Here is a 56,520-nt window from a genome sequence, read left to right on the forward strand (position 1 = left end):
GCCTGCGGGGAGAGGTCGGATTGCATCGCAGATGCAATCCGGGTGAGGGGGATTCTCCGCGTGTCCGTCTCTCACCAGCTCTGCGGAGACGCCCCCTCATCCCGACCTTCTCCCCGCGCGCGGGGAGAAGGAGAAGACCCCGCATTGTCGTGAATCGACAAAACGCGCTATGCCTTGCGGCATGCCGCAGCCGCTTGCCCGTATCGTCGATCAGCTGAAGCGCGAGCCGTCGCGCACCGGCTCGATCATCATCACCGTGTTCGGCGACGCCATCGTGCCGCGCGGCGGCTCGGTGTGGCTCGGCACGCTGCTGGAATTCTTCAAGTCGCTCGACATCGACGGCAATGTGGTGCGCACCGCGATGTCGCGGCTCGCCGCCGACGGCTGGCTCGAGCGCAGCAAGGTCGGTCGCAACAGCTTCTATCGGCTGAACGAGAAGGGCCGGCAGACCTTCGACACCGCGACCAGACACATCTACGATCCGCCGCCCTCGGACTGGACCGGCCGTTTCGAGCTGCTGCTGATCGGCAATGCCGAAGACCGCGACGCCGCGCGCGAGGCGCTGAAGAATGCCGGCTTCGGCAGTCCGCTGCCGGGCGTATGGGTTGCGCCATCGGGCGTGCCGGTCCCCGACGAGGCGTCGCGCGCGATCCGTCTCGAAGTCTCCGCCGAAGACGACAGCGGGCGGCGGCTGCTCAGCGAAAGCTGGCCGCTCGATCGCACCGCGGATGCCTATCTGAAATTCATGAAGACGTTCGAGCCGCTGCACGGCTGGATCGTCAGGGGCGAGACGCTGTCCGATGCCGACGCTTTCACCGCGCGGGTTCTCTTGATCCACCATTACCGCCGCGTCGTGCTGCGCGATCCGCTGCTGCCACCGCCATTGCTGCCGCGGGACTGGCCGGGCAGGGCGGCGCGACAGCTCTGCGGCGAGATCTATCGCGGGCTGCTTTCGCCGTCGGAACAATGGCTTGACGAGCACGCTACCAACGAGGACGGGCCGCTGCCGAAGCCCAACGGGGCGGTGGCACACCGTTTCGAGGGTGCGTGAATATGTTACAAAAATAACTTGCAAATAGAAAATTGTGTTATATAACTCTGCCTAACAACAGCGGGAGGTCGGCCATGTACACGCAGGCGCTCAACAGTTCCGACGGTGACGATCGCGGCATCGAGGACGCTGCCCTTGCTTCGCAATTCCAGGCCCGCATCGATGCCGACGAGCGCATCGAGCCGAACGACTGGATGCCGGCGGCCTACCGCAAGACGCTGACCCGGCAGATCTCCCAGCACGCCCATTCCGAAATCGTCGGCATGCTGCCCGAGGGTAACTGGATCACCCGAGCGCCGTCGCTGCGCCGCAAGGCCGCGCTGCTCGCCAAGGTGCAGGACGAATGCGGCCACGGCCTCTATCTCTACGCCGCCGCCGAGACGCTCGGCACCTCGCGTGAGGAACTCGTCGACGCGATGCTCGCGGGCAAGGCGAAGTACTCCTCGATCTTCAATTATCCGACGTTGACCTGGGCCGACATCGGCACCATCGGCTGGCTGGTCGACGGCGCCGCCATCATGAACCAGATCCCGCTGTGCCGCTGTTCCTACGGCCCGTATGCGCGCGCGATGATCCGCGTCTGCAAGGAAGAGTCGTTCCACCAGCGCCAGGGTTTTGAGATCATGGTCACGCTGTGCCGCGGCACCGCCGAGCAGAAGGCGATGGCGCAGAACGCGCTCGATCGCTGGTGGTGGCCGGTGCTGATGATGTTCGGCCCGCCGGACCAGGCGAGCCAGCACAGCGACACCTCGACCAGATGGAAGATCAAGCGCTTCTCCAACGATGAGCTGCGCCAGAAATTCGTCGACGCCACGGTGCCGCAGGCCGAGTTCCTCGGGCTCACGATTCCCGATCCCGGTATGAAGCAGAACGCGAACGGCAATTGGGAATACAGCGAGATCGACTGGAGCGAGTTCAAGCAGGTGCTCGCCGGCAACGGCCCCTGCAACCGCGATCGCATCGCCGCCCGCCGCAAGGCGCATGACGCGGGCGCCTGGGTGCGCGAGGCGGCCGCGGCCTATGCCGAAAAGCGCAAGAGCCGCCAGCTCGCGCAGGCCGCAGAGTAGGAGCATCGAGATGGCCACGCCGAACACACCGCTCTGGGAAGTCTTCATCCGCAGCCGCAACGGGCTTGCGCACAAGCATGTCGGCTCGCTGCATGCGACCGACGCCACGCTCGCATTGCAGGCCGCGCGCGACATCTACACGCGCCGCGGCGAGGGACTGTCGATCTGGGTGGTGCCGTCGAACGCGATCACCGCGTCCGATCCATCCGAGAAGGGCATGATGTTCGAGCCGGCGGAGTCGAAGATCTACCGGCATCCGACGTTCTACGACGTACCCGACGAAGTCGGGCATATGTGACTCTCGCCCGTCATGGTGAGGAGGCGCGCAGCGCCGTCTCGAACCATGACCCGTTCGTGATCGCGGCCATCCTTCGAGACGCCTGCTGCGCAGGTTCCGGATGACGTCGAGCAAGTGGATGCAGGTGGATTGGACAACATGGCCATCGCCAATATCAAAGTCTGCGAAACACCGCTGGTGCTCTACGCGCTGCGCCGCGCCGACGATGCGCTGATCCTCGGCCATCGCCTCTCCGAATGGTGCGGCCATGCGCCGGCGCTGGAGGAGGACATGGCGCTCGCCAATATGGGCCTCGACCTGCTCGGCCAGGCGCGCGAGCTCTACAGCTACGCGGCCAGGGTCGAGGGCATGGACAATGACGAGGACAAGTTCGCCTACCTGCGCGACGTTCGCCAGTATCGCAACCTGCTGCTGGTCGAGCAGCCGAACGGCGATTTCGCCCGTACCATGGTGCGGCAGTTCTTCTATGCGGCGTTTGCCGATCTCTACTGGCGCGCGATGATGGGATCATCCGATGCGACGCTGGCCGCGATCGCGGCGAAGTCGGAGAAGGAGAGCGCCTATCATCTGCGGCATTCGTCGGAATGGATCGTCCGCCTCGGCGACGGCACCGGGGAGAGCAATCGGCGTGCGCAGGAGGCGGTCGATCACCTCTGGGCTTACACCGGCGAGATGTTCGCGGTCGACGACAGCGAGCGCGACCTGATCGATGCCGGCGTCGCGATCGACCCCGCGGCCCTGCAGCCGCGCTGGCTGAAGACGGTTACCGGCGTCATCAACGAGGCGACGTTGTCGCTGCCGGCCAGCAACTGGATGCAGCAGGGCGGCCGCTGCGGTGCCCACAGCGAGCATCTCGGCCATCTCCTCAGCGAGTTGCAGTCGCTGCAGCGGACCTTTCCGGGGGCGACATGGTAACCCTGGCGCTCAGCGATGCCGATCTTCGCCGGCGCGCCTGGAGCGCGGCCGCACAGGTGGTCGATCCGGAAATTCCGGTGCTGACCATCGCCGATCTCGGCGTGCTCAGGGATATCGAGGTTCACGACGGCCATGTCGAGGTCGCGATCACGCCGACCTATTCCGGCTGTCCCGCGATGAACATGATCGCGCTCGAGATCGAGCTGGCGCTGGAGCGCGAAGGCATCCATCGCCCGAAGGTCCGCACCGTGCTGTCGCCGGCCTGGACCACCGACTGGATGAGCGACGACGGCCGCCGCAAGCTGAAGGAATACGGCATCGCGCCGCCGCTGCCGGGCTCCTCGCGCCGCGCGCTGTTCGGCGAGCAGCAGGTGGCGTGTCCGCAATGCGGCTCCGATCAGACGGAGCTGCTGTCCGAATTCGGCTCGACCTCCTGCAAGGCGCTGTGGCGTTGCAGGAGCTGCCGTGAACCCTTCGACTACTTCAAGTGTCATTGACCATGTCGACCCCGCGCTTTCACCGTCTGTCCGTCAACGATCTGCGCCGCGAGGCGTCGGATGCGGTCTCCATGACGTTTGCGATCCCTGCCGATCTGCAAGCCGACTACAACTTCACGCCCGGCCAGTATCTGACGCTGCGCACCACCATGGACGGCGAGGAGATCCGCCGGTCCTATTCGATCTGCTCCGGCCCCGATGACGGCGAACTGCGCATCGCGGTGAAGCGGGTCGACGGCGGCGCGTTCTCGAGCTGGGCCGCGGAAGACCTGAAGGCCGGCGATGAGCTCGACGTGATGACGCCGACCGGCCGGTTCGGAGTCGTGCATGCGCCGGGCGAGGCGCGGACTTATGTGGGCTTCGCCGCCGGCAGCGGCATCACGCCGATCCTCTCAATCGTCAAGGGCGTGCTGGCGCGCGAGCCGGACAGCCGCTTCTTCCTGTTCTACGGCAACCGCTCGACCGAAGGCATGATGTTCCGCGAGGCGCTGGAGGAGCTGAAGGACCGCTTCATGCAGCGGCTCTCGGTGTTCCACGTGATCTCCGGCGAGGAGCAGGACATCCCGATCCTGCATGGCCGGCTCGACGGCGACAAGGTGCGTGTGCTGCTGCGCTCGCTGGTGCCGGCCGCAACCGTCGATCATGTCTTCGTCTGCGGTCCGGCCGCGATGAGCGAGGCCATCGAGGCGACCTGCCGCGAGATCGGCATCGCCGAGGACCGCATCCATGTCGAACGCTTCGTCTCCGAATTCGGCGGCAAGCCGCGGCCGAAGGTCGTCATTCCCGCCGGCGCGCCGCCGAAGGCGGTGGCCGGGCTGATCATCGACGGCAAGCGCCGCGAGGTGCCGGTGGCCGACGGCGAGTCGATCCTCGACGCCGCGCTGCGCGCCGGCATGGACCTGCCGTTCGCCTGCAAGGGCGGCATGTGCTCGACCTGCCGCGCCAAGCTGGTCGAGGGCGAGGCGCCGATGGAGCTCAATTATTCGCTGGAGCCGTGGGAGCTGAAGGCGGGGTTCATCCTCACCTGCCAGGCCAAGCCGTGCTCGGAGAAGGTCGTGGTCGATTACGACCACGTCTGATCGTCATTCCGGGGCGCGAAGCGAACCCGGAATTTCGAGATTCCTGGTTCGATGCTCCGCATCGCCCCGGAATGACGAAGAGTAGATGACGGAAAGTAGCGTTGACGTCTCGCGCGTCGCGCCCAACACTTGAAGCTCAAGAGGCCCTCCGAACGGGCCCGCTGACAGGGAGTTCGATGTGAACGTGAAGGCCACGTTATCGCCCGAGGATGTCGCCCGCGCCTGCGCGGATGCGATGTGGAAGGAGGACGACGCCAGCAAGGGCCTCGGCATGGAGCTGGTCGAGATCAGGCCGGGGCAGGCGGTGATGACCATGACGGTGCAGCCGCACATGGTCAACGGCCAGCGCATCTGCCATGGCGGCTACATCTTCACGCTGGCCGATTCCGCCTTCGCCTTTGCCTGCAACAGCCACAACGAGCGCGCGGTGGCGGCACAGGGCAACGTCACCTTCATCCGGCCGGGCAAGCTCGGCGACCGCCTGGTCGCCACCGCGCGCGAGATCTCACGCAGCGGCCGCTCCGGCATCTACGACGTGCACGTCACTGCCGGCGACACCGTGATCGCCGAATTCCGCGGCCATTCGCGCGTGATTGCGGGCAGCTGGCTGCCCGACACCGATATCAAGGCATAATCGTTTTCGAGGGGAATGTGATGGCAACGGCAAAGCTGAAGGTCAAGGATGGCGGCTATCGCGCCGATCTCGATGCCGCCGAGCGCGCCTCGCGCGACGAGATCATGGCGCTGCAGACCAAACGGCTCGCCTGGTCGCTCAAGCACGCCTACGACAATGTCGCGCATTACAAGAAGAGCTTTGATGCCGCCGGCGTGCACCCGTCAGATTTCAGGCAACTCTCCGATCTCGCCAAATTCCCGTTCACGGTGAAGACCGACCTGCGCGACAATTATCCCTTCAATATGTTCGCGGTGCCGCGCGAACAACTGGTGCGGGTCCATGCCTCCTCCGGCACGACCGGCAAGCCGATCGTGGTCGGCTACACCAAGGCCGATATCGACACCTGGGCGGACGTGATGGCGCGCTCGATCCGCGCCGCCGGCGGCCGCACCGGCATGCTGATGCACAACGCCTATGGCTACGGCCTGTTCACCGGCGGCCTCGGCGCGCATTACGGCGCCGAGCGGCTCGGCTGCACGGTGATTCCGATCTCCGGCGGCATGACCGAGCGGCAAGTGCAGCTGATCAACGACTTCAAGCCCGACATCATCACGGTGACGCCGAGCTACATGCTGGCGATCCTCGACGAGTTCAAGCGGCAGGGCCTGGATCCGCGCAAATCGTCGCTGAAGTTCGGCATCTTCGGCGCCGAGCCGTGGACCAATGCGATGCGCGTCGAGATCGAACAGGCGTTCGACATGGACGCCACCGACATCTACGGCCTCTCTGAAGTGATCGGCCCCGGCGTCGCGCAGGAATGCGTGGAGACCAAGGACGGCCTGCATATCTGGGAGGATCACTTCTATCCCGAAGTGATCGATCCGCAGACCGGCCAGGTGCTGCCGGATGGCGAGAAGGGCGAACTGGTGTTCACCTCGCTGACCAAGGAAGGCTTTCCGATCATCCGCTACCGCACCCGCGACCTGACGCGGCTGTTGCCGGGTACGGCGCGGCCCGGCATGCGGCGGATGGAGAAGGTCACCGGCCGTTCCGACGACATGATCATCCTGCGCGGCGTCAACGTGTTCCCGACCCAGATCGAGGAGGCGCTGCTCGCGACCGACTGGTGCGGCGGCCATTTCATCATCGAGCTCACGCGGGAGGGCCGCATGGACGAGATGACCGTGCTCGCCGAAGCCCGTCCCGAGAGCTGGGACGGCAGCGGCCTCGTCGTGCACGCCGAGAAGGTCGCGACCTTCATCAAGAACACGATCGGCGTCTCAACCCGTATCCGCGTTGTCGCGCCCGAGACGCTGGAGCGCTCGCTCGGCAAGGCGAAACGGGTTTACGACAAGCGGCCGAAAGAATAGCCTTTCGCCCGCATCAAGGGGGCGCAGGCTGCAATGGCTGACAGCAGTGAGACCACCGCCGCGGACATCGTCGCCGCGATCCGCAACAAGAAGCTGACGGCGGTCAGCGTCGTCCAGGCCGCGCTCGATCGCGCCGAGCAGCTGAAGCATCTCAACGCATTCATCCTGATCGACCGCGACGGCGCGCTGGCGGCAGCGCGCGAGGTCGATGCGGGCAAGCGGACCGGCGCGCTCGCCGGCGTGCCGATCGTGATCAAGGACAATATCAACACCGCCGATCTGCCGACGTCGGGCGGAACGCCGGCGCTGCAGCACGCGCGGCCCGCGCGCAACGCGCCGTCGCTGCAGAAGCTGCTTGACGCCGGCGCCGTCGTCATCGGCAAGACCAACCTGCACGAGCTCGCCTTCGGCATCACGAGCACCAACCTCGCGCCGTTCGCGGGGCCGGTGCGGAATCCCTACGACACCAGCCGGATTCCGGGCGGCTCCTCGGGCGGAACATCGGCCGCGATCGCCGCATGCATCGTCACCTGCGGATTGGGATCGGACACCGGCGGTTCGACCCGCGTGCCGGCGGCGCTGACCGGCACCGTCGGCCTGCGGCCATCGGTCGGCAATGGCGGCGCCGAGCGGCGCTATCACGACGACAATCAGGTGGTTCCGATCAGCCATACCCGCGACACCGTCGGCCCGATGGGCCGCACGGTCGCCGATGTCGCGCTGCTCGATGCCGTGATATCAGGCACACCGCTCGCCACGGCTATTCCGTTGCACGGCGTGCGCCTCGGCATTCCCGCCTGCTTCTGGAGCGGCCTCGATCGCGATGTCGAAGTCGTCGCCCGCGCGGCATGCGCCGGGCTTGCTGCCGCCGGCGCGGTGCTTGTCGACGTCGACATGCCCGATCTGTTCGAACAGAACGGCAAGGTGTCGTTCGTGATCGCGCTGCATGAGCCGATCGCCGATATCCCGGCCTATCTGAAGGCGTCCGGAATCGAAGGCATCACGCTCGCAGATATCGCGGCCGGCGTCGCCAGCCCCGATGTCATCGGCGCGTTCGGCGCCATCACGGCGGATGCCTTCGGCGCCGCCTATGATGATGCGATCCGGGTGCAGCGGCCGGCGCTGCAGGCGATCTATGCCGCCTATCTCAGGGACAACAGGCTGGATGCGATCCTGTTTCCGACCACGATCGCGCCCGCGCCCGTGATCGACGAAACGAACGGGTCGAGCGAGATGTCGGTCAATGGCGGCGAGCCTGCGCCGACCTTCGGCACCATGATCCGCAACACCGATCCGGCCAGCAATGCCGGGCTTCCCGGCCTGTCGCTCTATGCCGGCATGACGCCTGCTGGACTGCCGGTCGGCCTCGAGATCGACGGCCCCGTGGGCAGTGACGGCAGACTGCTCGGGCTCGGCCTGTCGATCGAGGCGATCCTGGGGACCGCGCCGCCGCCGAAACTCTGAGCGGCCGTCGGGCCGGCGCTGCCGTCGGCGGGAGTAGCCGTGGCCGCAACATCCCTCTTGAATTGAGCGGTCAGTCGATTAGTCATGCGGTATGCGCTTGCGGCGACGCTAGCCGCGGCGCCTTCACGTCGCGACGAAATCACCGAGACTGGATTACGCATGCCGCCGGGCCATCCAACCGATCACCAAGTCGAAGCGCGTTGCGTGCGCCTGCTGGCGAAGGCTGACGACGTCGTGGCGGTCGCACCCGTGATCGAGGCGCAAGTGCTGACGCGCGGAGCAAGCGACCTGATCGTCGAGATCAAGGCCGCCGCGGTCAATCCGTCCGACGTGAAGGCGGCGACCGGGCTGATGCCCTATGCCGTGTTCCCGCGCACCTCCGGCCGCGACTATGCCGGCGTGGTGATCGGCGGCCCCTCGGGCTGGATCGGACGCGGGGTGTTTGGTTCATCCGGCGACCTCGGCATCCGCCGCGACGGCACCCATGCCACGCATCTGGTGGTCGAGCGCGAAGCGGTGGTGGAGAAGCCGGCCAGCATTTCCTGGGAAGAGGCCGCCGGAATCGGCGTGCCCTTCGTCACCGCGATGGAGGGGCTGCGCCGCGCCGGGCTGCCAAAGCCGAGCGAGACCGTGCTGGTGATGGGCGTCAACGGCAAGGTCGGTCAGGCCGCTGCGCAGGTCACGAGCTGGCACGGCGCGCGGGTGATCGGCGTGGCGCGCAAGCGCGAGCCCTATGAGGGCCACAGCAATTCGCCGGTCGAGATGATCGATGCCTCCGCGACCGACGTCGCAACGCGAGTGCGCGAATTGACCGGTGGCAAGGGCGCCGACATCGTCTTCAACACCGTCGGCGATCCCTATTTCGAGGCCGCGCATAAATCGCTGGCGCTGCGCGGCCGCCAGATCCTGATCGCGGCGGTCGACCGCATCGTGCAGTTCAACATCTTCGAATTCTATCGCGGTCAGCATACCTATGTCGGCGTCGACACGCTGGCGTTGTCGTCGATTGCGGCCGGCGCGGTGCTGCGCGAGCTCGCGCCGGGCTTTGCCAGCGGGCATCTGAAGCCGTTTCCGATCAAGCCGGGCGCGATCTATCCGCTGGAGCAGGCGAGGGAGGCGTTCGCCGCGGTGGCCGGCTCATCGCGCGACCGGGTGATTTTGCGGCCATGATTGTTAACCGTCATTGCGAGCGAAGCGAAGCAATCCACAGCGCCACATGCGCGGATACATGGATTGCTTCGTCGCTTCAGCGCAAAATTGCTTTGCAGTTTGTCGCGAGCTCCTCGCAATGACGGCATAGAGAGACAGTATGGACTCCGCCACAACAGTCATCATCGCCGCGCTGGTCATCGGCCTGATCTACGGTGCAGTCGGCCTGCTCAGCGGCTTCTGCATGATGAGCAGTCTGCGCGGCTGGTGGGCGGAGGGTGACGGCCGGCTGGTGCGTACCTATGCGCTGGCGATGGGCATTGCGATCGCGGCCGCGCAGCTGCTCGCGGCCGCGGGTCTCGTCGATCTCGGCAAGTCGATCTACCTGCAGCCGTCGTTCTCCGCGCCGGTGATGTTCCTCGGCGGCCTGTTGTTCGGCTACGGCATGGTGCTGTCGAACGGCTGCGGCTCGCGCGCGCTGGTGCTGCTCGGGCGCGGCAATCTGCGCTCCTTCGTGGTCGTGATCGTGCTCGGCATCGTCGCCGAGATGACGCTGAAGGGGCTGATCGCGCCGGGGCGGATCGCGATGGTGCAGGCCACGCAGGCGACGGTCACCGCCAATTCGCTGCCGGCGCTGCTGGCGAGCGCCGGTCTCGGCGCCGTGCCGGCACGGATGGCCGCGGCCGCGCTGCTTGCCGCCGTCCTGATCATCTTCGCCTTCGCCCACGCGCCGTTCCGAAAATCGCCCGGGCAGATCGCGGCCGGCCTGATCGTCGGCCTGCTGGTGGCGGCGGGGTGGTACGCGACCGGCTATCTCGGCGCCGACGATTTCAATCCGGTGCCGGTGACCTCGCTGACCTTCATCGCGCCGATCGCCGACGCGCTGCAATATGTCATGCTGTCGACCGGCTCGACGCTCAATTTCGGCATCGTCACCGTGTTCGGCGTCTTCGCCGGCAGCTTGGTCACCGCGCTCGCCACCGGGCGGTTCGAGCTCGAGGGCTACCGCTCGCCGCAACACATGCTGCGCTCCGCCGGCGGCGCCGCGCTGATGGGCGCCGGCGGCGTGATGGCGTTCGGCTGCTCGGTGGGGCAAGGGCTGACCGGGTTGTCGACGCTCTCGCTGTCATCCTTCATCGCGATCGCCGGCATCGTGCTCGGCACCGGCGCCGGCTTGCGCGGTGTGCTGCGGGTTCGGCCACTGGCAACGGCTTAGGGTCACGCCCGCGACGGCGCGTCCGCGAGTGAGCTCAACGCTATCCCGCCGACGATCAGCGCCGCGGCGATCGCGAGCGAGAGATCGATCGGTTCGCCGAGCAGCAGCGCGGCCGTGACGATGCCGACGATCGGCGTCCCGGTGGTGCCGAGCGAGGTCGTCAGCGCCGGCAGGCTCTTGTTGACCATCGACATCGCCCAATAGGCCAGCGCCGTGCCGATGAATCCGGAATAGAGGAATAGCAGCACGAGATGCGGCGACCACCTCACGTCGGGCACGCCCTCGGTGACCAGCGCGGTCATCGTCAGCACCAATGTTGCGACCAGCACCTGCCACAGCAGCAACTGTAGCGGCGTCGCGATCCAGCGGTGCGAGCGGATATAGATGATGTTCGCGGCCCAGCAGATCGCGGCGAGGATGATCATGCCGGCGCCGGCGATCACATGCAGATTGCTCCAGTCGAGCGACGCCGGATTGAGGATCACGCAGAGCCCGGCGAGCCCCGACGCGACACCGACCAGCTTCAGCGTGCCGAGCCGCTCGGTCCGCGCCGCGCCGGCGGCGAGCGCAACCCACAGCGGGGTGGTGTAGCCGAGCACGATGCCCTTGCTGGCCGGCAGATAGCGCAGCCCGGCAGCGACCAGCGTCGAGAAAAACGTCATGTGCAGCAGCGCCACGCTGAGCACGACGGGGACGTCAGCAAGGCGCGGAATGATCAAATTGCTGCTGGCGCGCAGGATCACCAGCAGCGCGATCAGGGCGACCCAGCTGCGGATCGCCGCGGTCCACAGCGGCGGCACCGTCTGCACCAGCGACTTCGTCACCGACCAGTTGATGCCCCAGGCCAGCACCACGACGATGAACAGCGCGGCGGCCCTGGCGGGCGAGAGCGATTGATTCACGGCAGCTTCCTTGCGGGCGACACGGCTTCTGAATAGGATCGCACTGGCTCTCTCGAAAGGGCCAGATTTGACAGAACAAGAGAGCCAGATTGATCCTCGCCGAATTGCTCGTGCTGAAGCGCGCGGATGCCGCGGGCCTGGTCGCGCAAATGACTCAGCAGGTCCGTGCGCTGATCGCGGGCGGGCGGATCAGGAGCGGCGCCGTGCTGCCGTCGAGCCGGCAGCTTGCCGCCGAGCTCGGCGTGGCGCGCAACACGGTCACGCATGCCTATGAGCAGCTCGCCGCGGAAGGCTATCTGCGCGTCGCGGCGCGGCGGCGCCCGGTTGTGATCGACGATATCGAGGAGCGGTTCGTCAGGACCGCGCCGGCGCCAAGACGCGATGGTGGGCGCAAGCCACTGTTGTCGCCGTGGGCTTCGCGGCTCACCGCCACGGACTGGCCGCTGTCGTATCAGGCCGATGTTCGGCCGCTCCGTCCGGGGCTCGCCGACACGCGCGAGTTTCCGCACCAAATCTGGGCACGCTGCCTGCGCCGCAGCGCGCTGCGCCGCCGATTCAACGACCAGACCCTGATCAACCGGCTGAGCCTGCGTGAAGCCTTGCGCGACTATCTCGAGGTCAACAGGGGCGTGCGTGCCGAGGCGGACCAGATCCTGATCCTGCCGACGGCGCAGGCCGCACTGACACTGATCGCCGCGACCACGATCGTGCCTGGTGATGCGGCGTGGACCGAGGATCCCGGCTATCCCGGCGCGGCGGCGGCGCTCCGCGCGGCCGGCGCCGATGTCGTCGGCGTCAGGCTCGACCAATGGGGCATGACGCGCATGCGCGCGGCGGCGGAGCCGAAGCTGATCTTCACGACGCCCTCGCATCAGCACCCGACCGGGCGGCTGATGCCGGTCGCCCGCCGCACCGAGTTGCTTGCAGCGGCCGAGCCGGGCAAGACCTGGATCGTCGAGGACGATTACGACGGCGAGTTTCACTATGACAGCCGGCCGATGCCGGCGATGCAGGGGCTCGATCGCGACGGCCGCGTGCTCTATCTCGGCACATTTGCAAAAGCGATGAGCGCCGATATCCGCCTCGGCTATCTCGTGGTGCCGCCACAGCTGGCGCCGACGATGGAGATCGCACAGCGCCATCTCGGGCTGATCGCCTCGGTGCATGTCCAGGAGGCGCTGGCCGATTTCATGGCCGACGGGCATTTCCTGGCGCATATCCGCCGCATGCGGCGCATCTACCGGTCGCGCCGCGACCACCTCGCCACGGCGCTGGCGCGGCAGCTCGATGCGGTGCTCACGCCCGAGATCCCTCCGGGCGGGATGCAGCTGATTGCACGCTTCAAGGACGGCCGTGCGGATCGGGACGCCGTGACGCGCCTGGTTGGCGCCGGCGTCGAGGTGCGTGCGCTGTCGAGTCTCGCGCTGGAGCGGCCCCACGATTTCGGCCTGCTGCTCGGCTTCGCGGCCTGGCGCGAGAACGAGATCGGCGCCGCGGTGCGGACGATGGCGAATTGCCTGACGGAGAAGCGCACGGCGCGCGGCTAGCGGGCGTCTGGCGCGATTTCGGAATATTGGAATAATATCCCTGAGTTGCCCGACGTGTCAAGTCGCCTTGTCGGAGGCCGGCGGCCGGCTACTTTGCATGGGGTTGTTCTTCGATAATTGCGGTGAGGCCCTGCGACGGCCGGCAAGCGAGAGGGGAAATGCAGCAGATACCTGCTGCGCTCGGCCCCTCCCGCTGCATGCAGGTTTACTCCGCGGCCTTGGTGACGATCCGGATCTCCGACGTCAGCGTCTTGTGCACCGGGCACTTGTCGGCGATCTCCATCAGCCGCTTGCGCTGGTCGACGTCGAGTTCGCCTTCGATCCGGATGACGCGGTCGATCTGGTCGAGCATGCCCTCACGCGTCTCGCACTCCTCACAATCCTTGGCGTAGATCTTGCTGTGGGTGAGCGTGACGGTGACGCGATCGAGCGGCAGCGACTTGCGGTCGGCATACATGCGCATCGTCATCGAGGTGCAGGCACCTAAGCCGGCCAGCACGAAGTCATACGGGCCGGGCCCGCTGTCCTGGCCGCCCACGGCGGCGGGCTCGTCGGCCAGCAGGCGGTGCGGGCCCGTCGTGACGGTCTGCTGGAACTTGCTGGCACGGGTCTCCTGCACCACGACGTTGCGCGGCGTGCTGCCGGCGTCGGCGGCCGGCTGCGGCGCGAGCTCGATGTAACGTTCGGCCCAGGCGCCGATGACACCGGCGACATAGGCGGCGTCCTGCTTGCCGCTCAACAGATGGTCGGCGCCTGCGAGCGAGACGAAGCTCTTCGGATGCTTCGCCGCAATGAAGATGTTGGTGGCATTGTCGATGCCGACGGTATCGTCGGTCGGCGAATGCATCACCAGCAGCGCCTTGTGCAGCGCTTTCACCTGCGCCATCAAATTCTGCTCGGCGACGTCGTCGAGGAATTCGCGCTTGATGCGGAACGGCCGGCCGGCGAGCGAGACCGCGCCGTCGCCCTTTGCGCGGATATCCTCGATCTGGTCCTTGAAGAAATGCGTGACATGGCTGGGGTCAGAGGGAGCCGCGATGGTCGCGACCGCCTTCGCCTCGGGGATTTGGCCAGCAGCCGCGAGGATCGCGGCGCCGCCGAGGCTGTGCCCGATCAGGATCGTGGGCGCCTGGCTCCTTTCGCGCAGATGGTCGGCGGCGCGGACGAGATCGGCGACGTTCGAGGAGAAGGTCGAGTTGGCGAAATCGCCCTCGCTCGAGCCGAGGCCGGTGAAGTCGAATCGGAGCGTCGCGATGCCTTTGGCGGCAAGCGCAATCGCGATGCGCTTCGCCGCCAGCACGTCCTTGCCGCAGGTGAAGCAGTGCGCGAACAGCGCGTATGCCTTGATCGGCCCGTCGGGCGTGTCGAGCGCGGCGGCGAGCTGATGGCCTCCCTCACCGGTGAATTGAAAGCGTTCGTGCGGCACGGGCAGGCTCCATCATTTTTCGTTGAGGTGGTCAGTCGGAAGAATAGCGCTGTTCGGCCCAGGGATCACCGCGATTGTGATAGCCGCGCACCTCCCAGAACCCAGGCGCATCCTCAGCCACGAACTCGATGCGCTGCAGCCATTTGGCGCTCTTCCAGAAGTACAAATGCGGCACCACGAGCCGCACCGGGCCGCCATGCTCGTGCTCCAGCGGCTGGCCCGACCAGCTGTGGGCGAGCAGCGCGTCCTCAGCGGCGAAATCTTCGAGCGGCAGATTTGTCGTATAGCCGTCATAGGAATGCAGCACGACGAAGCGCGCCTCATCGCGCGGCTGGCAGGCGGCGAGCAGTTCGCGCGTCGCGAGGCCCTCCCACTGATTGTCGTAACGCGACCAGGTGGTGACGCAGTGGATGTCGGAGACGAACTGCGTCTGCGGCTGCGCCTTGAACTCGGCGAAGGTCCAGAAGATCGGATGCTCGACCGCGCCATGAACATCCAGCCGCCAGTGCTCCCGCGTGACATTGGGCAGCATCCCGAGGTCGAGCACCGGCCAGTCCTGCGTCAGATGCTGGCCCGGCGGCAGGCGCTGCTCCTCGGGCCGGGTGATCTTGCCGGTGAGGAACTTGCCCTCGCGCGCCCAGCGCTGCTTGCTGCGCGTCAGCTTGCTCTCGGGCTGCTCGTTGTCGTCGGTCATCGGCGTCGAGCCATCACTCGTGGCGATGCATCGCGGAGTCGCGCTTGGTGTCGCGCATCGTCGAGTAGATCAGGAGCGACAGGAAGATCATGCCGCTGAGATAATAGTAGAACCAGTCTTCATGCCCGATGCTCTTGAAATAGAGCGCGACCGCGGGCGCGGTGCCGCCGAAGATCGACACCGTGATCGCGTAGGGCAGGCCGACGCCGAGCGCGCGGACATTGGTCGGGAACAGCTCCGCCTTCACGATCGCGTTGATCGAGGTGTAGCCGGCAACGAAGATCCAGGCGCAGCAGATCAGCAGGAAGGCGGTGAAGGGCGACTTGGTCTCCTTCAGCGCGGTCAGGATCGGGATCGTCGACAGCGTGCCGACGACACCGAAGAAGATCAGCAGCGGCTTGCGGCCGATGCGGTCGGACAGCCCGCCATAGATCGGCTGCAGGATGGTCGCGAAGATCAGCGAGCCGAAGATCACGAAGGTGGTCTGGTCCTCGGTCAGGCCGACCGAGAGTTTCACGAACGTCTGCATGTAGGTGGTGAAGGTGTAGAACGCCGCGGTGCCGCCGGCGGTGAGGCCGACCACCAGCAGCAATTCGCGCGGATAGTTGAGCAAGCCGATGATCGAGCCGGTCGGCTTGGAAACCTTCTTGGCTTCCTCGAAGGCTTCGGTCTCGTGCAGGCCGCGCCGCATCACCGCGGCGACGATTGCAAGCCCGGCGCCGATCACGAACGGGATGCGCCAGCCCCAGGCCTTCAGCTCTTCCGGCGTCAGGAACACCTTCTGCAGCAACAGCAGCACGATGATCGCGGTGAGCTGGCCGCCGATCAGGGTAACGTACTGGAAGCTGGAGTAGAAGCCGCGGTGGTTGGGATCGGCGACCTCGCTGAGATAGGTGGCGCTGGCGCCGTATTCGCCGCCCAGGCTCAGCCCCTCGATGACGCGGGCCAGCGCCAGGATCGCCGGCGCTGCAAAGCCGATGGTCGCATAGGTCGGCGTCACCGCGATGATCAGAGAGCCGAAGCACATGCAGACCACCGAGAGCGTCAGCGACAGCCGGCGGCCGTAGCGGTCGGCGATGAAGCCGAACAGCCAGCCGCCGAGCGGGCGCATCAGGAAGGTCGCGGCGAACAGCACGGCGGCGTTGAGCTGCTGCACCACGGGGTCGCTGTGCGGGAAGAACGCCGGGGCGAAATACAGCGCAAACGCCGTATAGGCGTAGAAATCGTACCACTCGACGAGATTGCCGACCGAGCCGATGAAGATCGCCTTCACCCGCCGCTCGACGTCGCGAATGTCGAGATGATCGCTCGCGGGCGGAGCGGCTTGATCGGTCATAGGCTAGCTCCCGGACTCGTGGTGGTCGATTCCGGGGCAAGCTACCTCATTGGATGATGCGATGTAACTGCTGTGCCGGCCGTCTCAGGAACCCTTGCCGAACAGAACCGGCAGTTGACGCGGGCCGCGCACCGTGCCTTCGGACCACGTCACCTTGCCGGCCGGATCGAGGCGGAAATCCGGGATCCGCTTCAGCCATTCCTCGATCGCCACCGTCATCTCCATCCGCGCCAGATTGGAACCGACGCAGCGGTGGATGCCGAGGCCGAAGGCGGCGTGGCGGTTCTCCTTGCGGTCGATCATCACCCTGTCGGCGTCGGGGAACATGGCCGGATCGCGGTTGGCAGCCGGGAACGACAGCAGCACCATGTTGCCCGACTTCACCGGGCAGCCGGAGATCGTGGTCTCCTTCATCACCTCGCGCGCCATCGTCACCGGCGAATAGGCGCGCAGGAATTCTTCGATCGCGCTCGGCATCAGCGCCGGCTCCGAGACGAGCCGCTCGCGATCGGCCGGCGTCCTCGCGAGGTGCCAGAGCGAGGAGCCGATCGCGCTCCAGGTGGTGTCGATGCCGGCGATCAGCAGCAGCCGCAGCGAGCCGAGCACGTGATCGTCGGACAGCGGCTGGCCGTCCGGGCCCTTGGCCCGCATCAACTGCGAGATCAGATCGTTACCGGGCTCAAGCTTGCGCTGCTCGAGATGGGCCATGAAGTAGCCCGTCATCTCGCGCACGCCGCTCATCATCTGGTCGTCATCCTTGATGCCGAGCTCGAGGATCTGGTGGATCCACTTGATGAAGAGGTCGCCGTCCTTCTCCGGAATCCCGAGCATGTGGGCGATGGCGCGGACCGGGATGTGCTTGGTGTAGCGCGCAGCGGCATCGCAGCCGCCGTCGGCGATGAACTCGTCGATCAGCTCGTTGCAGATCGCGCGCACCCGCGGCTCCAGCCGCTTCATGGCATCGGGCGTGAACGGCGGCAGCAGCACCTGCTTGGCGGGCTTGTGCTCCGGCGGGTCGGAGGTGATCGGCGGTGCGCGTGCGCTGATCTCGGGACGGATGTCGCGCACGATCACCCGGCGCGAGGAGAAATGCTCGGTGTCGTAAGCGATCTCCTTCACCGCCTGATAGGTGGTCGGCATGTAGCAGCCGAGGAAGCGCTCGGTGTGCACCACCGGCGACGCCGCGCGCAAGGTCTCCCAGATCGGGAACGGATCCTCGGTCCAGACCGGATCGGTATGGTCGAAATCATTGACCCAGTCGGTGACCGGGGGATGTTCGGGCAGATAGCTTGCGGACGGGGAATCGGACATCGGCTCGTTTCCTTCTCGTTCGATCAAACGCGGGCCTGCGGCGCAGCCGCCGCGCGGCCGGTGCTATTCCTCGGTGACCTCGATCGCGATCTCCGGGCAGTTGGTCTGCGCGAGCCACGCCTTGTCCTCGAGTCCGGCCGGCACCACGCCGTCGCCGGCCTCATGGGCGTTGCCGTACTCGTCGAGCTCGAACAGTTCGGGGGCGAGTGATTTGCAGCGGGCGTGACCCTGGCACTTGTCCTGGTCGACGCGGATTCTGAGCTTGGACATGCAAGCGCTCTCCCTCAGGCTCGCGCGCAACGAGGCGCGCCGGTTCCTCATTTCCCTAGCTTAGTGCAAGTTCTGACTTGCTTGGGCGGACCGCATCTCGGCCAGTCCGGTAAGTTATATCATATTACATTATCGCTTCGCTTGTCCGTCAAGCAAAAACTCAATCGTGTCGAAGGTGCGCGGAATTGGATGGACATTCAAACAAATTCGGGTGATTGAATCGCGAGGCTTCGTAACGACGCCGACAGGGAGAATACTGCTTGCAGAAGGAGGTGAAGCGGCCGCGCGGGCGCCCGGTCGGATCGTCCGATCAAGGGCTGAAGCGCCAGGAGTTCGTGGTCGCGGTGATGAAGGCGATTGCCGAGCACGGCTACAAGGATGTCACCGTTGCGACGATCTGCGAGGCCGCCGGCTTTTCACGCGGCCTGATTGGACACTACTTCCCGGGCAAGGATGCGCTGCTGCTGCACGCCGTCGGCGAGGTGGCGAAGGATTTCGAGCAGGCCACACGCGCTGCGGCCGAGGCGGCCGGTCCGGACCCGCTGGATCGCCTGCACGCCATCGTGACCGCGAGCTTCAGCGCGCCGGTGTTCACGCCGGAACGCGTGCTGGTATGGGTCGCGCTGGCCAGTACATCACATTGGTCGCCCGAGCTCGCCGACATCTACCGACAACTCTATCGGCCTTACCGCCGCGGGTTGGTGAATTTGATGCGGCGCGCCGCCGACGCGCGCGGCGTGCGGATCAACGCCGACCGCCTGGCGATGACGCTCACCCAGCTCACCGAAGGAATGTGGGCCGGCTGGGCCGCGGATCCAAAGACCGTTTCCGCAGCCGAAGGCGAGGCGGCGTGTCATGACCTGCTCGACGCGTTCTTTGGCAAGCAGGGAGCACGGTGACGTCAGGCACGATGTGCATCGCCTGACGCGAAGCCGATAGCGGCACTCACTTGCGCTTCTTCAGCGCGCGCAGATCGATCGTTCCGACGATGGTCCGCGGATCCAGTCCGGATTCGAAGATCTGGGCCTTGTTGATCTTCTGGGTTGCCGTCACCGGCATGCGGTCCATGAACAGCATCCAGCCCGGGGCCTTGTAGTAGGCCAACTGCGTGTTGCAGAAATCCACGATGTCGTGGGCAAGCGCTCGGTCAGCCGTGCGGCCGGGCGTGGGAACGACGCAGGCAAAGATTTCTTCGCCGGCCTTTTCGTCCGGGACGGCGAGGATCGCGATCTGCGCGACGGCGGAATGCCTGCACAGCACGGTTTCCACTTCGGTGGCGGCGATGTTCTCGCCGGAGCGCCGGATCATGTTCTTGCGGCGGTCGACGAAATAGATGATGCCGCCTTCGTCCTGGCGGACGACGTCGCCCGAATGCCACCAGCCGCCGTGCCAGCCGGCTTCGGTCGCCGCCTCGTCGTCGAGGTAGCCGGCGAAAAAGCCCTTCCGCGCATTGTCGCCGGCGAGGCGCACCACGAGCTCGCCTTCATTGCCTGACGGAACCTCGCGACCTTGCTCGTCGATCACCTTTGCCTGCAGCGGCGGAACGGCCCGTCCGATCGCGCGGACGCCGATCGGCCGTGGCTCGTGATCGTTTGCGGTCCAGCGGCCGACCTCGGTCATGCCCCAGACCTCGAGATGGGGAATACCGAAGCGTTGTTCGAATTCGCGGTGAATGGCGGGCTCCATCCCGGCGCCGAAGCCGAACCGCACGGTGTGCGCGCGCTCGTCGGCCGATCGTTCCAGCGCGACCAGCGCCTGCGGCACGGCGCCGATGTAATGAACGATGGTTGCGCGGCTGCTCGACACCTCGTTCCACCAGCGCTTCGCCGAAAAATACTCGGGACGGATCACGCAGCCCCGCGACAGCAGCATCGGCATCAATGCGACGACGCCGGCGTGGACATGGAAGACCGGCATCGGGTTGAACAGCCGATCCACGCCCGGCTCGATCGAAAACCGGCCGCCGGCCTTGGCCAGCGTGAAGAACCATTCGCCGGCGGAGAGCCAGTAGTCATTCGTCACCAGGCAGCCCTTGGGGCGGCCGGTGGTACCGGACGTATAGAACACGCCGGCCTCCGTATTCCGATCCAGCGATCCCGATGCTGCCGGTCGTGACGGCGAGGGCAGACGTTCCGGCAAGTCCTCCGCGCTGATGACGACAAACCGGCCCGCCAGTTCGGCGGCGACGGCGGTCAATCGCTCGACATGGTGGCGAAGCGCAACGGCCAGCACCGCGCCGCTATGGCGCATCTGGTAGAGCAGTTCGGCATGCCGATGGTCCGGGTTGACCGGCACGACGCTCGCGCCGACGGCGTTGAGTGCGAGCAGGTGCACGAAGTAATCCGGCCGGTTCTCGACCAGCAAGGCAACGCGGTGACCGAGCCCGTATCCCGCTTGCCTGTAGCGCTCGGCAAGCGGCGTAACCTGCCGCATGACCTCGTCGTAGGTCCATTCCAATCCATCAGGCGCGTAGGAGGTGCCGGCTGGCACGCAGATGAAGGCATTCTGCGGCGCCGCTGCCGTGCTCGCGCGAAATGCTTCGAAAATCGTCTCGGCCACCGGTCGTCCTTCTCCCGCGTTTCCTTGCTCGCCGCTCCGGCCACTCAAGCCGGCCCGGATCGAGCCGCCGTCTTATCCATTCGATGGATCACGCATCGGCATGCGTGTCCCCCGTGCGGGCAGGCGCGTTGGTTGGCCCGGCTCCGCTTTGTTTCGGCGTCGAGATCGATCCTAAAGCGGCCTCGAAAGAAGGCAACAATATTTTTGTTGAACGTCCGACAAATTATGTCATCATGACCGTGGAAGGCCAATAATCAAACAAATGGCGGGGAGGTGCGGATGCTTTGGAGATGGACGGGGGCGGCAGCGATTGCGCTGCTCATCGCGGGGCCAGTGGCCGCGCAGGCGGGCGAGGACACCCCGGTCAAGATCGGCGTGCTCGGCGACCAGTCGTCGGTCTATTCCGCGGCCGGCGGGCGCGGCAGCGTCGAGGCGGCGAAGCTCGCGGCCGAGGATGCCGGGCTCGTGCTCGGCAAGCCGGTCGAGATCGTCTCCGCGGATTTCCAGCTCAAGGTCGATGTCGGCGTCGCGATCGCCAGGAAGTGGTACGACGATGAGAATGTCGACGCGATCATCGACGTGCCGTTCTCCGGCCTTGCGCTGGCGATCGCCGAGATGACCAAGACGAAGAAGAAGCTCGCGCTGTTCAACGCGGCGGCGAGCTCGGAGCTGACCGGCGCGAAATGCTCGCCCTATGTCGCGCAGTGGACCTACGACACCTATTCGCTGGGGCACGGGCCGACCAGCGGGCTGGTCAGCCGCGGTGACAGCTCCTGGTTCTTCCTGACCAACGACACGGTGTTCGGCGCGAGCCTCGAAGGCGACGCGGCGGCGGCGGTCAAGGCCGGCGGCGGAACGGTGATCGGCTCGGTACGCACGCCGACCGGCGCCACGGATTTCTCCTCGTTCCTGCTGCAGGCGCAGTCTTCCAAGGCCAAGGTGATCGGTCTCGTCGAAGCCGGTGCCGATCTCGCAACCGTTCTCAAGCAGGGCGAGGAGTTCGGTCTGAAGGCGCAGGGCCAGCGGTTTGCCGCGCTGATGGCCACGATCGACGCCATCCACGGCGTCGGCCTGAAGGATTCCCAGGGCATCATCCTCGCCGAGGCGTTCTACTGGGACCAGAACGACGAGACGCGCGCATTCGCCAAGCGGTTCTATGAGCGGATGAAGGCGATGCCGACGCAGGTGCAGGCCGGCGCCTATAGCGTCGTCAACCATTACCTGAAGGCGGTCAAAGCGGTCGGCTCGAAGGATCCCGACAAGGTGATGGCCAAGATGCGCGAGCTGCCGATCAACGACTTCATGTCGCACAATGCAAAGCTGCGTGCCGACGGCCGCGTGCTGCGCGACCTCTATCTGTTCGAGGTCAAGTCGCCGAAGGAATCCAAGGCAGCGTGGGACTATTACAAGCAGATTGCCGTGATCCCGGCGGACAAGGCGGTGCGGCCGCTCGACCAGGGCGGCTGCCCGCTGGCCAGTCAATGATTGCGGAGCGAGCATGACCGCGACGCGCGACACCGCCGAGCTTGATCTGTTCCGAGCCAATGTCCGCCGCTTCCTGGCGGATCAGGTCGTGCCGCATGCGGACGCATGGCGGACGCAGGGATATATCGACCGCGATCTGTGGCGCAGGGCCGGCGCGCTCGGCCTGCTCTGCGCCAGCGCGCCGGAACAGTATGGCGGCGGTGGCGGCAATTTCTGGCACGAGGCCGTCATCATCGAGGAGCTGGCGCGGATCGCGTTTCCAGATTTCAGCATCCCGCTGCAGAATGTGATCCTGGCGCCGTATTTCGCGCAATACGGCACCGAAGAGCAGAAGCGCCGCTGGCTGCCGCGGATGGCGCGCGGCGATCTGGTCGCCGCGCTCGCGATGAGCGAGCCGGGCGCGGGATCGGACGTCCGGGCGATCAGGACCCATGCGCGCCGCGATGGCGACGACTATGTCGTCAACGGGCAGAAGACCTTCATCACCCATGGCCATACCGCCGATCTGATCTGTCTTGCGGTCAAGACCGACACCACCGAGGGCAACGGCGTACGCGGCTTCAGCCTGCTGGTCGTCGAGACCGAGACGACGGCTGGATTTCGGCGCGGCCGCCGGCTCGACAAGGTCGGGCTCAAGGCGCAGGACACCGCCGAACTGTTCTTCGACGATGCGCGCGTGCCGGCCGGCAACCTGCTCGGCGGCGTCGAGGGCCGCGGCTTCTATCAGTTGATGGAGCAGCTCGCCAAGGAGCGCATCAATATCGCGATGCAGGCGCTCGCGCTGAGCGAGGCCGCGCTCGCCGAAACCGTCGCCTATGTCAAGGAGCGCGAAGTGTTCGGCAAGCCGCTGATCGAATTCCAGAACACGCGGATGGTGCTGGCCGAAGCCAAGACCGCGCTGTCGGTCACGCGCACCTTCGTCGAGAGCTGCATCGAGCGGCTGATCGCCGGGACGCTCGATGCCGAGACAGCCGCGATGGCGAAATGGTGGGCGACCGAAAAGCAGTGCGAGATCATCGACGACTGCATGCAGCTGCACGGCGGCTACGGCTACATGCTCGATTATCCGATCGCGCGAATGTGGAGCGACGGGCGCATCCAGAAGATCTGGGGCGGCTCCAATGAAGTCATGAAGGAGCTGATTGCGCGGGCATTGTGATGCTGCGGGCAATGGCTCCCGAGTGGGTGAGAACGCAAGAGCGCTGGTCCGGATTCCGACTGGCGCGTCATTTGAAGACTGGGATGTAGATGCAGAATCGTATCACCGAGATGTTCGGGATCGAGGTGCCGATCTTCGGCTTCACGCACAAGCCGGAGGTCGCGATCGAGGTCACCAATGCCGGCGGCATGGGCGCGCTGGCGGCGAGCTATTATCAGCCGGACGAGCTCGAGCGCATCCTGACCGACATGGATCAGAAGACAAGCGGACGTCCCTACTGCATCGACGTGCTGTTCGCCAACAAGGTTGGGCAGGTCGTGCCGATGTCGGAGCGCCTCAAGGCGCTGCCGAAGGAGCATATCGACTTCGTCGACAAGCTGCTGGACGAGGCGGGCATTCCACCGCTGCCGCCGGAGGTCGAGGCGGAGATGCTGCGCGAGAAGCCGCCGGGCCATGGGCACACTGAAGAGGGCGTGCTCGAAGTGCTGGAGATCGTGGTCCGCCATCCGCAGGCGAAGTTCGTGCTGAGCGCGATGGGTGCGCCGCCGGCCTATGTGGTCGACCGGCTGCACGGCCGCGGCATCAAGGTCGGTGCGATGGCCGGCAGCGCCGAGCATGCGCTCAAGCATGTCGAGGCGGGGGTCGACCTGATCGTGGCGCAGGGCAGCGAGGCGGGCGGGCACACCGGCACGATCTCCTCGATGGTGCTGTGGCCCGAGGTGGTCGACGCCGTCGCGCCGATCCCGGTGCTTGCGGCGGGAGGCGTCGGCAGCGGCCGGCACGTCGCTGCCGCCTTTGCGCTCGGCGCCGAGGGTGTCTGGTGCGGCACCATCTGGCTCGGCTCATCGCAGAGCGAGTTGTCGCCCGATATGCGCAAGAGATTCCTCGCGGCCCGCTCGCAGGATGCGATTCAGCGCAAGTACGACACCGGCAAGCCGTTGCGCGGCCTGCGCAGCAAGTGGACCGACGCCTGGGACGCGCCCGGCGCGCCGCAACCGCTGCCGCTCGCCGCCCAGAAACTGCTCGTCGCCCCGGCGCTGAAGCGGCTCGAGCTGGCCAACGCGGTCGATTACATGGGCTACATGTCCGGGCAGGTTGTCGGCCGGATCAAGGAGGAACTGCCGATATGCGACATCATGGAGGGCATGAAGTCCGAGTGCCTCGCCGTGCTGAAAGCGCTCGGCGAGAAAGCCTAGGGGCTTCAGGCGCGTCCCCCGCCAGTCCGCCTCTTTCGGCGTTGGCCCTGCAACTAATGGTTGATCCGTCCGGGCAAACTCGATTTGACGGTAAGTAGCTGATTTCGCTAAAATAGCGGTATCAACCTGCTGAGAGTCGAGCATCATTGGCCGCAATGGGACAGATCATTCGTAAGCCGTTCAAGACCTATCACCATGGCGATCTTCGCGAGGCCCTGATTCAGGCCGCCTTGCAGGAGGTCGAACTCGGCGGGCCGGAGGCGATCAGCATCAAGGCGCTGGCCAAGCAGCTCGGCGTCTCGCAGCCGGCGCCGTACCGGCATTTCGCCGACCGCGACGCGCTGCTGCAGGCGGTGACCGCGGAAGCGTTCCGGCAGTTCAACGTGATGATGCGCGAGGTGATCGAGACGCCCGGCAAGGGGTCGAAGCTGTCGCGCTTTGCCCAGGCGTCGCTTGCCTTCGGGTTGCAGCGCCACGGCATCTACCGCCTGATGTTCGCCTCGCGCACCATGGCCTGCGCGCCGAAAGGCAGCGAGCTGCACACCGCGGCGATGGAAACGCTGGCGCTGCTGATCGAGTCGTTCGAGGCGCCGGCCGTCGGGCTGTTGCGCGAGCGGCAGGCCCTGAAGATCTGGGCCGGCCTGCACGGCATCGTGATGCTGGCCGAGCAGGGGCTGCTCACCGGCGAGGCCGGCCAGATCAGCATCGAGGAGCTGGCGGACGAGATCGTCGAGCAGACCAAGCTTGCGCTCAACGTCGCGCTGAAGGCGGCGGAGGAGGCCGAGGGTAAGGCGTAAGCCGCCTTACTTCGGTGCCCGGGGATCGATCGGCGTCGAGCCGCGCACGCCCAGAATGTCCTCCAGCACTTTCGCGCCGGCGAGCAGCTGCGCGTCGGCGCGCGGCTTTGCCACCATCTGCAAACCGACCGGCAGGCCCGACGCGGTGAAGCCACAGGGCAGCGACAGCGCGGGACAGCAGGCGAGCGTGATCGCATAGACGATGCCGAGCCACTCGACGTAATTGTCGAACTTCTTGCCGCCGCATTCGGCGACATAGCGGTTCTCGACCGGAAATGGCGGCACGATCGTCGCCGGCGCCAGCAGCAAGTCGTATTTGTCGAAGAACTCGAGCGTGCGCGCGGCCAGCGCCACGCGTTGCGCCTCAGCGCGCTCGAGCTGCTCGACGGTGAGCTTCAGGCCTTCCTCGATGTTCCAGATCACCTCCGGCTTGAGCAGGTCGCGCTTGGTGCGCAGCAGCTGCGCCTTGCTGATCGCAAAATCGAAGGCGCGCAGCACATGGAAGCATTCATGGGCCTCGCGCAGGTCGGGATGGGCTTCCTCGACGATCGCGCCGGCCTCGGCGAAGCGCTCGGCCGCCTTGCGGGTGACCGCCTTGACCTCGGGATCAACAGGCGTGATGCCGAGATCTGGCGAATAGGCGATGCGCTTCGGCTTGTTGCCCGAGCGCGCGGCGGAGAGGAAGGACGCGGCGGGCGAGGGCAGCGACAGCGGATCGCCGGGATGCTCGCCGCTCATGGCGTCGAGCAGCAGCGCGAGATCCTCGACGTTGCGCGCCATCGGGCCCTGGACGCCGAGATTGCGATCGACCGCGGCCGACACCGTATGCGCGACGCGGCCGATGCTCGGCCGCAGGCCGACAATGCCGCAGAAGCTCGCCGGATTGCGCAAGCTGCCGCCCATGTCGGAGCCGTGCGCGAGCCACGCTGTGCCGCTAGCAAGCGCTGCCGCCGCGCCGCCGGAGGAGCCGGCGGCCGAGCGTGATGTGTCCCAGGGATTGCAGGTGGGGCCGAACACCTCGTTGAAGGTGTTGGCACCGGCGCCGAACTCCGGCGTGTTCGACTTGGCGTAGATCACGCCGCCATTCTCTTCGAGGCGTTCGACCAGGATGTCGGATTTCGCCGGGATGTTGTCCTTGTAGATCGGCGAGCCCTGCGTGGTCAGCACGCCCTGCACATTGGTGAGGTCCTTGATCGGCACCGGCAGGCCGGCGAGCAGCCCGCGCTCGGCGGCGGGCTTCTGCATCAAGGCCTTGGCGTGGCTGCGGGCGCGATCGAAGCAGAGCGTCGGCAGGGCATTGACCTTGCCGTCGACCTCGGCGATGCGCGCTTCCAGCACGTCGAGCAGCTCGAGCGGCGAGACGTCGCCGGCTTTCAACTTGTCGACGACGGCGCATGCCGTTTCCCGTACCAAGCCCTGATCAGCCATGCGCCGTGCTCCTATTGGTTTTGCTTGCAAGTGCTGTAGAACATTTTCCGCCGTCGTGGCAATGCGACGAAAACGAGAGAGGTCGGAATGGCAGCGTTGTTCTCCGCGGTCGATTGGCGCGCGATGAGCCAGCAGGAGCGTGACCTCGGCCTCAACAACGGCGTCGCCGTCAAGGGCAGCGCCGAGATCGCCGCCGGCTGGGAGCAGCGCTCCGCCGCGCTGCGGCAGCAGCAACCGGACCATCTCGACCTCAGATACGGTCCGCGCGAGCGCAACCGGATCGATTTCCTCAAGGCGCGCGACGGCGCGCCGACGCTGCTGTTCATCCACGGCGGCTACTGGCAGACGCGCGCCAAGGAAGTGTTCTCGATCTTCGCCGAAGGACCGATGGCACACGGCATCAACGTCGCGCTGATCGGCTACACGCTGGCGCCGGATGCTTCGCTCGACGAGATCGTCGCGGAGATCCACGCCGGGATCGATTTCCTGGCTGGCCGTTTACCCGGTCTCGGCGCTGCCGCGGGCGGCATCGTGGTGTCGGGCTGGTCCGCGGGCGGGCATTTGACGGCGATGGCGCTGTCGAACAAGCATGTTCGGGCGGGCATGGCGATCTCGGGCATCTACGACCTCGAAGTGATCAGGCATTCCTATCTCAACGAGAAGCTCAGGCTCGATGAAGCGGGGTCGCGGCGCAATTCGCCGATGATGCAAGAGGGCGGCGCGGCAAAGCCGCTGTCGCTGGTGGTCGGCAGCGCCGAGCTGCCGCTGCTGCGCAAGCAGACCGCCGATTTCGCCGGCCACCGCGCCCGCTACGGCCTGCCGGTAACCTATGAGGAGATCGCCGGCGCCGACCATTTCTCCATCATGCACGAGATGCTGGCGCCGCAAGGGCGGGTGACGACGCTGGTCCGGCAGTTGTTCGAGCGGACCGCGGGCTGAGCCCTCATTGACGCTCACGGTGCGTAGCCCGGATGAAGCGAAGCGCAATCCGGGATCTTGCGCGCCGAGAGAGCGGCCCCGGATTTCGCTTCGCTGCATCCGGGCTACGAAGCTATGGATTCTGGCAACATCTCCCCACGCGTCGTCCCGGCGAAAGCCGGGACCCATAACCAAGGGTGAGGTTGTTGAAACGAGCTGTGGCCGCAGCGTTGCGCACCAACGATCTTCGGTGGTTATGGGTCCCGGCTTTCGCCGGGACGACGCCGGGGGTGGTGCTCGCTTACAGCGCCGTCAGTGCGTAGCCCGGATGAAGCGAAGCGCAATCCGGGATCTTGCGTACTGAGAGGCCGGCCCCGGATTTCGCTTCGCTGCATCCGGGCTACAAGCTACACCTAACCCCACCCCGCGCTGATGCCGCCGTCCACCGTGTAGATCACGCCTGACGTATATCCGGCGCGGTCCGAGGCCAGGAACGCCATCAGGTCGCCGATCTCGCGCGCATGGGCGGGGCGACCGAGCGGCAGGCTCTTCTGGAATTCCTTGTAGCGGTTCTCGTCGCCGAACTGATGCTTGGCGCGGGTCTTCAGCAGCGTGACGTGGCGGTCGGTGCCGACCGGGCCGGGATTGATGCCGACGACGCGGATGTTGTCGGCGAGGCTCTTGCCGCCGAGCGCGCGGGTGAACGCCATCAGCGCCGCATTGCCGGCGCTGCCGCAGATGTAGTTGGCGTCGAACTTCTCGCCGGCCGCGCCGATGTCGTTGACGATCACGCCGCCGCCGCGCGCCTTCATCTGCGCGTAGATCTGCCGCGTCAGGTTGACATAGCCGAACACTTTCAGCTCCCAGGCGTGGCGCCAGGTTGCTTCATCGATCTTGTCGATCGAGCCGCCGGGAATGTCGCCGGCATTGTTGACGAGGATGTCGATGTCGGCGGCCTCTTTCGCCAACCGGGCGAGATCCTCGGATTTGCGCAGATCGACCACGCTGATGGCGGCATCGATCTGGTGCGCGGAACGCAGCCGCTCGGCGAGCGCCTTCAACTGTTCGCCGTTGCGGGCGGCCAGCAGCAGATGGGCGCCTTCCTCGGCAAAGGCCTCGGCGGCGGCCGCGCCAATGCCCTTGGAGGCGCCGGTGATCAGGACACGCTTGCCGCGCAGATGCAGATCCATGGGATGTCTCGCTTTGGTAATGAGGAACGGATGTCGGCGAATTTGGTGGGGCAGGGTCGCGCTGCCGTCAACACTGCACTGCAGCGTTGCGCTGGCGCCAAGTTTGGTCCATTGCAGGGCGATCAGGATAGGCGGCTTGGCCGGCCGGGCAAATCACAAGGGTGTTCTCGATGAGCAAGAAGCAATATCGGATTGCGGTCATTCCCGGCGACGGCATCGGCAAGGAAGTGATGCCGGAGGGGCTGCGCGTGATCGAGGCCGCGGCCAAGAAGCACGGCGTCACGGTGCAGTTCGATCATTTCGACTTCGCTTCCTACGACTATTACGAGAAGCACGGCGAGATGATGCCGGAGGACTGGAAGGCGCAGATCGGCAAGCATGATGCGATCTATTTCGGCGCGGTCGGCTGGCCGGCGAAGATTCCGGACCACATCTCGCTTTGGGGGTCGCTGATCAAGTTCCGCCGCGAGTTCGACCAGTACGTCAATCTGCGCCCGGTACGGCTGATGCCCGGCGTGCCTTCGCCGCTGGCGAACCGCAAGCCGGGCGACATCGATTTCTGGGTGGTGCGCGAAAACACCGAAGGTGAGTATTCCTCGGTCGGCGGCCGCATGTTCCCGGATACCGACCGCGAGTTCGTGACGCAGCAGACGGTGATGACGCGCACCGGTGTCGACCGAATTTTGAAGTTCGCCTTCGACCTCGCGCAGTCGCGGCCGAAGAAGCACCTGACCTCGGCGACCAAGTCGAACGGCATCTCCATCACGATGCCCTATTGGGACGAGCGCGTGGAGGCGATGGCCAAGAAGTATCCCGGCGTGAAGTGGGACAAGTACCACATCGACATCCTCACCGCGAACTTCGTGCTGCATCCGGACTGGTTCGACGTCGTGGTCGGCTCCAATCTGTTCGGTGACATCCTCTCCGACCTCGGCCCGGCCTGCACCGGCACGATCGGCATCGCGCCGTCGGGCAACATCAATCCGGAAGGCAATTTCCCCAGCGTGTTCGAGCCGGTGCATGGCTCGGCACCCGATATCGCGGGCCAGGGCATCGCCAACCCGATCGGCATGATCTGGTCGGGTGCGATGATGCTGGAGCATCTCGGCGAGAAGCAGGCCGCTGACGCCATCGTCGGCGCGATCGAGCGCACGCTCGGCGAGCGCACGTTGCGCACCCGCGACCTCGGCGGCAATGCCGACACAACGGCGTGCGGCAAGGCCGTCGCCGAGATGGTGGACTAGACACCGTCGTAGGGTCGGCAAAGCGTCAGGTGCCCACCATCGCGAGCACGGCGTGGATGGTGGGCACGGCGCTTTGCGCCTTTGCCCACCCTACGGATTGTCTATCCCCTCGGGTCGTGTTCACCAGCTGAACGGGCATTGCTGCGCCGGTGTCAGCGTGCTCGTCACCGGCGGATCCGGGTAATATTGCATCACCCGCTGCACCTCCTGCGCGTTCTCGTAGCTGGTCAGGAGCTCGACCAGCTTGAGTGCCTCGTCGATGCCGGACGAGATGCCGCCGCCGGTCAGGCGGTTGCGGTCGAGCACGAAGCGCGGCGTGCCCGGCGCGACGCGGATGTTCGGAAAGCGGCCGAGGCAGGGAATGAACGCCCAGTGCGTCGTCACCTCGTAGCCGTCGAGCAGGCCGGCCTGCGCCAGCAGCAGCGCGCCCTCGCACACCGAGCAGACATATTTCGCGTTCGCGCTCTGCGACTTGAAGAATTCCAGATAGTCGCGGCCGCTGCCGACCATCATGGTGCGCAGCGCGTCGATGTCGCCGCCCGGCACCCAGAGCACGTCGAGCTGCGGCGTATCGGCAAAGCCGTGCGGTGCGATCATCGTCAGGCCGTCGCGCGTGGTGATCGGGCCCGGTTGCCGCGCGATCAGCCGGATCTCGGTGTTCGCGTCCATCCAGCTCAGCACCTCGCGCGGTCCGGCGACGTCGAGCAGGTCGACCTTGTCGTAAACGGCAATTCCGATGATCATCGCATGCTCCATCTGATGGATCTGAAGAGGACCGGCACGACGGCCTGGCCGGGGACGACGCGCCACGTCCATTGCGGCGGCCGCGGCGGCGCCAGCCGTTCGAGCTGCAGGGCAACCGAAAGCGCGAACATCAGGGCAAGGTGGAATGCCGGCGCCGTCAGCGGCAGCAGCATCGCCGGCGCGCAGATCGCCGCGCACAGCAGGCCGTGGGTCAGGCCGAACCGGATGCAGTCGCGATCGGCGGCGGTGCCGAAGGCCGAAAGGTTCGGCACGCGATGGCAGCGGTTGAGCACGCTCTGACGCAGCGGCGCCGCCTGCCACAGCACGGCGATTACTACCGCGATCGCGAACGCCGGCAGGCCTGTCGCACCGGCCAGCACCGTAACCGCGTTCGGCGCGGTCAGCAGGATCGGGCCGACCGCGATCCAGACCATGAGATAGGCGGCAACGAACAGGCCGGTCGAGCGATTGCGCCGCTCGGCGAGGCTGCGCAGCCGCAATTGCGCGATCGGCTGCGCCAGTTGCGGCGCAGTCATCGCCGCGACCATCAGGATCCAGAGCAGCGCAGCCACGGTTGCGGTCGCGCCGACGCCGTAGATGGTCGAGAATGCGGCGCCGGCGGTCACCAGATTCGGCGACGGCGAGCAGAGCGCGGCCGACGGCAATTCCTCGCTGCCGGCGGCGAGCAGCACCCAGCATGACAGGCTGGCGAGCAGCAGCGTCGGCGACGCCTGTCTGAGCAGCGCGGGCAGCGGCACACGCGGCGACACGGCGTCACCGGCTCTGGCGGTAGACTCTCACGCGGCCGACGTCGATCTTGCTGCTGGCGGAGATCGGCGTCTGCGGAACGAACTTGATGTCGACCGCCTGCGCGCCCAGTTGGCCGCTGAGATGCATGGCATCGACGATGTCGGTGATGTCCAGCGTCTGGGTCAGCCCGTCGCCGGCGTGCGGACCGCCGGCCTGGCTCGCCGCGCGCGCGCCGAACAGCGACAGCACGCCGGCATGGTTTTCCGGATGCTGCGCCGGGTTGGCGTCCTTCGGCAGGTTGACATAGACGTCGAACATGCCGGCGTCGGTGGTGCTGGTGACGTTTTCCAGCACGAGGTAGACGCGGTCCGGCGGCGCCGCCGCCGCGGTCGGGGCCAGCGACTTCATCGAGGTGAGTTTTGCCGAAAGCTTGTTGGTAGCGGCGGCATCGAGCTGGACCTGCGCGTCGGTGGGCGAGGCGGCAAGCCGGATCGCGGCGCTGCTCTGTCCGACGAGTTCGGTGCTCTTCTGCGCGGCCATGGTCATTGCTCCCGCGAGATTGTGCGCATCCGTCGCCGCGACGCCCAGCCTGCCGAGGCGGGCCGCAAGCACCTGCTGCTGACCGGGGACCGAAATGTCCTGGTACTCATAATTGAGCTCGGGTGCCTTGGTGTTCAAGACTTTCGCGGCTGTGGTCGTGAAGGTGGTGCCGTCAGGGGCGGGCATCACGAACTGGCCCGCCGGCTCGTTCAGCCAGTCGGGGTCGGTCGGATTCTTGTAGGCGTCCGCCGGATCGGACGGATGGCGGCGAACCGTCAGCCAGGATTCCCAGAGCCGGTCGATATTGGAATGATGCAGCCAGAAGATCGGATCGATGCCGGCGGTTTCGAACATCGCCATCAATCCGTTGTTCTTGCTGATGTCCGGGTTGGTGCCTTCCTTGGTACCGCCGACCAGGACATGGACCGGGCCGTGCGGCTGCTGTTCCAGCAGCCCGGTGCCGCCGCCGCCGTGGCTGAAGGCGGTACGGGTGCCGCCGAACGAGGTCTGCAGATCCTGCGGCTCGTTGAAGAATTCCGGCTCCTGCCAGAGCGCAGAGACCGCAACGTCGGCCGGCCGGATGCTGATCACGCCATTGCCGCGGCGGCCATAGCGCTCCTTGACCCAGAGCGGATTCCTGCTGCCGTCGTCGAGCAATTCCGGCGCGAAGGCGGTGGGGAATTTCAACGTGTTGGGCTGGGTCGGATCGTAATTCCAGTAAGGTAGCGCCCAATCGTCGGGGCCGCCTTTCTTGACGATCACATCGAGCAGGATGGCCTCGAACGCGGCGAGATAGGCGCGATGCCAGGGCAGGAAATACCACGAGCCGTGCTGGCATTGATTCCAGAACCCCACGGCATCCGGATCGAACGGCAATGCCACATTGGCCTTGAGATAGCCGAGATCGATCCAGAGCTGCCGGTCGATGCCATGCATCGCCGCAAGCGACCACCAGCTCGTGACGTCGGTGATCGATCTCGTTTGCAGTTCCCTGATTGCTTCGCCGTACCAGAACAGCGTCTTGTCGCCTGCCGGCAATTGCCAGACGTCCTTGCGCACGCGAGCCATCTGAGGCCTCCCGAAATGAGCGCAGTTATCCAAACAACCGTATCAAACTTAAAGTAAACTAATATGACGACGTACAATCAATGATAGTACAGGGCGACGCGCGCGTAAACGGCTCTGGCGCGCGCTGTTGCCGCACCGTGGCCTCAAACGACCCTTGATAGAGTAGAAAACCGGCGGAGCTCAGCCCTTGACGATCCGCCGGCAATGCTCCCACGCGGCGTAAATCAAATTCTCGCTCGCTTCGGGGGTGCGGAACGCCGAATGCGCCGACAACGTCACGTTCGGGATCTTCGTCAGCGGGTGATCCTTCGGCAGCGGCTCGATGTTGAAGACGTCGAGGCCGGCATGGCGGATCTGGCCGGATTTCAGCGCATCGATCATCGCCTGCTCGTCGACGATCGCGGCGCGCGCGGTGTTGACCAGGATCACGCCGTTCTTCATCTGCGCGATCTTCTCGCGCGTGATCATGCCGCGGGTCTCGTCGTTGAGCAGCAGATGGATCGAAACCACGTCGCTCTTGCCCAGCACGGTGTCGAGGTCGACAAAATCGACGCCGGGATGGCTTTTCGCCGACCGGTTCCAGGCGATCACCTTCATGCCGCTGCCGAGCGCGATCCGTGCGACTTCGGCGGCGATGCCGCCGAAGCCGACCAGGCCGAGCGTCTTGCCGGTGAGCTGCATGCCGTCCTCGCGCAGCCAATTGCCGGCGCGCATCTCGCGGTCCATCTGGGCGATCACGCGTGCCGACGACCACATCAGCGCAATCGCTGACTCCGCGACCGCGGTGTCGCCATAGCCCTTGATCAGGTGCACGGAGATGCCGAGGTCGGCGAGCTCCTCGGGGTTCATGTAGCTGCGCGCGCCGGTGCCGAGGAACACGACGTGCTTCAGCCCGGTGCACTTCTTTGCAATGTCGGTCGGCAGCGCGGTGTGGTCGACCACCGCGATCTCGGCGCCGTCGAGCACCGCCGGATAGTCTTCGGGCTTGATGTCGGGATTGCGGTTGATCCGCATCCTGGGATCGCCGGATTTCTCCAGTCGCTCCGTGATGACCGCGAGCGACTCATTGGCGTCGACAAACACTGCGCGCACGACAACCTCCATTAAAAGAGAAAGCATGATCCGGAAAAGTGGAGACCGGTTTTCCGATCAGATCATGCTCAATTAATTAGGACGCGACGCCGGCGAGCGCCAGCACCGTGTGCATCAGGACGTTGGCGCCCGCGGCGCAGTCGGCCTGCGTCGCATCCTCCAGCTCGTTGTGGCTGATGCCGTCCTTGCACGGCACGAACACCATCGCCGCCGGCATCACGGTGTTGAGGTTGCAGGCATCGTGGCCGGCGCCGGAGGTGATGCGGCGGTGCGAATAGCCGAGCTGCGTTGCCGCGTTCTCGACCGCGTCGACCAGCCTGGGATCGAAATGCGTCGGCGGCTTGCGCCAGACCAGATCGAGCTGGACCTCGACCTTGCGCCGCGGCGCGATCTCGGCGATCGCCGCGCGCAGGTCGCGGTCGAGCGCATCCATGATCGCGGCGTCGGCGCTGCGGCAATCCACCGTGAAGGCGATCTCGCCGGGAATGACGTTGCGCGAGGGCGCAGCGATCACGGCCTCGCCGATGGTGCCGACCGCCTTCGGGCCGTGCTTCCTGGCGATGCTTTCCATCGCCAGCACGATCTCCGACAGCGTCGCCAGCGCGTCGCGGCGCAGCGGCATCGGGGTCGAGCCGGCATGGCTCTCGAAGCCGATGATCTTGCCGTCGTACCACAGCACGCCCTGGCCGGAATCGACCACGCCGATGGTCTTGCCTTCGGCCTCCAGGATCGGGCCCTGCTCGATATGCAGCTCGACGAAGCTGGTGAATTTCTGGCGGCCGACCGGCGCATCACCGCGATAGCCGATCGAGTCCAGCGCCTGCGCGACCGTGACGCCCTCGGCGTCCTTGCGCGACAAAATGTCGTCGGTGGTGAAGTCACCGACATAGGCGGCGGAGGCCATCATCGCCGGGGCGAAGCGCGAGCCTTCCTCGTTGGTCCAGTTGCAGATGCAGATCGGCAGCTCGGTCTCGATGCCGGCATCGTTCAGCGTCCGCACCATCTCCAGCGCGGCGAGGGTGCCGAGAATGCCGTCATATTTGCCGCCGGTCGGTTGGGTGTCGAGGTGCGAGCCTACGCCGATCGGCGGCTTCGACATGTCCCGGCCTTTCCGCAAGGCGAACATCGAGCCGAGCGCATCGACATGCACGTCGAGGCCGGCGTCCTCGCAGGCCTTGCGGAACCAGTCGCGCACCTGCTTGTCCTCGGCGCTCAGCGTCAGCCGCCGCACGCCGCCTTTGGCGGTCGCGCCGAACTGCGCGGTTTCGTGGATGGCGCCCCAGAGGCGGGCGGAATCGATCTGCAGGTTGGTTGCGGCTCGGCTCATTGCGGCTCTTCCCTTTACGCGACCGCATTTTCATGACGCGCCGCTCTCGCGCCGTCAACCGTCACGCTCTCCTGCGCGATCTGGCGTGCGAGGTTGGCGACGCGCTCGATCGCGACCGCATCGGGGGAGGCAAGCCAGCTCGCGGTGAAGGTGAGGGGCGGCAGCTTGAGGTCGGTGTCGAGCAGTTGCAGGCGTCCGTCGGCAAGCTCGCTCTCGACGATCGCGGAGGGGATCACCGCGATGCCGAGACCCTCATTGGCCATGTGGATCACGGTCGCGAGCGAGGTCGAGGCGTGCAGGCGGATCGGCGGCAGGTCGGGCCCGTTGAACAGCGCGCGCACGGTCTCGTAGGGCTGGGTCTTGCGCGGAAAGGTGATGATCGGAAACCGCGCCAGATCCTGCCGCGTCACCGGGCCGTCGCCGAGGCCGAGCGCCGGGCTCGCCAGAAAGCCGATCGGGTAATCGCAGAGCACGCGGTTATGCGCGCCGGAGACCGAGACCGGGCCGAGCACGAAGGCGAGTTCGATTTCCTGCGCCAGCAGCCGTGCGGTCAGGTTCGGCGTGATGTCGACCTCGATCTCCAGCGACAGGTTGGGATAGACCTCGTTGACGCTCTTGACGAGGCGCGGCAGCCAAGTGTGCACGATCGTCTCCGCGACGCCGAGCCGCAGAGCGCCGCGCATCGCCGAGCGGTCGCCGACCTCGGCCATCATCTCGGAGCGCAGCCCGATCAGCTTCTCGGCATAGACCATCATCAGCCGGCCGCTCGGTGTCGGCGAAGCCACGCGATGATCGCGGTTCAGGAGCTTGACGCCCATCTCGCGCTCGAGCTGGGCGATGCGCTGGGAGATCGCCGGCTGGGTGGTGTTGAGCCGCGCCGCCGCGCCGCGGAAGCTGCCGAGCTTGACGACCCACAGGAACGTTTCAATCGAGCGGAAGTCCGTCATTGGAAGCATTTTCCGATCGATAAATCGTGTTTATCGATTTTGATTAGAAAGGACGATTAGACATTATATCACGCGTGGTGTTGGTTTGTCCTTGTCGAGATTATGGGCAGGAGGCTCCCATGACTGTTTTTGCGGCAGTGCAGCAAGGGGACCCGGTGCTTGCGAGCGCCGAAGCGCGACGCGCCTTCCGCCACGGCATGGCCGAGACCACGGCCGGCGTCGCCAACGGTTTCGTCCAGGGCAATCTCGCGATCCTGCCCGAGAAGCTCGCCGGCGCCTTCCACCGCTTCTGCCAGCTCAATCCGAAGCCGTGCCCGATCATCGGCATGTCCGATGTCGGCGATCCGCGCATCCCCGCGCTCGGTCTCGACCTCGACATCCGCACCGACGTGCCGCGCTACCGCGTCTGGCGCGACGGCGAGGTGGTGGACGAGCCGGCCGACATCACGAAATACTGGCGCGACGATCTCGTCACCTTCGTGCTCGGCTGCTCCTACTCGTTCGAGGAGGCGCTGCTGGAGGACGGGCTGCCGATCCGTCACATCGAACGCAACCTGCGTGTGCCAATGTACCGCACCAACATCGCGTGCAGCCCGTCCGGGCCGTTCGTGGGGCCGATGACGGTATCGATGCGTCCCTTCAAGCCGGCGGATGCGATCCGCGCGGTGCAGATCACCTCGCGCTTCCCGTCGGTGCACGGCGCGCCGGTTCATCTCGGCCATCCGCATCTGATCGGGATCGAGGATATCGCCAAGCCCGATTACGGCGATCCGGTGCCGGTCGGCGATGACGAGATCCCGGTGTTCTGGGCCTGTGGAGTGACGCCGCAATCGGTGATCGCAGCTGCGAAGCTGCCGTTCGCGATCACGCATTCGCCGGGCCTGATGCTCGTCACCGATCTCAGGAATAAGGCGCTCGCTGTGCTCTGAATAGGCAATTCGTGCAATTCATTCGGGCTTTACTGCGCGCTACAAGCGTTTCATCGATAAAAACAAACTGACCAAGGGGAATTTCGCATGACGATCTCTCGCCGCAACGTGTTGCTGGGTGCCACAGCCGCCGCCGCGCTCGGTCCGATGGCCGCACGCGCGCAGACCAGTGAAGTGGCCATCGGCGTGATCTATCCGCTGTCCGGTGCCAGCGCCCAGATCGGCGTCGACGCGCAGCGCGCGTTCGAGACCGCGGCCGATATCATCAACAAGAACTATGATTTCGCGTTGCCGCTCGCCAAGGGCGAGGGCTTGCCCGGCCTCGGCGGCGCCAAGGTCAAGCTGGTGTTCGCCGACCACCAGGCCGATCCGCAGAAGGGTCGCGCCGAAGCCGAGCGCCTGATCACCCAGGACAAGGTCTGCGCCGTGATCGGCACCTATCAGAGCGCGGTCGCCGTCACCGTCAGCCAGATCTGCGAGCGCTACGGCGTGCCGTTCCTGTCGGCCGACAATTCCTCGCCGAGCCTGCATCGCCGCGGCCTGAAGTTCTATTTCCGCGCCTCGCCGCATGACGAGATGTTCTCGACCGCGATGTTCGACTTCTTCGACGTGATGAAGAAGAAGGGCCAGAAGATCGAGACGCTGGCGCTGTTCCACGAGGACACCATCTTCGGCACCGATTCGGCGAACGCGCAGACCAAGCTCGCCAATGAGCGCGGCTACAAGATCGTGTCCGACATCAAGTATCGCGCCAACTCGCCGTCGCTCACCGCCGAGGTGCAGCAGCTCAAGGCCGCCAATGCCGACGTGCTGATGCCGTCGAGCTACACCACCGACGCGATCCTGCTGGTCAAGACCATGGCCGAACTCGGCTACAAGCCGAAGAATATCATGGCGCAGGACGCCGGTTTCTCCGAGAAGGCGACCTATGACGCGGTCGGCGACAAGCTCGAGGGCGTGATCTCGCGCGGCAGCTTCTCGCTTGACCTCGCGCAGAAGCGGCCGATGGTCGGTCTCATCAACGAGATGTACCGCGCCAAGTCCGGCAAGGACTTCAACGACTATTCGTCGCGCCAGTTCATGGGCCTGATCGTGATGGCCGACGCCATCAACCGCGCCAAGTCGACCGAGGGCGACAAGATCCGCGAGGCGCTGGTCGCCACCGACATGCCGGGCGATACGACGATCATGCCGTGGAAGCGCGTCAAGTTCGACGAGATGGGGCAGAACAACTTCGCCGATCCGGTGCTGCTGCAATACGCCGCGAAGAACTTCGTGACCATCTTCCCGGAGCAGGTCGCCGTCTCCGAGGCGATCTGGCCGATGAACAAGTAATCGGTCGGACCTAACGAAGGGGCAGACGGCGGTGACAGCTGAGACCATTATCCAAAGTCTGGCGAGCGGCCTCTTGATGGGGCTGCTCTACGGGCTGATCGCCGCCGGGCTTGCCCTGATCTTCGGCCTGATGGACGTCGTGAACTTCGCGCACGGCGAGTTCCTGATGATCGCGATGTATGTGACGTTCTTCCTGTTCGCATTCTTCGCGATCGACCCCTTGCTGTCGGCGCCGTTGGTCGCCGCGGCATTGTTCGTCTTCGGGGCGGTGGTCTATCTCCTGATTGTCCGCTTCGCGATGCGCGCCAAGGCCAATGCCGGCATGGTGCAGATCTTCTCGACCTTCGGCCTCGCCATCGTGATGCGCGGCCTCGCGCAGTTCTTCTTCACGCCGGACTATCGCAGCATTCCGCAATCATGGCTCGGCGGCAAGACGGTGTCGATCGGCGGCATCTTCCTGCCTGAACCGCAGCTGATCGGCGCGATGCTGTCGATCGCGGCCTTCGTCGCGCTCTACTTCTTCATCAACCGCACCGATTTCGGCCGCGCGCTGGAGGCGACCCGCGAGGACGCCGGCGCGGTGGCCCTCGTCGGCATCGACAAGAACCGGGTGTTCGCGCTCGGCTGGGGCCTCGGCGCTGCGCTGGTCGGCCTTGCCGGCGCCATCATGGCGATCTTCTTCTACATCTATCCCGACGTCGGCGCGTCGTTTGCGCTGATCGCCTACGTCACCGTGGCGCTCGGCGGCTTCGGCAGCGTGTTCGGCGCCTTTGCCGGCGGCATCATCGTCGGCCTGGTCGAAGCCACCACCGCGCTGATCCTGCCGCCGTCGCTGAAATCGGTCGGCATCTACGCCGTCTATCTGCTGGTCGTCTTCATCCGCCCGCGCGGCCTGTTCGGATCGATGTGATGGATAGCCATTTCGCCCAACGCCGCCGGCGTGACCTGATCATGGCCGGCTGCTTCACCGTGTTGGCCGCGCTGGCGCCGCTGTTCGTCAAGGACGTCTACGTCCAGAACATCATGGTGCTGACGCTGATGTACGCGGCGCTGTCGCAGAGCTGGAACATCCTGTCCGGCTATTGCGGACAGATCTCGCTCGGCCATGCGCTGTATTTCGGGTTAGGGGCCTACACCACGGCGCTGCTGTTCACCAAGTTCGGCGTGCTGCCGTGGTTCGGCATGCTGGCCGGCGGGGCGATCTCGGCAGTGATCGCGATGGCGCTCGGCTATCCCTGCTTCCGCCTGCGCGGCCACTACTTCGTGATCGCGACTATCGTGATCGCCGAGATCGCGCTGCTGTTGATCCAGAACTGGGATTGGGCCGGCGCTGCGCTCGGCATCGACATCCCGGTGCGCGGCGACAGCTGGCTGAAATTCCAGTTCACCCGCTCGAAACTGCCTTACTTCTATTTCGCGCTGGCGCTGGCCTGCGTCGCCTGGTTCGTCACCTGGTGGCTGGAAGACTCCAAATGGGGCTTCTGGTGGCGCGCAGTGAAGGACAATCCCGACGCTGCCGAAAGCCTCGGCGTCGTCGTGTTCAATTCCAAGATGGGCGCGGCCGCGGTCTCCGCCTTCCTGGTCGCCGTCGGCGGCAGCTTCTACGCCCAGTTCGTCTCCTATATCGACCCCGAAAGCGTGATGGGCTTCCAGTTCTCGCTGCTGATGGCGCTCCCCGCGGTGCTCGGCGGCATCGGCACGCTGTGGGGCCCGGTGCTCGGCGCCGTGATCCTGATCCCGCTCACCGAGCTGACGCGCTCCTTCGTCGGCGGTTCCGGCCGCGGCGTCGACCTGATCGTCTACGGCGCGCTGATCGTCGCGATTTCGCTGGCGTTGCCGCGCGGCCTGGTCAGCGTGTTCTCGCTGCGCAAGGGGGCGGCGCGATGACGGCTCCTCTCGAAACCCCGCTGCTGGAAACCCGTGGCGTCTGGCAGCGCTTCGGCGGCCTCGTCGCCAACAGCGATGTCTCGATCTCGGTCGGTCGCGGCGAGATCGTCGGCCTGATCGGCCCGAACGGCGCTGGTAAGTCGACGTTGTTCAACCTGATCGCCGGCGTGCTGCCGCCGACGCAAGGCTCGATCATTTTCGACGGCGAGGACGTGACAAAGCTGCCGGCGGCCGAGCGCTGCCAGCGCGGCGTCGGGCGCACCTTCCAGGTCGTGAAGAGCTTCGAGACCATGACGGTGATCGACAACGTCATCGTCGGCGCGCTGATCCGCAACACCAAGATGCGGATCGCGCGGCAAAAGGCCTATGAGGTGCTGGAATTCTGCGGCCTTGCCGCGCGCGCCGAGAAGCTCGCCGCGGACCTCGTGCCGTCGGAGAAGCGCCGGCTCGAAGTCGCGCGTGCACTGGCGACCGAGCCGAAGCTTCTGCTGCTCGACGAGGTGCTGACCGGCCTGACGCCGGTCGAGGCGCAGACCGGTGTCGAGCTGGTGCGCAAGGTGCGCGCCACCGGCATCACCGTGCTGATGGTCGAGCACGTCATGGAGATCGTGATGCCGCTGGTCGACCGCGCCATCGTGCTCAATCTCGGCAAGGTGCTGGTCGAGGGCAAACCTACTGAGGTCGTTCGCAATCCGGAAGTCATCACTGCCTATCTCGGGGATCGTCATGCTGTCGGTGCGTGAAGTCACCACCGCCTATCAGGGCCTGGTCGCGATCTCGGCGGTGTCGATCGACGTCACCAAGGGCGAGATCGTCTGCGTCGCCGGCGCCAACGGCGCGGGCAAGTCGACGCTCTTGAAATCGATCGCCGGCGCCGAGCGGCCGCGCTCGGGCACCGTCACCTTCGACGGCAAGCGCATCGACGGCCAGCCGCAGCACGTCATCACATCAGGCGGCATCGCCTTCGTGCCGGAGAACCGCCGGCTGTTTCCGCGGCTCTCGGTGCGCGACAACCTCCGCCTCGGCAGCTACCTCTATCGCAGCCAGTCCGACCGCGACGCGCCGCTCGATCTGGTGTTCAAGCTGTTCCCGCGGCTCGGCGAGCGGCTCGACCAGCGCGCCGAGACGCTGTCCGGCGGCGAGCAGCAGATGCTGGCGATCGGCCGCGCCCTGATGACCCGGCCGCGCCTGTTGATGCTCGACGAGCCGTCGCAGGGCATCATGCCGAAGCTGGTCGACGAGATCTTCCAGGCGGTGAAGCGCATCCGCGACGCCGGCATGACGGTGCTGATCGTCGAGCAGCGCATGGCCGAATGCCTCGAGATCGCCGACCGCGCCTACATCCTGCAGACCGGCCGCGTGCTGATGCAGGGCACCGCGGCCGAGATCAGCGGCAATCCCGACGTCCGCAAGGCGTATCTGGGGCTGTAGTTTCTACGATGCCTCCACGCATTCCGGTGTCGTCCCGGCGAAGGCCGGGACCCATAACCACCGAAGGATCTTGTTGCGTAATGCTGGGGCCACAGCTCGTTCCAACAACTTGACCCTGTGGTTATGGGTCCCGGCCTTCGCCGGGACGACCCATGGGAGATGCCAAAATCCGTCTGTGACGGTGCCCTGGATCGTCCCGGACGAGGGCTATCCAGAACCCATTACCACCGCGATCTACTTTGCATGGGGTTGATCCACGCGTTTCGTGCCGCAACCATGTGCCGGGGCAATGGGTCCTGGCTTCCGCCAGGACGACGATGCGGGAAGAGCGACTTGCCCGTCGTGGCTTCGAGTGACGGCGGAGGCGATGTCTGAGGGCAGCCCTACTTGCTCGGCTCGATTTTTTCGACCTTGGCGGCGAGGTCGGGCACGCGTCTGACGCGGTAGGTCGCGTTGCTGCAGGTCAGCGTCCAGGCCTCGTCGTCGGGCTTGGAGAGCTTGTCGTCCCGTTCGGCCTTGAGCGGCTTGTCGCAGGCGTAGCCCTGCGAGCGCAACTGAATCGCCAGCAGGTCCGGCAAGGTCTCATCGGCCCGGGCGGTCGATCCGGTCAGGCCGCCGCCGACGAGAACCACGAATGCCAATCCCATCAAGCGCATCATGACTGTCCTCCGCATGGCTATCCTCTGCTTTATCCAGTGAGAATGATCTAGTGAGAGTGATCCGGCAGCACGAGCCCGAACGTCCGGGTCAAATCCTTGACCTGCTCGGGCGACAGATGTCGCGGGTTGAGCCCGCGCAGCAGCAGATAGAGTCTGGCGGTCTCCTCCAGCTCCTCGGTGGCGAACACCGCCGCTTCCAGCGTGTCGCCGCAGACCACCGGTCCGTGATTGGCGAGCAGCACGGATGAATACTTGCCGGCCAGCCCCTTGATCGCGTCTGCGACCGCCGGATCGCCGGGCCGATAATAGGGCACCAGCGCGGTAGGCGCGCATTTCATCACGTAATAGGCCGTCAGCGGCGGCAGCGCGGCGCGCGGATCGATCTCGGGCAGCATCGAGAGTGCGACCGAATGGGTCGAGTGCAGGTGCACGACGGCGCGGGCGGCGCTGCGCGTCTGGTACAGCGCGGTGTGCAGCGGCACTTCCTTGGTCGGGGCATCGCCGGAGACGAGCCGGCCGGTGGCGTCGAGCCGCGACATCCTGGCGGGATCGAGGAAGCCGAGCGAGGCGTTGGTCGGTGTCACCAGCCAGCCGCCATCGTCGAGCCGGACGCTGATATTGCCTGAGGAGCCCGGCGTCAGCCCGCGCTCGAACAGCGAGCGGCCGAAGCGGCAGATGTCCTCACGAAGCTTTGTTTCGCTCATGCCGTTTCGCTTTGGCGCTATCCGTTTCCCGAGTTGTCTCATGCTTTGGCAGCGCGGCCAAGCCGTGATAGGCAAGCAATCAAAGTCGCTAAAAATCGAGGGATCGCCGGATGTCCAGTTCCGCAACACCACGCGTCGCCGTCATCGGGCTCGGCTCGATGGGATACGGCATGGCGACCTCGCTGAAGCGCGCCGGCTTTGCGGTCACCGGCTGCGATGTGTCGGCCGAGTCCGTCGCGCGCTTCGTCGGTGACGGCGGCAAGGGCGCCAAATCGCCGGCCGAAGCGGCCAAGGATGCCGACATCGTCGTCAGCGTTGTCGTCAATGCCGCGCAGACCGAGACTATTTTGTTCGGCAAGGATGGCGCAGCGGAAACGCTGGCCAAGGACGCCGTCTTCATCTCCTCTGCGACCATGGACCCCGAGATCGCGCGGCGCCTCGCCAAGCAGCTCGAGGCGACCGGCCGGCATTATCTCGACGCCCCGATCTCCGGCGGCGCGCAGCGCGCGGCGCAGGGCGAGCTCACTATCCTCGCCTCGGGCAGTCCGGCGGCGTTCGCGAAGGCGCGGCCGGCGCTGGATGCGATGGCCGCAAAGCTCTACGAGCTCGGCGATGCCGCGGGGCAGGGCGCTGCGTTCAAGATGATCAACCAGCTGCTCGCCGGCGTGCACATCGCCGCGGCCTCGGAGGCGATCGCCTTCGCCGCCAAGCAGGGTCTCGATATCCGCAAGGTCTATGAGGTGATCACGGCCTCCGCCGGCAATTCCTGGATGTTCGAGAACCGCATGCCGCACGTTCTCGACGGCGACTATGCGCCGCGCAGCGCGGTCGAGATTTTCGTCAAGGACCTCGGCATCATCCAGGACATGGCGCGCAACGCCCGCTTCCCGGTGCCGGTCTCGGCCGCCGCGCTGCAGATGTTCCTGATGACGTCAGCCGCCGGAATGGGCCGCGACGACGACGCGTCGGTGGCGCGGATGTATGCGCAGGTCACCGGCACCAAGCTTCCCGGCGAGAAATAAGAGGACTTTTGCAATGCCCCGCTTTGCCGCCAACCTCACCATGATGTTCAACGAGGTCCCGTTCCTCGACCGCTTCGATGCGGCGGCGAAGGCGGGCTTCACCGCGGTGGAATTCCTGTTTCCTTACGATCATCCGGCCGAGGAGGTCGGCAAGCGGCTGAGGGCCGCCGGGCTGACGCAGGCGCTGTTCAACCTGCCGCCGGGCGACTGGAACGCCGGCGAGAAGGGCTTTGCCGCGCTGCCGGACCGCTTCGCCGACCTGCAAGCGAGCCTGAAGACCGCGCTGCCTTATGCGCAGGCGACCGGCGTCAAGCGGGTGCATCTGATGGCCGGCATCGCCGACCGCAGCGATGCCAGGGCCGTCGCGGCGTTTCGCAAATCGGTCGCCCATGCCGCCGAGTTCTTCGCCCCGCATGGGCTCGACGTCGTGATCGAGCCGATCAACCCGCGCAACGTGCCCGGCTACTTCCTCAACGACTTCATCTTCGCGCGCGACCTGATCAACGAGCTGAAGATGGCGAACCTGAAGCTGCAGTTCGACATCTATCACTGCCAGATCATCCACGGCGACGTCACCATGCGGCTGCGCGAGATGATGCCGATCATCGGCCACGTCCAGATCGCCTCGATCCCCTCGCGCAACGAGCCCGACGGCGAGGAGCTGAACTATCCGTTCCTGTTCGCCGAGCTCGACCGGCTCGGCTATGGCGGCTTCGTCGGCTGCGAATACAATCCGCGCGGTAAGACCACCGACGGTCTCGACTGGTTCAAGCCCTATGCCGGAGTGAAGCCGTGAGTTCAGCCGCGAAACTGTCCCTCGGCTGCGTTGCCGACGACTATACCGGCGCCTCGGACCTCGCCAACACGCTGACCCGCGCCGGCCTGCGCACCGTGCAGACCATCGGCGTGCCGGCCGACGATCTGGCGCTGCCCGAGGTCGATGCTGTTGTGGTCTCACTGAAGAGCCGCTCGATCGAGGCCGGGCTTGCCGTGACGCGCTCGCGCGACGCTGAGAAATGGCTGCGCGGCCGCGGTGCCAAACATATCCTGTTCAAGATCTGCTCGACCTTCGATTCCACCGACGCCGGCAATATCGGCCCCGTCATGGATGCGCTGCGCGCCGATTCCGGCGATGCCATCGTGCTGGTGACCCCGGCCTTCCCGGAGACCGGCCGCACCATCTACCAGGGCAATCTGTTCGTCGGCGCGGTGCCGCTGAACGAGAGCCCGCTGAAGGACCACCCGCTCAACCCGATGCACGATTCCAATCTGGTCCGGGTGCTGGCGCGCCAGAGCAAGACCACGGTCGGGCTGGTCGATCTCGCAACGCTGACCCGCGGCGCGGACGCAGTCCGGGCCAAGCTGAAGGATCTCGCCGCCAAGGGCATTGGCGCCGCCGTCATCGACGCGGTGTTCGACCGCGACCTCGAGACCATCGGCCAGGTCGCGCTCGACCACCGCGTCTCGGTCGGCGCCTCAGGCATCGGGCTTGGCCTCGCGCGGGCGCTGGTCGCCGCGGGCAGCGCCAAGCCGGATGCCGTCAGCGCAATATCCGGGGCCGCAGTCGGCGGCCCGGCCGCATGCCTCGCCGGAAGCTGCTCGCAGGCGACCCTGCAGCAGATCGCCAACGCCGAAAAGGTCATGCCGGTGCTGCACCTCGATCCCGAGCGGGTGATCGCCGGTAGGGACGAGGCGCAGCGCGCGCTCGCCTGGGCGAAAGACAGGATCGGCGACGGTCCGATCCTGATCGCGAGCAGCTCGACACCGGACGAGGTGGCAGCCCTGCAATCCCGGCATGGCCGTGATGCAGCCGGACATGCCATCGAGCAGGCGATGGCCGATATCGCGGAAGGTCTGGTCAAATCCGGCGTGCGCCGGCTGGTGGTCGCCGGTGGCGAAACCTCAGGCGCCGTGGTCGATCGGCTCGGCATCCCCGGCTTCCTCGTCGGTGCGGAAATCGCTGCAGGCGTGCCGGTTTTGCGCGCCGTCGGCGCCAAAGACGGCGAGATGCTGCTGGCCCTGAAATCGGGCAATTTCGGCGGTCCGGAGTTTTTCTCCGACGCGCTCGCGTTGATGCGCTGACGCGTTCGTCGCGCAGCGCGTCGCGTTGACGACGCGCGTCTCCGTAGTTGAACGGGGAAACAAATTAACCGTACCGAAGGAGGCGAGCTGGCTTTGATGCTTGCGGCGTCCCGCAGCGCCGGCGTTTCCGTACTACCGGACCTCGCGAGCCCGGCACCAAGAGATTTCCCGATGTTTGCCAAGTTCTCGATCCGCGCCAAGCTGATTGCCGCGGTAGCGTTTCTGCTGGTCGCGATGGCAGGTGTGGGCCTGCTGGCCGTCACCAACATGCGGTCGATCAACGCCAACACCGTCGAGATCACGACGAGCTGGCTGCCGAGCGTGCGGGCGCTTGGCGATCTGCGCGCCGGCGTCATCACCTACCGCAACGTGATCCGCGAGCACATGCTGGCCGAGACGCTGGAGGACAAGCAGGCACAGGAAAAGACCCTTGCGATGGTGGTGGAGGCCAACACCAAGATCCGCGCGGCCTATGAGCCGATGATCTCCTCGCCGGAGGAGCGCGCGCTCTACAATCAATGGGCCGATGCCTGGACCCGTTACAAGAAGGGCACCGAGCAGGTGATGGAACTGTCGCGCAAGGAAGCCGGCAAGATCCCGCACGAGGCCCATCAGCTGAACGCGAACACGGTGAACAAGATCGGGCTCGACGCCGACGAGATCCTGCGCAAGTCCATCGACCTCAACAATGCCGGCGCCGACAGGGCCGCGCGGGACGCGGCGAACAGCTACGCGTCGGCCCTGATGCTGCTCGCCGTGATCATCGGCGCGGCCATCATCATCGGCGTCGGCGTCAGCGTCTACACGGTCCGCGACATTTCGGCCGGCATCGCCTCGATCGTCACGCCGATGCAGGCGCTGGGTCGCGGCGATCTCACCGCCGTCGTGCCGCACCAGGGCGAGAAGACCGAGATCGGCGCGATGGCCGACACGCTGCAGGTGTTCAAGGAAGCCCTGATCGCCAAGAAGGCCGCCGATGAGGCCGCCGCCGCCGATGCCGAAGCCAAGATCGAGCGCGGCCGACGGGTCGACGCGATCACCCGCAATTTCGAGCAGATGATCGGCGAGATCGTGCAGACCGTATCGTCGGCTTCGACCCAGCTCGAAGCTTCCGCCAGCACGCTGTCGTCGACCGCGCGGCGCGCGCAGGAGCTGACCACCTCGGTCTCGGCCGCTTCCGAGGAGGCCTCCACCAACGTCCAGTCGGTGGCCTCGGCGACCGAGGAGCTGTCGTCGTCGGTGACCGAGATCAGCCGGCAGGTGCAGGAATCGGCGCGGATGGCGGGCGATGCCGTCGGCCAGGCCCGTACCACCAATGACCGCGTCAGCGAGCTGTCGAAGGCCGCCGCCCGCATCGGCGACGTCGTCGAGCTGATCAACACCATCGCCGGGCAGACTAACCTGCTGGCGCTCAACGCCACCATCGAGGCGGCGCGCGCCGGCGAGGCCGGCCGCGGCTTTGCCGTGGTCGCCTCGGAAGTGAAGGCGCTGGCCGAGCAGACCGCGAAGGCCACCGGGGAGATCGGCCAGCAGATCGCCGGCATCCAGGCCGCGACACAGGAATCGGTCGGCGCGATCAAGGAGATTTCCTCGACCATCGAGCGGCTCTCGGAGATCTCCTCGACCATCGCCGCGGCGGTCGAAGAGCAGGGCGCGGCGACGCAGGAGATTTCCCGCAACGTGCAGCAGGCCGCGCAGGGCACCCAGCAGGTCTCGGCCAACATCGTCGACGTGCAGCACGGCGCGACCGAGACCGGCTCGGCCTCGAACCAGGTGCTGTCAGCGGCGCAATCGCTGTCGGGCGACAGCAACCGCCTCAAGCTCGAGGTCGGTAAATTCCTCGATGCGGTGCGGGCCGCCTGATCAGACGGTCCGGGCGGGCCGTTGCCCGGGCAACCGACCGCCATCCGCGCGGCAAGCTTGCAACGCCGCACCGCGTTTTCGCAGACCTGCGTTGCGCTGGCTCGATGCAGCCGACGGAATGTCCGGAATCCGCAAGGTTCTGACAGCATCGGGCGTCTCAGCTCCCGCGCCGGGGCGGCAAGGATCGGACGGATGCTTGCGCTCTCACTGAGGATGCCAAGGAAGTGAAGCGCATCACGGCCGCGCGGGTTGGCGTTTTGCCCTGCATCGGGTAAATCCACCCGGCGGAACAGCCTTTTGCTCGCCGATTCCGTTTGCCTGGGCAGGCTTATTTCGGGAACGCCTCTTTTATGATCGCACTGGTCCGTATCGCGCTGAGCCGGCCATATACTTTCGTCGTGCTCGCGCTGCTCCTCCTGATCATCGGACCCTTGGCGGCGTTGCGCACGCCAACCGACATCTTTCCCGATATCCGCATCCCCGTGATCGGCGTGGTCTGGCAGTACACGGGCTTGCCGCCTGACCAGATGAGCGGGCGCATCACGACGCCGTTCCAGCGCGCGCTGACCACGACCGTCAACGACATCGAGCACATCGTCGCCAATTCCTATAATGGCGTCGGCATCATCAAGATCTTCTTCCAGCCCGGCGTCGACATCCGCACCGCCAACGCGCAGGTCACCGCGATCTCGCAGACCCTGCTAAAGCAGATGCCGCCGGGCGCGACGCCGCCGCTGATCCTGAACTACAGCGCGTCCACCGTGCCGATCATCCAGGTGGCGCTGTCCGGCGACGGGCTGACCGAGCAGAACCTTGCCGATATCGGCATCAACCAGCTGCGCACGCCGCTGGTCACGGTGCCGGGCGCCGCGATTCCCTATCCGTTCGGCGGCAAGCAGCGCCAGGTCCAGATCGACCTCAACCCGACCTCGCTGCAGGCGCGCGGCCTGTCCGGGCAGGACGTCGCCAATGCGCTCGCCGCGCAGAACCTGATCACGCCGGTCGGCACCCAGAAGATCGGCAGTTTCGAATACACCATCAACCTCAACAACTCGCCGCTCCGGCTCGAGGAGCTCGGCGACCTGCCGATCAAGCAGGTCAACGGCGCGATGGTCTATGTGCGCGACGTCGCCAGCGTGCGCGACGGCAATCCGCCGCAGACCAACATCGTCCATGTCGACGGCAACCGTTCGGTGCTGATGATGGTGCTGAAGGCCGGCGCCACCTCGACGCTCGATATCATCTCCGGCATCAAGCAGAAGGTGATCGACGTCAAGGACCAGATGCCGGATGCGCTCAAGATCGGCTTCATCGGCGACCAGTCGGTGTTCGTCCGCGGCGCGATCACCGGCGTCGCCTTCGAGGGCGTGATCGCCGCGCTCTTGACCAGCGTGATGATCCTCTTGTTCCTCGGCAGCTGGCGCTCGACCGTCATCATCGCGGTCTCGATCCCGCTGTCGGTGCTCGGCGCCATCATCATGTTGTCGGCGATCGGCGAGACGCTGAACATCATGACGCTCGGCGGCCTTGCGCTCGCGGTCGGCATCCTGGTCGACGACGCCACGGTGACGATCGAGAACATCAATTACCACCTTGAGCAGGGCAAGCCGGTCGAGCAGTCGATCCTCGACGGCGCCAACCAGATCGTGACGCCGGCGTTCGTCTCGCTGCTCTGCATCTGCATCGTGTTCGTGCCGATGTTCTTCCTGACCGGCGTGGCGCGCTTCCTGTTCGTGCCGATGGCCGAAGCGGTGATGTTCGCGATGATCTGGTCGTTCATCCTGTCGCGCACCTTGGTGCCGACGATGGCGAACTATCTGCTGCAGCCGCATGTCCATCACGAGGGCGCGCCGCCGAAATCGCGCAACCCCTTCGTCTGGTTCCAGCGCGGCTTCGAGGCGCGGTTCGAGCGCATCCGCCGCGGCTACCAGGGCCTCTTGGCGATGGCGCTGGGCCACCGTGCGGTGTTCGTCAGCTGCTTCCTCGCGGTGGTCGCCGCCTCGTTCCTGCTGGTGCCGTTCCTCGGCCGCAACTTCTTCCCGTCGGTCGACGCCGGCAACATCCTGATCCATGTCCGCACCCAGGTCGGCACCCGCGTCGAGGAGACCGCCAACCAGCTCGCCGACGTCCAGAAGGCGATCCGCAAGCTGATCCCGGGCGAGATCGAGACCATGACCGACAACATCGGCATGCCGATCTCCGGTATCAACATGACCTACAACAACACTGGCGTGATCGGCCCGCAGGACGGCGACATCCAGATCCGCCTGAAGGAAGATCACAAGCCGACCGAAGAGCATGTGCGGACGCTGCGCGAGCAGCTGCCGCGGCTGTTCCCGGGCACCAGCTTCGCGTTCCTGCCGGCCGACATCGTCAGCCAGATCCTCAACTTCGGCGCACCGGCGCCGATCGACCTGCAGATCCGCGGCGCCAATCTCGAGGCCAACTTCGCCTATGCCAACAAGCTGCTGGCCAAGATCAAGCGCATCCCCGGCATCGCCGATGCGCGCATCCAGCAGTCGCCGAACAACCCGACCTTCAACATCGATGTCGACCGCACCCGCGCGCAATATGTCGGCCTGACCGAGCGCGACGTCACCAACTCGCTGGTCGTCAACCTCGCCGGCTCCTCGCAGGTCGCGCCGACCTACTACCTCAATCCCGACAACGGCGTGTCCTATTCGATCGTGATGCAGACGCCGCAGTACCAGATCGACTCCTTGAGCGCGCTGCAGACCCTGCCGATCACCGCGACCGGCAACACCCAGGCGCCGATCCTCGGCGGCATCGCCGACATCAAGCGCGCGACCTCGAGCGCGGTGGTGTCGCAATACGACATCCAGTCGCTGGTGCAGATCTACGCCACGACGCAGGGGCGCGACCTCGGCGGCGTTGCCACCGACGTGCGCAAGTTGATCGCCGATACCGCCAAGGAAGTGCCGAAGGGCTCGTCCGTGGTGCTGCTCGGCCAGGTGCAGACCATGAACTCGGCGTTCACCGGCCTGCTGTTCGGTCTGCTCGGCGCGGTGGTGCTGATCTACTTCCTGATCGTGGTGAACTTCCAGTCCTGGTCGGATCCGTTCGTGATCATCACCGCGCTGCCCGCGGCGCTCGCCGGCATCGTGTGGATGCTGTTCACGACCGAGACCACGCTGTCGGTGCCGGCGCTGACCGGCGCCATCATGTGCATGGGTGTCGCGACCGCCAACAGCGTGCTGGTGATCAGTTTCGCCCGCGAGCGCTACGAGGATCTCGGCGACCCCATCGCGGCGGCGCTGGAGGCCGGTTTCGTCCGCTTCCGCCCGGTGCTGATGACCGCGCTCGCCATGATCATCGGCATGGCGCCGATGGCGCTGGGGCTCGGCGAGGGCGGCGAGCAGAACGCGCCGCTCGGCCGGGCGGTGATCGGCGGCCTGATCTTCGCCACCTTCGCGACCCTGATGTTTGTCCCCGTGGTATTCAGTATGGTACACAAGAAGCAAGGCGCCAAAGCCGCCGCCTCATCGGAGATTCCGCATGCCGCCCACTGAGCAGCGCCCCCCGGTTTCGCGCCGGAAATTGGGCATCTTCGGCGTGGTGGCACTGGTTGGCGCCGGCCTGATCGTCGGCACCGGCATCCGCGCCCGCGAGGAGCAGGGCACCAAGCTGAAGGAGTGGACCGACGACCAGGCCATTCCGAGCGTCGCCGTGGCGCTGCCGAGCGCCAAGGCGCTCAGCCCGACCATCGACCTGCCGGGCCGCCTCGAAGCTTATTATCGCGCGCCGATCTTCGCCCGCGTCTCCGGCTACCTGAAGACCTGGGACGCCGACATCGGCGCCCGGGTCAAGGCCGGCCAGGTGATCGCAGAGATCGAAGCCCCCGACCTCGACCAGCAATTGCTGCAGGCGCGCGCCGACCTCGCCAGCGCCCAGGCCAGCGCCAAGCTGTCGGAAGCGACGCTGAACCGGCGCAAGACGCTGGTGGCCTCGAACTTCGTCTCCGCCCAGGAGATCGACGAGCGCACCGCCGACCTCTCCAACAAGAACGGCGCGGTGAAGGCCGGCCAGGCCAATGTGGAGCGGCTCGAGGCGCTCGCCGGCTACAAGAAGATCACGGCGCCGTTCGACGGCGTGGTGACCTCGCGCGACACCGACGTCGGCGCGCTGATCAATGCCGGTGGCGGCTCCGGCCCGGCGATGTTCACGATCTCGGACATCAAGAAGCTGCGCGTCTACGTCAACGTGCCGCAGAATTATGTGCCGGCGATCAAGATCGGCGCCAAGGCGACGCTGGTGCTGCCGGACTATCCCAACCGCAGCTTCCAGGCGACGGTCGAAGCCTCCTCGCAGGCGGTCGACGTCTCCTCCGGCACCACGCGGATGCAGCTCGGGCTCGACAACTCCTCGGGCGAACTGATGCCGGGCAGCTATGCCAGCGTGAAGCTGAACCTGCAGCGCGACTCGACGCCGCTGAGCATTCCCGCCAGCGCGCTGATCTTCAACAGCAACGGCCTGCGCGTCGCCACCGTGACACCGGACGACAAGGTGCTGTTCAAGACGGTGAAGATCAGCCGCGACCTCGGCAAGGATATCGAGATCGCCTCCGGCCTCTCGCCCGACGACCGCATCATCACCGCGCCGCCGGACGGCCTTTCCGACGGCGACCAGGTCCGCGTCACCGGCGCCGGCGCCAAGGGCAAGCCGACGACGGCCTCCGAAAAGCAGGACGTGAAGGGTTAGTCACCTCGGCACGGATCCGTAGGGTGGGCAAAGGTGAGCAACGCCGTGCCCACCATCCATGCCGTGCTCGCGATGGTGGGCACGCTTCGCTTTGCCACCCCTACGAACTTTGCCCGCGTCGGCTCCCGTAGCCCGGATGAAGCGAAGCGAAATCCGGGGCAGTCTCACCGCGGCCGATCCTGTTCCCGGATTGCGCTGCGCTCCATCCGGGCTACGGCACTACTCGTTGGATTTCGGTCCGCCGTGATAGGCGAATGGATCGTTCTCGGGCGGAGCCATCGGCTTCGCCGCGACGGAATCCCAAGCGCCGTCTTGCATATGCACCTGCGGACTCTTTCGCTCATGTGTGGTGATCGTTCTTGCATGGGCTGCTTCAGAGATCGTGCCAAATGCAAGTATGGATGCGGCTAGCGCCAGACCTTTCAGCATTGTCTTTACTCCGGTCGTCATAAGTCGCCCGGTATGGATCTGGTTCGCACCGTATAGGAAATCGAGAGCGAGTCGAGCTGCCGGATATAGGTCCGGCATAGGGATCGTCGGCTGTTGCTTTGCCTACCCTACGAACTCCCGTAGCCCGGATGGAGCGAAGCGAAATCCGGGGCCGTCTCTCCGCGGCCGACACTGTCCCCGGATTGCGCTGCGCTTCATCCGGATTACGCAGCGGAGGACGTTACCCCACCCGCCACTCCAGCATGCCGTCAGCGGCGGTGACGATGTTGCCCGTCGTTCCCACCGGCGTGCGGTCCAAATTCTGCAGATAGGCCAGCGTCGCGGTGTCGCTCGCCGGGATGCGGCCGAGCGTGCGGCGGCCGTCCTCGGTGCGCAGCATGGTGACGCCGTGCTCGACCTCGCCATTGCCGCGGTAGATCACGGTGAAGGCTTCGACCTTGCCCTTGCCGGTCGCCTCGGTGGTGAAGTCGGGCACATCCCGCCGGTTGCGGTCGGCCTCCGCCTGCACGGAGGCTGCCTGCTTGAGCGCTGCCTTCGGCGCCGCGCGCGACAGCACGAGGCCGTGATGCTTGGTGACGAAGCCGCCCTGGCCGTAGAGCAGGCCGAGCGTGCCGCCGCTGCGCAGCTTGCGCACCATCGCGCAGGCCGCATGCGTCATGTAGGTGTTGAGCGGCGCGCCGAAGAAGGTGAGGCCGCCGGTCACCGTCGGCTGCACGTCGCTGCCGAGGCCGAGCGTACGGCGTGCCATCTTCGGCACGCAGGGGAAGCAGCTGTAGAGCTCGATCGCGTCGAACTTCCGGCCGTCGCCTTCGACGAGGTCCATCACCGTCTTCAGCACCGCGGTCTGCGCGTGGCTCTCGACGAACTGATCGCGGATCAGATAGTCGCGTGGCTCTTCCGCCGAGGCGCCGCCAAGCGGATAGATCAGCTTCTCGTCCGGCACGCCGGCCGCGCGCGCCTTCGCGAGGCTCGTGAGGATCAGCGCGCCGCCCATGTTCACGGTCGGGTTCGCCACCATCAGTTTGGTGTACGGCCAGGCGATCATCCGGTTGTCAGGCGTCGCCGTCGTGATTTCCTCGCCGGTGAAGCGCTTCTTCAGCCATGAGTTCGGATTGTCGGCGGCAACCCGCGCATAGGTCGACCACAACTCGCCGGACTCCTTCAGCGCCTCGCGCGGCGTCTGGCCCCAATGCGCCGAGGTTGCGGATTCATAGAGCGGATAGACCGTGATCGGCCTGAATACGCCGAGCGTCACGGCCATCGGCTTCTGGAACGCGGCGCCGCGCTTCGGCTCCTCGACATCGTGCGCGAACGGCGTCCACGGCAATTCGATGCCGCCGCGCTGCGCCTTGGTCGCGGTCGATTGCGCCTCCGCGCCGCACACCGCTGCGACGTTGCATTCGCCGCGCGCGATGCGCTGCGCGGCTTCATGCAGATAGCGGATCGGGCTCTCGCCGCCGACCGGCCCGTAATAGAGATGCGTAGGGCTGATGCCGAGCCGCTGCGCCAGCTGCTTCTCCGGATCGCGGTAGCGCCAGCTCAGGAAGTTGACGATGTCGAGCGACTGGATTTCGCCGAGCAGCCTTGCGCCGCTATCGGCCTCCGCGCGCTTGAGTGCCTCTTCCAGCAGGGTGAGCGGTTCGAGGCCGGCGGCGATGTCCTTCGGGCGATCGACGATCTCGCCGACGCCGACAATGACGGGAATGCGGTCTTCGGGGATGCTGTTCGACATTTTTTCTTCTTGCTTCGCTTGAGCTTCGTAGGGTGGGCAAAGGAGCGTTAGCGACGTGCCCACCATTCACGGCGTGCTCTTGATGGTGGGCACGCTTCGCTTTGCCCACCATACACGAGCGGTGGGTCCGTCACTCCGCCACCAGCGCATTCATGTGATCGACGGCTTCGGCAAAATCCTCCTTGAACTCCTGCACCACGGCGCCGGCGGATTTCACGCTGTCGATCAGGCCGACGCCCTGGCCGACGAAGTAACTCACGAGATCGCGCGCCTTCGGATTGCCGGCGGCGGCGGCGCGGTCGATCGAGTTGAAGGCATCGCGGCTGATGATGCTCTGCAACGGCATCGGCAGCGCGCCGGGGCTGTCCGGACCGCGATCCCACGCGTCGGTCCAGACCGAGCGGAGCTGCCGCGCCGGCTTGCCGGTGCGGCCCTTCGAGCGCACCGCGTCGCGCGAGGACGCCGCGATCATCTTCTCGCGGAAGATCTCCGAGGTCTCCGATTCCACGGTGGCGAGCCACACCGAGCCGGTCCAGGCGCCGGCCGCACCCATCGCCATGCAGGCCGCCATTTGCTTGCCGGTCATGATGCCGCCGGCCGCCAGCACCGGCACGTCGCGGATATTCTTGATCGCCTTGATCACCTCCGGCACCAGCACCATGGTCGAGACCTCGCCGCAATGGCCGCCGGCCTCGGTGCCCTGCACGACGAGAATATCGACCCCGGCCGCGACCTGGCGCAACGCATGCTCCTTGGCGCCGACCAGCGCCGCCACCGGCACGCCATGCGCGCGGCCGCGCTCGATCATCGCCTTCGGCGGCACGCCGAGCGCGTTGGCGATCAGCTTGATCGGGTGACGGAAGGAAACGTCGAGCAGCTGCAGCGCGGTTTCGCCGTCGAACGGCTGCGGCTGATTGTCGGCGACGCTGGTGGTCGCGAGCTCGATGTCATGCTTCTTCAGCAGATTGCGGGTGAAGTCGCGATGCTCCTGCGAGACCCGCGCCTCCAGGCTCTTCCAGGTGACGTTCTTCTCGCCGGCGGTCGAGATGTTTTCC

Annotated in this window: 51 protein-coding genes (1 of these 51 only partly in view); 31 read left to right on the forward strand and 20 right to left on the reverse strand. The window is 66.0% G+C overall.

Annotated elements, in window-relative coordinates:
* Positions 1–181: 181 nt before the first annotated feature.
* From paaX to JQ633_RS17380, 11 genes are all read left to right on the forward strand, one after another.
* Positions 182–1,051, forward strand: a complete 870-nt coding sequence (gene paaX / locus JQ633_RS17330) for a phenylacetic acid degradation operon negative regulatory protein PaaX (RefSeq protein WP_211986262.1) — start codon at positions 182–184, stop codon at positions 1,049–1,051.
* Positions 1,052–1,125: 74 nt separating this feature from the next.
* Positions 1,126–2,118: a 1,2-phenylacetyl-CoA epoxidase subunit PaaA gene (gene paaA / locus JQ633_RS17335; RefSeq protein ID WP_211986263.1), complete on the forward strand. Its 993-nt coding sequence runs from the start codon at positions 1,126–1,128 to the stop codon at positions 2,116–2,118.
* Between the two features lie 10 nt (positions 2,119–2,128).
* The gene (gene paaB, locus JQ633_RS17340) at positions 2,129–2,416 is read left to right on the forward strand and encodes a 1,2-phenylacetyl-CoA epoxidase subunit PaaB (protein WP_066504298.1); all 288 of its coding nucleotides are present in this window, start codon (positions 2,129–2,131) and stop codon (positions 2,414–2,416) included.
* Positions 2,417–2,554: 138 nt separating this feature from the next.
* The gene (paaC, locus tag JQ633_RS17345) at positions 2,555–3,331 is read left to right on the forward strand and encodes a 1,2-phenylacetyl-CoA epoxidase subunit PaaC (protein ID WP_211986264.1); all 777 of its coding nucleotides are present in this window, start codon (positions 2,555–2,557) and stop codon (positions 3,329–3,331) included.
* Entirely contained in the window at positions 3,325–3,828 is a 504-nt protein-coding gene (paaD, locus tag JQ633_RS17350; protein WP_211986265.1) for a 1,2-phenylacetyl-CoA epoxidase subunit PaaD, read from the forward strand. The genes paaC and paaD overlap by 7 nt, the downstream gene beginning before the upstream one ends.
* Before the next feature lie 2 nt (positions 3,829–3,830).
* On the forward strand, positions 3,831–4,907 hold the full coding sequence (gene paaE, locus JQ633_RS17355; RefSeq protein WP_211986266.1) for a 1,2-phenylacetyl-CoA epoxidase subunit PaaE: 1,077 nt from the start codon (positions 3,831–3,833) through the stop codon (positions 4,905–4,907).
* 178 nt (positions 4,908–5,085) lie between these two features.
* Entirely contained in the window at positions 5,086–5,541 is a 456-nt protein-coding gene (gene paaI, locus JQ633_RS17360; protein WP_211986267.1) for a hydroxyphenylacetyl-CoA thioesterase PaaI, read from the forward strand.
* A gap of 20 nt (positions 5,542–5,561) precedes the next feature.
* The gene (gene paaK / locus JQ633_RS17365; protein ID WP_211986268.1) at positions 5,562–6,893 is read left to right on the forward strand and encodes a phenylacetate--CoA ligase PaaK; all 1,332 of its coding nucleotides are present in this window, start codon (positions 5,562–5,564) and stop codon (positions 6,891–6,893) included.
* 33 nt (positions 6,894–6,926) lie between these two features.
* The gene (gene iaaH / locus JQ633_RS17370) at positions 6,927–8,357 is read left to right on the forward strand and encodes an indoleacetamide hydrolase (protein ID WP_211986269.1); all 1,431 of its coding nucleotides are present in this window, start codon (positions 6,927–6,929) and stop codon (positions 8,355–8,357) included.
* A 159-nt stretch (positions 8,358–8,516) separates the two neighbouring features.
* Entirely contained in the window at positions 8,517–9,527 is a 1,011-nt protein-coding gene (locus tag JQ633_RS17375; RefSeq protein WP_211986270.1) for a quinone oxidoreductase family protein, read from the forward strand.
* Positions 9,528–9,666: 139 nt separating this feature from the next.
* Positions 9,667–10,722 carry a YeeE/YedE family protein gene (locus JQ633_RS17380; RefSeq protein WP_211986271.1) on the forward strand — a complete coding sequence of 352 codons (1,056 nt, stop codon included), beginning with the start codon at positions 9,667–9,669 and terminating at the stop codon, positions 10,720–10,722.
* A 2-nt stretch (positions 10,723–10,724) separates the two neighbouring features.
* Here the strand turns inward: JQ633_RS17380 and JQ633_RS17385 are convergent, their stop codons facing one another.
* Positions 10,725–11,624, reverse strand: coding sequence for a DMT family transporter (locus tag JQ633_RS17385; protein WP_211986272.1), 900 nt, complete (start codon positions 11,622–11,624; stop codon positions 10,725–10,727).
* A 149-nt stretch (positions 11,625–11,773) separates the two neighbouring features.
* Between JQ633_RS17385 and JQ633_RS17390 the strand changes: the two genes are divergently transcribed.
* Entirely contained in the window at positions 11,774–13,171 is a 1,398-nt protein-coding gene (locus tag JQ633_RS17390; RefSeq protein ID WP_211986451.1) for a PLP-dependent aminotransferase family protein, read from the forward strand.
* Between the two features lie 205 nt (positions 13,172–13,376).
* On the opposite strand, the gene JQ633_RS17395 is transcribed toward JQ633_RS17390, so the two are convergent.
* The 5 genes from JQ633_RS17395 to JQ633_RS17415 form a co-directional block, all read right to left on the reverse strand.
* The gene (locus JQ633_RS17395; RefSeq protein WP_211986273.1) at positions 13,377–14,597 is read right to left on the reverse strand and encodes a bifunctional alpha/beta hydrolase/OsmC family protein; all 1,221 of its coding nucleotides are present in this window, start codon (positions 14,595–14,597) and stop codon (positions 13,377–13,379) included.
* Between the two features lie 31 nt (positions 14,598–14,628).
* Entirely contained in the window at positions 14,629–15,291 is a 663-nt protein-coding gene (locus tag JQ633_RS17400; RefSeq protein ID WP_211986274.1) for a sulfite oxidase-like oxidoreductase, read from the reverse strand.
* Between the two features lie 13 nt (positions 15,292–15,304).
* Positions 15,305–16,627: an MFS transporter gene (locus JQ633_RS17405; protein WP_211986275.1), complete on the reverse strand. Its 1,323-nt coding sequence runs from the start codon at positions 16,625–16,627 to the stop codon at positions 15,305–15,307.
* A gap of 84 nt (positions 16,628–16,711) precedes the next feature.
* Positions 16,712–17,938: a cytochrome P450 gene (locus JQ633_RS17410; RefSeq protein ID WP_211986276.1), complete on the reverse strand. Its 1,227-nt coding sequence runs from the start codon at positions 17,936–17,938 to the stop codon at positions 16,712–16,714.
* Positions 17,939–18,001: 63 nt separating this feature from the next.
* The gene (locus JQ633_RS17415; protein WP_211986277.1) at positions 18,002–18,208 is read right to left on the reverse strand and encodes a ferredoxin; all 207 of its coding nucleotides are present in this window, start codon (positions 18,206–18,208) and stop codon (positions 18,002–18,004) included.
* Positions 18,209–18,468: 260 nt separating this feature from the next.
* Between JQ633_RS17415 and JQ633_RS17420 the strand changes: the two genes are divergently transcribed.
* Positions 18,469–19,107, forward strand: coding sequence for a TetR family transcriptional regulator C-terminal domain-containing protein (locus JQ633_RS17420; RefSeq protein ID WP_211986278.1), 639 nt, complete (start codon positions 18,469–18,471; stop codon positions 19,105–19,107).
* A gap of 46 nt (positions 19,108–19,153) precedes the next feature.
* On the opposite strand, the gene JQ633_RS17425 is transcribed toward JQ633_RS17420, so the two are convergent.
* The gene (locus JQ633_RS17425) at positions 19,154–20,767 is read right to left on the reverse strand and encodes an AMP-binding protein (RefSeq protein ID WP_211986279.1); all 1,614 of its coding nucleotides are present in this window, start codon (positions 20,765–20,767) and stop codon (positions 19,154–19,156) included.
* Positions 20,768–21,046: 279 nt separating this feature from the next.
* On the opposite strand from JQ633_RS17425, the gene JQ633_RS17430 reads away from it, so the two are divergent.
* The 4 genes from JQ633_RS17430 to JQ633_RS17445 all read left to right on the forward strand — a co-directional run bounded on the left by JQ633_RS17430 (position 21,047) and on the right by JQ633_RS17445 (position 25,404).
* The gene (locus tag JQ633_RS17430; protein WP_211986280.1) at positions 21,047–22,252 is read left to right on the forward strand and encodes an ABC transporter substrate-binding protein; all 1,206 of its coding nucleotides are present in this window, start codon (positions 21,047–21,049) and stop codon (positions 22,250–22,252) included.
* A 13-nt stretch (positions 22,253–22,265) separates the two neighbouring features.
* The gene (locus JQ633_RS17435; RefSeq protein ID WP_211986281.1) at positions 22,266–23,411 is read left to right on the forward strand and encodes an acyl-CoA dehydrogenase family protein; all 1,146 of its coding nucleotides are present in this window, start codon (positions 22,266–22,268) and stop codon (positions 23,409–23,411) included.
* A gap of 89 nt (positions 23,412–23,500) precedes the next feature.
* Complete coding sequence (locus tag JQ633_RS17440; protein WP_211986282.1) at positions 23,501–24,607, forward strand: NAD(P)H-dependent flavin oxidoreductase; 1,107 nt, start codon at positions 23,501–23,503, stop codon at positions 24,605–24,607.
* Positions 24,608–24,762: 155 nt separating this feature from the next.
* Entirely contained in the window at positions 24,763–25,404 is a 642-nt protein-coding gene (locus tag JQ633_RS17445) for a TetR/AcrR family transcriptional regulator (RefSeq protein ID WP_211986283.1), read from the forward strand.
* Positions 25,405–25,410: 6 nt separating this feature from the next.
* Here the strand turns inward: JQ633_RS17445 and JQ633_RS17450 are convergent, their stop codons facing one another.
* Positions 25,411–26,832: an amidase gene (locus JQ633_RS17450; RefSeq protein WP_211986284.1), complete on the reverse strand. Its 1,422-nt coding sequence runs from the start codon at positions 26,830–26,832 to the stop codon at positions 25,411–25,413.
* An 87-nt stretch (positions 26,833–26,919) separates the two neighbouring features.
* Between JQ633_RS17450 and JQ633_RS17455 the strand changes: the two genes are divergently transcribed.
* Positions 26,920–27,771: an alpha/beta hydrolase gene (locus JQ633_RS17455; RefSeq protein WP_211986285.1), complete on the forward strand. Its 852-nt coding sequence runs from the start codon at positions 26,920–26,922 to the stop codon at positions 27,769–27,771.
* A 392-nt stretch (positions 27,772–28,163) separates the two neighbouring features.
* On the opposite strand, the gene JQ633_RS17460 is transcribed toward JQ633_RS17455, so the two are convergent.
* Entirely contained in the window at positions 28,164–28,940 is a 777-nt protein-coding gene (locus tag JQ633_RS17460) for an SDR family oxidoreductase (protein WP_211986286.1), read from the reverse strand.
* A gap of 170 nt (positions 28,941–29,110) precedes the next feature.
* On the opposite strand from JQ633_RS17460, the gene JQ633_RS17465 reads away from it, so the two are divergent.
* Positions 29,111–30,184 (forward strand): tartrate dehydrogenase, encoded by a 1,074-nt coding sequence (locus JQ633_RS17465; protein WP_211986287.1) that lies wholly within the window; start codon positions 29,111–29,113, stop codon positions 30,182–30,184.
* 120 nt (positions 30,185–30,304) lie between these two features.
* Here JQ633_RS17465 and JQ633_RS17470 read toward each other — a convergent pair whose 3' ends face one another.
* The 6 genes from JQ633_RS17470 to JQ633_RS17495 form a co-directional block, all read right to left on the reverse strand.
* Entirely contained in the window at positions 30,305–30,928 is a 624-nt protein-coding gene (locus JQ633_RS17470) for a DJ-1/PfpI family protein (protein ID WP_211986288.1), read from the reverse strand.
* Positions 30,925–31,698: a DUF2182 domain-containing protein gene (locus JQ633_RS17475; protein WP_211986289.1), complete on the reverse strand. Its 774-nt coding sequence runs from the start codon at positions 31,696–31,698 to the stop codon at positions 30,925–30,927. Before JQ633_RS17475 ends, JQ633_RS17470 begins: the two co-directional genes overlap by 4 nt.
* 4 nt (positions 31,699–31,702) lie before the next feature.
* Complete coding sequence (locus JQ633_RS17480; RefSeq protein ID WP_211986290.1) at positions 31,703–33,286, reverse strand: tyrosinase family protein; 1,584 nt, start codon at positions 33,284–33,286, stop codon at positions 31,703–31,705.
* A gap of 180 nt (positions 33,287–33,466) precedes the next feature.
* Complete coding sequence (locus JQ633_RS17485; RefSeq protein ID WP_211986291.1) at positions 33,467–34,378, reverse strand: NAD(P)-dependent oxidoreductase; 912 nt, start codon at positions 34,376–34,378, stop codon at positions 33,467–33,469.
* Between the two features lie 76 nt (positions 34,379–34,454).
* The gene (locus JQ633_RS17490; protein WP_211986292.1) at positions 34,455–35,705 is read right to left on the reverse strand and encodes a Zn-dependent hydrolase; all 1,251 of its coding nucleotides are present in this window, start codon (positions 35,703–35,705) and stop codon (positions 34,455–34,457) included.
* A 14-nt stretch (positions 35,706–35,719) separates the two neighbouring features.
* Positions 35,720–36,652, reverse strand: coding sequence for a LysR family transcriptional regulator (locus tag JQ633_RS17495; RefSeq protein WP_211986293.1), 933 nt, complete (start codon positions 36,650–36,652; stop codon positions 35,720–35,722).
* A gap of 119 nt (positions 36,653–36,771) precedes the next feature.
* Between JQ633_RS17495 and JQ633_RS17500 the strand changes: the two genes are divergently transcribed.
* From JQ633_RS17500 to JQ633_RS17525, 6 genes are all read left to right on the forward strand, one after another.
* On the forward strand, positions 36,772–37,581 hold the full coding sequence (locus JQ633_RS17500; protein WP_211986294.1) for a putative hydro-lyase: 810 nt from the start codon (positions 36,772–36,774) through the stop codon (positions 37,579–37,581).
* Between the two features lie 87 nt (positions 37,582–37,668).
* Positions 37,669–38,916, forward strand: coding sequence for an ABC transporter substrate-binding protein (locus tag JQ633_RS17505; RefSeq protein ID WP_211986295.1), 1,248 nt, complete (start codon positions 37,669–37,671; stop codon positions 38,914–38,916).
* Between the two features lie 31 nt (positions 38,917–38,947).
* Positions 38,948–39,826, forward strand: coding sequence for a branched-chain amino acid ABC transporter permease (locus JQ633_RS17510; protein ID WP_211986296.1), 879 nt, complete (start codon positions 38,948–38,950; stop codon positions 39,824–39,826).
* Complete coding sequence (locus JQ633_RS17515) at positions 39,826–40,803, forward strand: branched-chain amino acid ABC transporter permease (RefSeq protein WP_211986297.1); 978 nt, start codon at positions 39,826–39,828, stop codon at positions 40,801–40,803. Before JQ633_RS17510 ends, JQ633_RS17515 begins: the two co-directional genes overlap by 1 nt.
* Entirely contained in the window at positions 40,800–41,546 is a 747-nt protein-coding gene (locus JQ633_RS17520; protein ID WP_211986298.1) for an ABC transporter ATP-binding protein, read from the forward strand. Before JQ633_RS17515 ends, JQ633_RS17520 begins: the two co-directional genes overlap by 4 nt.
* Positions 41,530–42,234 (forward strand): ABC transporter ATP-binding protein, encoded by a 705-nt coding sequence (locus JQ633_RS17525; protein WP_211986299.1) that lies wholly within the window; start codon positions 41,530–41,532, stop codon positions 42,232–42,234. Before JQ633_RS17520 ends, JQ633_RS17525 begins: the two co-directional genes overlap by 17 nt.
* A gap of 383 nt (positions 42,235–42,617) precedes the next feature.
* On the opposite strand, the gene JQ633_RS17530 is transcribed toward JQ633_RS17525, so the two are convergent.
* Together JQ633_RS17530 and JQ633_RS17535 are read right to left on the reverse strand one after the other, a co-directional pair.
* Positions 42,618–42,893: a hypothetical protein gene (locus JQ633_RS17530; RefSeq protein ID WP_211986300.1), complete on the reverse strand. Its 276-nt coding sequence runs from the start codon at positions 42,891–42,893 to the stop codon at positions 42,618–42,620.
* Between the two features lie 47 nt (positions 42,894–42,940).
* Positions 42,941–43,597, reverse strand: coding sequence for an aldolase (locus tag JQ633_RS17535; protein WP_211986301.1), 657 nt, complete (start codon positions 43,595–43,597; stop codon positions 42,941–42,943).
* A gap of 110 nt (positions 43,598–43,707) precedes the next feature.
* On the opposite strand from JQ633_RS17535, the gene ltnD reads away from it, so the two are divergent.
* The 6 genes from ltnD to JQ633_RS17565 all read left to right on the forward strand — a co-directional run bounded on the left by ltnD (position 43,708) and on the right by JQ633_RS17565 (position 53,283).
* Positions 43,708–44,619, forward strand: coding sequence for an L-threonate dehydrogenase (gene ltnD / locus JQ633_RS17540; protein WP_211986302.1), 912 nt, complete (start codon positions 43,708–43,710; stop codon positions 44,617–44,619).
* A gap of 13 nt (positions 44,620–44,632) precedes the next feature.
* A complete protein-coding gene (otnI, locus tag JQ633_RS17545) occupies positions 44,633–45,415 on the forward strand; it encodes a 2-oxo-tetronate isomerase (protein ID WP_211986303.1) in 783 nt (260 codons plus the stop codon).
* Complete coding sequence (gene otnK / locus JQ633_RS17550) at positions 45,412–46,701, forward strand: 3-oxo-tetronate kinase (RefSeq protein ID WP_211986304.1); 1,290 nt, start codon at positions 45,412–45,414, stop codon at positions 46,699–46,701. The genes otnI and otnK overlap by 4 nt, the downstream gene beginning before the upstream one ends.
* Before the next feature lie 171 nt (positions 46,702–46,872).
* Positions 46,873–48,564, forward strand: coding sequence for a methyl-accepting chemotaxis protein (locus tag JQ633_RS17555; RefSeq protein ID WP_211986305.1), 1,692 nt, complete (start codon positions 46,873–46,875; stop codon positions 48,562–48,564).
* A 350-nt stretch (positions 48,565–48,914) separates the two neighbouring features.
* Entirely contained in the window at positions 48,915–52,094 is a 3,180-nt protein-coding gene (locus tag JQ633_RS17560; RefSeq protein ID WP_211986306.1) for an efflux RND transporter permease subunit, read from the forward strand.
* Positions 52,081–53,283 (forward strand): efflux RND transporter periplasmic adaptor subunit, encoded by a 1,203-nt coding sequence (locus JQ633_RS17565; protein WP_211986307.1) that lies wholly within the window; start codon positions 52,081–52,083, stop codon positions 53,281–53,283. The genes JQ633_RS17560 and JQ633_RS17565 overlap by 14 nt, the downstream gene beginning before the upstream one ends.
* 219 nt (positions 53,284–53,502) lie before the next feature.
* Here the strand turns inward: JQ633_RS17565 and JQ633_RS17570 are convergent, their stop codons facing one another.
* From JQ633_RS17570 to JQ633_RS17580, 3 genes are all read right to left on the reverse strand, one after another.
* A complete protein-coding gene (locus JQ633_RS17570) occupies positions 53,503–53,712 on the reverse strand; it encodes a hypothetical protein (protein WP_211986308.1) in 210 nt (69 codons plus the stop codon).
* 241 nt (positions 53,713–53,953) lie between these two features.
* Positions 53,954–55,465 carry an acetyl-CoA acetyltransferase gene (locus JQ633_RS17575; RefSeq protein ID WP_211986309.1) on the reverse strand — a complete coding sequence of 504 codons (1,512 nt, stop codon included), beginning with the start codon at positions 55,463–55,465 and terminating at the stop codon, positions 53,954–53,956.
* A 130-nt stretch (positions 55,466–55,595) separates the two neighbouring features.
* Positions 55,596–56,520: the 3' portion of a nitronate monooxygenase gene (locus JQ633_RS17580; protein WP_211986310.1), read on the reverse strand. 209 nt of this gene lie beyond the right edge of the window; 925 of the gene's 1,134 nt are visible here — the last part of the coding sequence; its start codon lies off the right edge, out of view; it ends in the stop codon at positions 55,596–55,598.

Origin of the sequence: Bradyrhizobium tropiciagri (assembly GCF_018130505.1) — a bacterium.
GTDB lineage: Bacteria > Pseudomonadota > Alphaproteobacteria > Rhizobiales > Xanthobacteraceae > Bradyrhizobium > Bradyrhizobium tropiciagri_B.

What these genes read in the sequence shown, in the direction of transcription:
- JQ633_RS17400 (WP_211986274.1), bottom strand. Translation starts at nt 15,291, where the DNA reads ATGACCGACGACAACGAGCAGCCCGAGAGCAAGCTGACGCGCAGCAAG.
- JQ633_RS17430 (WP_211986280.1), top strand. Translation starts at nt 21,047, where the DNA reads ATGCTTTGGAGATGGACGGGGGCGGCAGCGATTGCGCTGCTCATCGCG.
- ltnD (WP_211986302.1), top strand. Translation starts at nt 43,708, where the DNA reads ATGTCCAGTTCCGCAACACCACGCGTCGCCGTCATCGGGCTCGGCTCG.
- paaX (WP_211986262.1), top strand. Translation starts at nt 182, where the DNA reads ATGCCGCAGCCGCTTGCCCGTATCGTCGATCAGCTGAAGCGCGAGCCG.
- JQ633_RS17445 (WP_211986283.1), top strand. Translation starts at nt 24,763, where the DNA reads ATGGGACAGATCATTCGTAAGCCGTTCAAGACCTATCACCATGGCGAT.
- JQ633_RS17450 (WP_211986284.1), bottom strand. Translation starts at nt 26,832, where the DNA reads ATGGCTGATCAGGGCTTGGTACGGGAAACGGCATGCGCCGTCGTCGAC.
- JQ633_RS17495 (WP_211986293.1), bottom strand. Translation starts at nt 36,652, where the DNA reads ATGACGGACTTCCGCTCGATTGAAACGTTCCTGTGGGTCGTCAAGCTC.
- JQ633_RS17410 (WP_211986276.1), bottom strand. Translation starts at nt 17,938, where the DNA reads ATGTCCGATTCCCCGTCCGCAAGCTATCTGCCCGAACATCCCCCGGTC.
- JQ633_RS17535 (WP_211986301.1), bottom strand. Translation starts at nt 43,597, where the DNA reads ATGAGCGAAACAAAGCTTCGTGAGGACATCTGCCGCTTCGGCCGCTCG.
- JQ633_RS17515 (WP_211986297.1), top strand. Translation starts at nt 39,826, where the DNA reads ATGGATAGCCATTTCGCCCAACGCCGCCGGCGTGACCTGATCATGGCC.
- JQ633_RS17435 (WP_211986281.1), top strand. Translation starts at nt 22,266, where the DNA reads ATGACCGCGACGCGCGACACCGCCGAGCTTGATCTGTTCCGAGCCAAT.
- paaA (WP_211986263.1), top strand. Translation starts at nt 1,126, where the DNA reads ATGTACACGCAGGCGCTCAACAGTTCCGACGGTGACGATCGCGGCATC.
- JQ633_RS17415 (WP_211986277.1), bottom strand. Translation starts at nt 18,208, where the DNA reads ATGTCCAAGCTCAGAATCCGCGTCGACCAGGACAAGTGCCAGGGTCAC.
- JQ633_RS17405 (WP_211986275.1), bottom strand. Translation starts at nt 16,627, where the DNA reads ATGACCGATCAAGCCGCTCCGCCCGCGAGCGATCATCTCGACATTCGC.
- JQ633_RS17375 (WP_211986270.1), top strand. Translation starts at nt 8,517, where the DNA reads ATGCCGCCGGGCCATCCAACCGATCACCAAGTCGAAGCGCGTTGCGTG.
- paaC (WP_211986264.1), top strand. Translation starts at nt 2,555, where the DNA reads ATGGCCATCGCCAATATCAAAGTCTGCGAAACACCGCTGGTGCTCTAC.
- paaD (WP_211986265.1), top strand. Translation starts at nt 3,325, where the DNA reads ATGGTAACCCTGGCGCTCAGCGATGCCGATCTTCGCCGGCGCGCCTGG.
- iaaH (WP_211986269.1), top strand. Translation starts at nt 6,927, where the DNA reads ATGGCTGACAGCAGTGAGACCACCGCCGCGGACATCGTCGCCGCGATC.
- JQ633_RS17530 (WP_211986300.1), bottom strand. Translation starts at nt 42,893, where the DNA reads ATGATGCGCTTGATGGGATTGGCATTCGTGGTTCTCGTCGGCGGCGGC.
- JQ633_RS17380 (WP_211986271.1), top strand. Translation starts at nt 9,667, where the DNA reads ATGGACTCCGCCACAACAGTCATCATCGCCGCGCTGGTCATCGGCCTG.
- paaE (WP_211986266.1), top strand. Translation starts at nt 3,831, where the DNA reads ATGTCGACCCCGCGCTTTCACCGTCTGTCCGTCAACGATCTGCGCCGC.
- JQ633_RS17570 (WP_211986308.1), bottom strand. Translation starts at nt 53,712, where the DNA reads ATGCTGAAAGGTCTGGCGCTAGCCGCATCCATACTTGCATTTGGCACG.
- JQ633_RS17390 (WP_211986451.1), top strand. Translation starts at nt 11,774, where the DNA reads ATGACTCAGCAGGTCCGTGCGCTGATCGCGGGCGGGCGGATCAGGAGC.
- JQ633_RS17520 (WP_211986298.1), top strand. Translation starts at nt 40,800, where the DNA reads ATGACGGCTCCTCTCGAAACCCCGCTGCTGGAAACCCGTGGCGTCTGG.
- JQ633_RS17555 (WP_211986305.1), top strand. Translation starts at nt 46,873, where the DNA reads ATGTTTGCCAAGTTCTCGATCCGCGCCAAGCTGATTGCCGCGGTAGCG.
- JQ633_RS17525 (WP_211986299.1), top strand. Translation starts at nt 41,530, where the DNA reads ATGCTGTCGGTGCGTGAAGTCACCACCGCCTATCAGGGCCTGGTCGCG.
- JQ633_RS17560 (WP_211986306.1), top strand. Translation starts at nt 48,915, where the DNA reads ATGATCGCACTGGTCCGTATCGCGCTGAGCCGGCCATATACTTTCGTC.
- JQ633_RS17500 (WP_211986294.1), top strand. Translation starts at nt 36,772, where the DNA reads ATGACTGTTTTTGCGGCAGTGCAGCAAGGGGACCCGGTGCTTGCGAGC.
- JQ633_RS17470 (WP_211986288.1), bottom strand. Translation starts at nt 30,928, where the DNA reads ATGATCATCGGAATTGCCGTTTACGACAAGGTCGACCTGCTCGACGTC.
- paaK (WP_211986268.1), top strand. Translation starts at nt 5,562, where the DNA reads ATGGCAACGGCAAAGCTGAAGGTCAAGGATGGCGGCTATCGCGCCGAT.
- JQ633_RS17460 (WP_211986286.1), bottom strand. Translation starts at nt 28,940, where the DNA reads ATGGATCTGCATCTGCGCGGCAAGCGTGTCCTGATCACCGGCGCCTCC.
- JQ633_RS17505 (WP_211986295.1), top strand. Translation starts at nt 37,669, where the DNA reads ATGACGATCTCTCGCCGCAACGTGTTGCTGGGTGCCACAGCCGCCGCC.
- JQ633_RS17490 (WP_211986292.1), bottom strand. Translation starts at nt 35,705, where the DNA reads ATGAGCCGAGCCGCAACCAACCTGCAGATCGATTCCGCCCGCCTCTGG.
- JQ633_RS17480 (WP_211986290.1), bottom strand. Translation starts at nt 33,286, where the DNA reads ATGGCTCGCGTGCGCAAGGACGTCTGGCAATTGCCGGCAGGCGACAAG.
- JQ633_RS17575 (WP_211986309.1), bottom strand. Translation starts at nt 55,465, where the DNA reads ATGTCGAACAGCATCCCCGAAGACCGCATTCCCGTCATTGTCGGCGTC.
- otnI (WP_211986303.1), top strand. Translation starts at nt 44,633, where the DNA reads ATGCCCCGCTTTGCCGCCAACCTCACCATGATGTTCAACGAGGTCCCG.
- JQ633_RS17565 (WP_211986307.1), top strand. Translation starts at nt 52,081, where the DNA reads ATGCCGCCCACTGAGCAGCGCCCCCCGGTTTCGCGCCGGAAATTGGGC.
- JQ633_RS17455 (WP_211986285.1), top strand. Translation starts at nt 26,920, where the DNA reads ATGGCAGCGTTGTTCTCCGCGGTCGATTGGCGCGCGATGAGCCAGCAG.
- JQ633_RS17465 (WP_211986287.1), top strand. Translation starts at nt 29,111, where the DNA reads ATGAGCAAGAAGCAATATCGGATTGCGGTCATTCCCGGCGACGGCATC.
- paaB (WP_066504298.1), top strand. Translation starts at nt 2,129, where the DNA reads ATGGCCACGCCGAACACACCGCTCTGGGAAGTCTTCATCCGCAGCCGC.
- JQ633_RS17440 (WP_211986282.1), top strand. Translation starts at nt 23,501, where the DNA reads ATGCAGAATCGTATCACCGAGATGTTCGGGATCGAGGTGCCGATCTTC.